The sequence below is a fragment of the Streptomyces sp. NPDC101118 genome, assembly GCF_044759445.1.
Taxonomy (GTDB): Bacteria; Actinomycetota; Actinomycetes; order Streptomycetales; family Streptomycetaceae; genus Streptomyces.
Genome location: NZ_JBIVZG010000029.1, coordinates 1 through 55118 on the forward strand (window position 1 = coordinate 1; position 55118 = coordinate 55118).

General features: G+C 73.8%; 54 protein-coding genes (1 of these 54 running past the window's edge). 9 read left to right on the plus strand and 45 right to left on the minus strand.

Going from position 1 to position 55118, the window contains the following annotated elements; genetic code table 11:
* Positions 1-287: 287 nt before the first annotated feature.
* Positions 288-1436: an inositol-3-phosphate synthase gene (locus ACIQUQ_RS32180; protein WP_403983124.1), complete on the minus strand. Its 1149-nt coding sequence runs from the start codon at positions 1434-1436 to the stop codon at positions 288-290.
* Between the two features lie 294 nt (positions 1437-1730).
* A complete protein-coding gene (locus ACIQUQ_RS32185) occupies positions 1731-2816 on the minus strand; it encodes a ScyD/ScyE family protein (RefSeq protein WP_403983126.1) in 1086 nt (361 codons plus the stop codon).
* A gap of 280 nt (positions 2817-3096) precedes the next feature.
* Between ACIQUQ_RS32185 and ACIQUQ_RS32190 the strand changes: the two genes are divergently transcribed.
* The gene (locus ACIQUQ_RS32190) at positions 3097-4182 is read left to right on the plus strand and encodes a methyltransferase (protein WP_399954752.1); all 1086 of its coding nucleotides are present in this window, start codon (positions 3097-3099) and stop codon (positions 4180-4182) included.
* 229 nt (positions 4183-4411) lie between these two features.
* Positions 4412-5035, plus strand: a complete 624-nt coding sequence (locus ACIQUQ_RS32195; protein ID WP_403983130.1) for a GPP34 family phosphoprotein — start codon at positions 4412-4414, stop codon at positions 5033-5035.
* Positions 5036-5050: 15 nt separating this feature from the next.
* On the opposite strand, the gene ACIQUQ_RS32200 is transcribed toward ACIQUQ_RS32195, so the two are convergent.
* From ACIQUQ_RS32200 to ACIQUQ_RS32325, 26 genes are all read right to left on the minus strand, one after another.
* Positions 5051-6043, minus strand: a complete 993-nt coding sequence (locus ACIQUQ_RS32200; RefSeq protein WP_403983133.1) for a helix-turn-helix transcriptional regulator — start codon at positions 6041-6043, stop codon at positions 5051-5053.
* Positions 6044-6209: 166 nt separating this feature from the next.
* Positions 6210-6521 carry a hypothetical protein gene (locus ACIQUQ_RS32205; RefSeq protein WP_403983136.1) on the minus strand — a complete coding sequence of 104 codons (312 nt, stop codon included), beginning with the start codon at positions 6519-6521 and terminating at the stop codon, positions 6210-6212.
* A 73-nt stretch (positions 6522-6594) separates the two neighbouring features.
* Complete coding sequence (locus ACIQUQ_RS32210; RefSeq protein ID WP_403983139.1) at positions 6595-7476, minus strand: lantibiotic dehydratase C-terminal domain-containing protein; 882 nt, start codon at positions 7474-7476, stop codon at positions 6595-6597.
* On the minus strand, positions 7473-9923 hold the full coding sequence (locus ACIQUQ_RS32215) for a lantibiotic dehydratase (protein ID WP_403983141.1): 2451 nt from the start codon (positions 9921-9923) through the stop codon (positions 7473-7475). The genes ACIQUQ_RS32210 and ACIQUQ_RS32215 overlap by 4 nt, the downstream gene beginning before the upstream one ends.
* Complete coding sequence (locus ACIQUQ_RS32220) at positions 9920-10972, minus strand: PqqD family peptide modification chaperone (RefSeq protein ID WP_403983144.1); 1053 nt, start codon at positions 10970-10972, stop codon at positions 9920-9922. Before ACIQUQ_RS32220 ends, ACIQUQ_RS32215 begins: the two co-directional genes overlap by 4 nt.
* Before the next feature lie 221 nt (positions 10973-11193).
* Positions 11194-11373, minus strand: a complete 180-nt coding sequence (locus ACIQUQ_RS32225) for a thiocillin family RiPP (RefSeq protein ID WP_185902699.1) — start codon at positions 11371-11373, stop codon at positions 11194-11196.
* 69 nt (positions 11374-11442) lie between these two features.
* Positions 11443-11628 (minus strand): thiocillin family RiPP, encoded by a 186-nt coding sequence (locus ACIQUQ_RS32230; RefSeq protein WP_150269307.1) that lies wholly within the window; start codon positions 11626-11628, stop codon positions 11443-11445.
* A 50-nt stretch (positions 11629-11678) separates the two neighbouring features.
* On the minus strand, positions 11679-11846 hold the full coding sequence (locus tag ACIQUQ_RS32235) for a thiocillin family RiPP (protein WP_141302866.1): 168 nt from the start codon (positions 11844-11846) through the stop codon (positions 11679-11681).
* A 53-nt stretch (positions 11847-11899) separates the two neighbouring features.
* Positions 11900-12064 (minus strand): thiocillin family RiPP, encoded by a 165-nt coding sequence (locus tag ACIQUQ_RS32240; RefSeq protein ID WP_399954728.1) that lies wholly within the window; start codon positions 12062-12064, stop codon positions 11900-11902.
* A 64-nt stretch (positions 12065-12128) separates the two neighbouring features.
* Positions 12129-12827, minus strand: coding sequence for a nitroreductase family protein (locus ACIQUQ_RS32245; RefSeq protein WP_403983147.1), 699 nt, complete (start codon positions 12825-12827; stop codon positions 12129-12131).
* Positions 12824-14443, minus strand: coding sequence for a tpaE (locus tag ACIQUQ_RS32250; RefSeq protein WP_403983150.1), 1620 nt, complete (start codon positions 14441-14443; stop codon positions 12824-12826). Before ACIQUQ_RS32250 ends, ACIQUQ_RS32245 begins: the two co-directional genes overlap by 4 nt.
* Before the next feature lie 67 nt (positions 14444-14510).
* Positions 14511-15161: a TOMM precursor leader peptide-binding protein gene (locus ACIQUQ_RS32255; RefSeq protein ID WP_403983153.1), complete on the minus strand. Its 651-nt coding sequence runs from the start codon at positions 15159-15161 to the stop codon at positions 14511-14513.
* A gap of 20 nt (positions 15162-15181) precedes the next feature.
* Complete coding sequence (locus tag ACIQUQ_RS32260; protein ID WP_403983155.1) at positions 15182-16588, minus strand: YcaO-like family protein; 1407 nt, start codon at positions 16586-16588, stop codon at positions 15182-15184.
* A complete protein-coding gene (locus ACIQUQ_RS32265) occupies positions 16585-17640 on the minus strand; it encodes an ABC transporter permease (protein ID WP_403983157.1) in 1056 nt (351 codons plus the stop codon). The genes ACIQUQ_RS32260 and ACIQUQ_RS32265 overlap by 4 nt, the downstream gene beginning before the upstream one ends.
* A complete protein-coding gene (locus ACIQUQ_RS32270) occupies positions 17637-18623 on the minus strand; it encodes an ABC transporter ATP-binding protein (protein WP_403983159.1) in 987 nt (328 codons plus the stop codon). The genes ACIQUQ_RS32265 and ACIQUQ_RS32270 overlap by 4 nt, the downstream gene beginning before the upstream one ends.
* 48 nt (positions 18624-18671) lie before the next feature.
* On the minus strand, positions 18672-18935 hold the full coding sequence (locus ACIQUQ_RS32275; protein ID WP_403983162.1) for a hypothetical protein: 264 nt from the start codon (positions 18933-18935) through the stop codon (positions 18672-18674).
* Between the two features lie 331 nt (positions 18936-19266).
* Positions 19267-20778, minus strand: a complete 1512-nt coding sequence (locus ACIQUQ_RS32280) for an FAD-dependent monooxygenase (RefSeq protein WP_403983165.1) — start codon at positions 20776-20778, stop codon at positions 19267-19269.
* A 140-nt stretch (positions 20779-20918) separates the two neighbouring features.
* A complete protein-coding gene (locus tag ACIQUQ_RS32285) occupies positions 20919-22445 on the minus strand; it encodes an FAD-dependent oxidoreductase (RefSeq protein ID WP_403983168.1) in 1527 nt (508 codons plus the stop codon).
* Between the two features lie 2 nt (positions 22446-22447).
* Positions 22448-23392: an aromatase/cyclase gene (locus tag ACIQUQ_RS32290; RefSeq protein ID WP_403983170.1), complete on the minus strand. Its 945-nt coding sequence runs from the start codon at positions 23390-23392 to the stop codon at positions 22448-22450.
* A 47-nt stretch (positions 23393-23439) separates the two neighbouring features.
* Positions 23440-24228, minus strand: a complete 789-nt coding sequence (gene fabG / locus ACIQUQ_RS32295; protein ID WP_403983173.1) for a 3-oxoacyl-ACP reductase FabG — start codon at positions 24226-24228, stop codon at positions 23440-23442.
* Positions 24229-24240: 12 nt separating this feature from the next.
* Entirely contained in the window at positions 24241-24510 is a 270-nt protein-coding gene (locus tag ACIQUQ_RS32300; protein WP_399954689.1) for an acyl carrier protein, read from the minus strand.
* A 124-nt stretch (positions 24511-24634) separates the two neighbouring features.
* Complete coding sequence (locus ACIQUQ_RS32305; RefSeq protein WP_403983176.1) at positions 24635-25849, minus strand: ketosynthase chain-length factor; 1215 nt, start codon at positions 25847-25849, stop codon at positions 24635-24637.
* Positions 25846-27117: a beta-ketoacyl-[acyl-carrier-protein] synthase family protein gene (locus tag ACIQUQ_RS32310; protein ID WP_403983178.1), complete on the minus strand. Its 1272-nt coding sequence runs from the start codon at positions 27115-27117 to the stop codon at positions 25846-25848. The genes ACIQUQ_RS32305 and ACIQUQ_RS32310 overlap by 4 nt, the downstream gene beginning before the upstream one ends.
* A complete protein-coding gene (locus tag ACIQUQ_RS32315; RefSeq protein WP_403983180.1) occupies positions 27114-27443 on the minus strand; it encodes a TcmI family type II polyketide cyclase in 330 nt (109 codons plus the stop codon). The genes ACIQUQ_RS32310 and ACIQUQ_RS32315 overlap by 4 nt, the downstream gene beginning before the upstream one ends.
* A 269-nt stretch (positions 27444-27712) precedes the next feature.
* Entirely contained in the window at positions 27713-28411 is a 699-nt protein-coding gene (locus tag ACIQUQ_RS32320; RefSeq protein ID WP_403983182.1) for an antibiotic biosynthesis monooxygenase family protein, read from the minus strand.
* A 48-nt stretch (positions 28412-28459) separates the two neighbouring features.
* The gene (locus ACIQUQ_RS32325) at positions 28460-29932 is read right to left on the minus strand and encodes an FAD-dependent monooxygenase (RefSeq protein ID WP_403983185.1); all 1473 of its coding nucleotides are present in this window, start codon (positions 29930-29932) and stop codon (positions 28460-28462) included.
* A 166-nt stretch (positions 29933-30098) separates the two neighbouring features.
* Between ACIQUQ_RS32325 and ACIQUQ_RS32330 the strand changes: the two genes are divergently transcribed.
* A complete protein-coding gene (locus tag ACIQUQ_RS32330) occupies positions 30099-30599 on the plus strand; it encodes a nuclear transport factor 2 family protein (RefSeq protein ID WP_403983187.1) in 501 nt (166 codons plus the stop codon).
* A gap of 42 nt (positions 30600-30641) precedes the next feature.
* Here the strand turns inward: ACIQUQ_RS32330 and ACIQUQ_RS32335 are convergent, their stop codons facing one another.
* The 7 genes from ACIQUQ_RS32335 to ACIQUQ_RS32365 all read right to left on the minus strand — a co-directional run bounded on the left by ACIQUQ_RS32335 (position 30642) and on the right by ACIQUQ_RS32365 (position 37337).
* Positions 30642-31058 (minus strand): pyridoxamine 5'-phosphate oxidase family protein, encoded by a 417-nt coding sequence (locus ACIQUQ_RS32335; protein ID WP_403983189.1) that lies wholly within the window; start codon positions 31056-31058, stop codon positions 30642-30644.
* A gap of 75 nt (positions 31059-31133) precedes the next feature.
* Positions 31134-31619 (minus strand): hypothetical protein, encoded by a 486-nt coding sequence (locus ACIQUQ_RS32340; RefSeq protein ID WP_403983191.1) that lies wholly within the window; start codon positions 31617-31619, stop codon positions 31134-31136.
* A gap of 3 nt (positions 31620-31622) precedes the next feature.
* Positions 31623-31769: a hypothetical protein gene (locus ACIQUQ_RS32345; protein ID WP_399954663.1), complete on the minus strand. Its 147-nt coding sequence runs from the start codon at positions 31767-31769 to the stop codon at positions 31623-31625.
* Between the two features lie 34 nt (positions 31770-31803).
* Positions 31804-33390, minus strand: coding sequence for a condensation domain-containing protein (locus ACIQUQ_RS32350; RefSeq protein ID WP_403983268.1), 1587 nt, complete (start codon positions 33388-33390; stop codon positions 31804-31806).
* A 188-nt stretch (positions 33391-33578) separates the two neighbouring features.
* Positions 33579-34388: a 4'-phosphopantetheinyl transferase family protein gene (locus tag ACIQUQ_RS32355; RefSeq protein ID WP_399954660.1), complete on the minus strand. Its 810-nt coding sequence runs from the start codon at positions 34386-34388 to the stop codon at positions 33579-33581.
* A 181-nt stretch (positions 34389-34569) separates the two neighbouring features.
* Entirely contained in the window at positions 34570-36354 is a 1785-nt protein-coding gene (locus ACIQUQ_RS32360) for an acyl-CoA dehydrogenase (protein ID WP_403983194.1), read from the minus strand.
* A 26-nt stretch (positions 36355-36380) separates the two neighbouring features.
* Complete coding sequence (locus ACIQUQ_RS32365; protein WP_403983196.1) at positions 36381-37337, minus strand: aromatase/cyclase; 957 nt, start codon at positions 37335-37337, stop codon at positions 36381-36383.
* Positions 37338-38126: 789 nt separating this feature from the next.
* On the opposite strand from ACIQUQ_RS32365, the gene ACIQUQ_RS32370 reads away from it, so the two are divergent.
* A complete protein-coding gene (locus ACIQUQ_RS32370) occupies positions 38127-38351 on the plus strand; it encodes a DUF6059 family protein (protein ID WP_403983198.1) in 225 nt (74 codons plus the stop codon).
* Between the two features lie 70 nt (positions 38352-38421).
* Here the strand turns inward: ACIQUQ_RS32370 and ACIQUQ_RS32375 are convergent, their stop codons facing one another.
* The 4 genes from ACIQUQ_RS32375 to ACIQUQ_RS32390 all read right to left on the minus strand — a co-directional run bounded on the left by ACIQUQ_RS32375 (position 38422) and on the right by ACIQUQ_RS32390 (position 43003).
* Positions 38422-39666, minus strand: a complete 1245-nt coding sequence (locus tag ACIQUQ_RS32375) for a beta-ketoacyl synthase N-terminal-like domain-containing protein (RefSeq protein WP_403983271.1) — start codon at positions 39664-39666, stop codon at positions 38422-38424.
* Between the two features lie 92 nt (positions 39667-39758).
* Complete coding sequence (locus ACIQUQ_RS32380; RefSeq protein ID WP_399954648.1) at positions 39759-41033, minus strand: beta-ketoacyl-[acyl-carrier-protein] synthase family protein; 1275 nt, start codon at positions 41031-41033, stop codon at positions 39759-39761.
* Positions 41030-41941: a thioesterase II family protein gene (locus ACIQUQ_RS32385; protein ID WP_403983201.1), complete on the minus strand. Its 912-nt coding sequence runs from the start codon at positions 41939-41941 to the stop codon at positions 41030-41032. Before ACIQUQ_RS32385 ends, ACIQUQ_RS32380 begins: the two co-directional genes overlap by 4 nt.
* A gap of 240 nt (positions 41942-42181) precedes the next feature.
* On the minus strand, positions 42182-43003 hold the full coding sequence (locus ACIQUQ_RS32390; RefSeq protein ID WP_399954642.1) for a BTAD domain-containing putative transcriptional regulator: 822 nt from the start codon (positions 43001-43003) through the stop codon (positions 42182-42184).
* A 700-nt stretch (positions 43004-43703) separates the two neighbouring features.
* On the opposite strand from ACIQUQ_RS32390, the gene ACIQUQ_RS32395 reads away from it, so the two are divergent.
* Complete coding sequence (locus ACIQUQ_RS32395; RefSeq protein ID WP_403983203.1) at positions 43704-44663, plus strand: BTAD domain-containing putative transcriptional regulator; 960 nt, start codon at positions 43704-43706, stop codon at positions 44661-44663.
* Positions 44664-44826: 163 nt separating this feature from the next.
* On the opposite strand, the gene ACIQUQ_RS32400 is transcribed toward ACIQUQ_RS32395, so the two are convergent.
* From ACIQUQ_RS32400 to ACIQUQ_RS32420, 5 genes are all read right to left on the minus strand, one after another.
* The gene (locus tag ACIQUQ_RS32400; RefSeq protein ID WP_403983206.1) at positions 44827-45663 is read right to left on the minus strand and encodes a BTAD domain-containing putative transcriptional regulator; all 837 of its coding nucleotides are present in this window, start codon (positions 45661-45663) and stop codon (positions 44827-44829) included.
* A gap of 401 nt (positions 45664-46064) precedes the next feature.
* Positions 46065-46679, minus strand: coding sequence for a ScbR family autoregulator-binding transcription factor (locus ACIQUQ_RS32405; RefSeq protein WP_403983208.1), 615 nt, complete (start codon positions 46677-46679; stop codon positions 46065-46067).
* Between the two features lie 11 nt (positions 46680-46690).
* Positions 46691-48283: an acyl-CoA carboxylase subunit beta gene (locus ACIQUQ_RS32410; protein ID WP_403983211.1), complete on the minus strand. Its 1593-nt coding sequence runs from the start codon at positions 48281-48283 to the stop codon at positions 46691-46693.
* Positions 48284-48407: 124 nt separating this feature from the next.
* A complete protein-coding gene (locus ACIQUQ_RS32415) occupies positions 48408-48611 on the minus strand; it encodes an acyl-CoA carboxylase subunit epsilon (protein ID WP_403983213.1) in 204 nt (67 codons plus the stop codon).
* Between the two features lie 293 nt (positions 48612-48904).
* Entirely contained in the window at positions 48905-49672 is a 768-nt protein-coding gene (locus ACIQUQ_RS32420; RefSeq protein ID WP_403983215.1) for an SDR family NAD(P)-dependent oxidoreductase, read from the minus strand.
* Positions 49673-49736: 64 nt separating this feature from the next.
* Here ACIQUQ_RS32420 and ACIQUQ_RS32425 point away from each other — a divergent pair, with 64 nt between their 5' ends.
* Entirely contained in the window at positions 49737-50765 is a 1029-nt protein-coding gene (locus tag ACIQUQ_RS32425) for an NAD-dependent epimerase/dehydratase family protein (RefSeq protein WP_403983217.1), read from the plus strand.
* Positions 50766-51177: 412 nt separating this feature from the next.
* Here the strand turns inward: ACIQUQ_RS32425 and ACIQUQ_RS32430 are convergent, their stop codons facing one another.
* Complete coding sequence (locus ACIQUQ_RS32430; protein ID WP_403983219.1) at positions 51178-52161, minus strand: ScbA/BarX family gamma-butyrolactone biosynthesis protein; 984 nt, start codon at positions 52159-52161, stop codon at positions 51178-51180.
* A 469-nt stretch (positions 52162-52630) separates the two neighbouring features.
* Between ACIQUQ_RS32430 and ACIQUQ_RS32435 the strand changes: the two genes are divergently transcribed.
* From ACIQUQ_RS32435 to ACIQUQ_RS32445, 3 genes are all read left to right on the plus strand, one after another.
* Positions 52631-53890, plus strand: coding sequence for a cytochrome P450 (locus ACIQUQ_RS32435; protein WP_403983222.1), 1260 nt, complete (start codon positions 52631-52633; stop codon positions 53888-53890).
* 106 nt (positions 53891-53996) lie between these two features.
* A complete protein-coding gene (locus ACIQUQ_RS32440) occupies positions 53997-54656 on the plus strand; it encodes a ScbR family autoregulator-binding transcription factor (RefSeq protein WP_403983224.1) in 660 nt (219 codons plus the stop codon).
* 268 nt (positions 54657-54924) lie between these two features.
* Positions 54925-55118 carry the beginning of a BTAD domain-containing putative transcriptional regulator gene (locus tag ACIQUQ_RS32445; RefSeq protein ID WP_403983227.1) on the plus strand. The gene runs 685 nt beyond the window's last position, so the window shows 194 of its 879 coding nt (coding positions 1-194); it begins with the start codon at positions 54925-54927; its stop codon lies off the right edge, out of view.

The window sequence follows — 55118 nt, forward strand, 5'->3', positions numbered from 1 at the left end:
GGGGGGGGGGGGGGGGGGGGGGGGGGGGGGGGGGGGGGGGGGGGGGGGGGGCGGGGGGGGGGGGGGGGGGGGGGGGGGGGGGGGGGGGGGGGGGGCGGGGGGGGCGGGGGGGGGGGGGGGGGGGGGGGGGGGCGGGCCCCGGCCCCCCCCCCCCCCCGCGGCCTGCCCGAACCCCAGGAGCTCGGCCCACGCCCGCACCTGCTCGCGCGCCCCGCCCGGCCCCGCCGGACCGCCGGACCCGGCCACGCTCAGCCGCGCGCCGCCCTGGCGGGCGGGGGTGGGGGCGGTCATCGCCGGACCTCCGCGGGGACGCGCGCCAGGCGCTCGGCGAAGCCCAGCAGGGCCGCGTACTGCTCCGCCAGGGCGGCCGCGGAGCGGCCGTCCGGGTCCTTGAAGTAGAAGCCGAGTTCGGGGCGCGGGCCCGACAGCCCGAGCTCGTGGGCGCGGGCCACCAGCCGTGCCAGGTCCAGCACCAGCGGCGCGGCGAGCGCCGAGTCGCAGCCCTGCCAGATCGTCTGGAGCACCATCCGGGTCCCGAGGAACCCGTCGAAGGCCACGTGGTCCCAGGCGGTCTTCCAGTCGCCCAGCGCCGGCACGTCGTCGATGTGCACCCGGCCCTCCGGCGCGGTGCCGAGGTTGTCGGCGAGCACCCGCTCCTTGCCGGCGTTCTTCGCGGCCGCCGCGGCCGGGTCCGCCAGCGCCGCCCCGTCGCCGCCGCCCAGCAGGTTCGTGCCGGACCAGGCCCGGACCTCCAGGGCCCGCTGGTGGAACATCGGCGCGAGCACGGCCCGCAGGAGCGTCTGCCCGGTCTTGCCGTCGCGCCCGGTGTAGGGCAGGGCGGAGGAAAGCGCGGCGTCGGCGAGCACCGGGTGGTGCATGCCCACCGAGGGCGTGAAGTTCACGTAGCCGCAGCCGGCCTGCAGCGCGGCGGCCGCGTACTTGGTGCTGGCCGGCAGGACCTCCTCGTCCGCGACCGGCTCGGTGGTGGCGACGTTCACCACGACGACCCGTGCGGCCCCCGTCTCGCGGGCGAACTCGCGGATGTCCCGGGCGAAGGACTTGATCAGCGTCTCGCAGTCGCGCTCGTCGCCCGGCACCGGCCCGCCGGGGCGGATGCGTTCGTCGGCGGCGGCCAGTTCGGTGCACACCGCATCGGGCAGCCAGTGCGGCAGCACGCCCTGCCCGGCGAGCTCCTCGGCGCGCTTGGGCAGCGGGGTGGTCACGACGTCGTGGCCGCCGAAGACCAGGGAGGGCAGCGGCGGCAGGCCGGCCCGGGCGAAGGCTTCGGTCTCGGTGACCAGGCCGGTGGGCGCCACCAGCCCGGCGGCGACGGCGGCGCAGCCCGCCACGACCGTGGTGGCGACGGAGCCGCGGGCCCCGACCAGCCACACACCGGTCCGGGCACCGGCAACGGGGGTCTCGGCGTGAAGGGACACGGACAGCCTCCAGGGACGGACGTCGTACGGGGATGCCAGGGCAAGGATGCCGATTGCCCCGTCCCGAACGGGCGCGTCTCCGGCCCGAGTCGAGCGGCCGCCGAGCCGTTCCCGGCCGGGAGCCGACCGTCACCGCGTACGGCACCCGTACGACGGCCCGCACGCCCCGCGTACGACGCCCCGCACAGCCCCCTGCGGGCCGGCGCAAGCGTCCCGAACGGCCGACGGCCCCGCCGGTCCGAGGACCGGCGGGGCCGTCGTGCCGCGCGCCCGGAGGGGCGGCCGGGCGCACCGTCAGTGGCGCACGCGCACCAGCTTGCCGTCGCCGCCCGTGGAGTTGACGGTGACGTAGGTACGGCCCCAGGGGTCGACCTCGAGGCCGGTCGGCGTGGTGAGCTGGTCGCCGGTGTTGATCTCGGTGACCTGCCTGGTGTCCACGTCTATCTTGGCGAGGTAGCCCGGCGTCGGCCCGGTCGGCCCGAAGCCGCGGGTGTAGGACAGCGCGAGCAGGTTGCCGTCCGGGGTGACCTCGAGGTCGATCAGGTTGGTGAGCCCGGTGACGAGCAGCTCCGGCTGCCGGCCCGGCTCGATCCTGAAGATGCGGGCGGCCCCCGGGCGCATGCCGGGCATGTCGGCGACGTAGACCGTGCCGGTCCACGCGTCCCTGGCGATGCCGGTGGGGACGCCCTCGACGCTCTGGCCGTTGACCTCGGCCTTCGGCCACACGTACGCGGTGGAGGTGGTGCCGTCGCGCTTGGCCCGCACGACCGTGTTGCTGCCCGCGTCGGTGAAGAGGTAGTCCGGGCCGCTGCGGACGAAGGCCCACGGGTTGGCGTGGACGTCGCCGCCGTCGGGGTTCAGCCGGGTCTCGTGGTCGACCAGGTCCGCGAGGACCTTGCCGTCGCGCGTGCGGAACAGGGTGCCCAGGGTGTTCGAGCCGGCGCCGAGCGCGGCTCGCGACTCGTTGGTGCCGCCGAGGCCGCTCAGGACGGTGTAGCCGCCGGCCGGGTCGGGCACGGCCTGGACCGGGCCGGTGGCGATGACGGGCGTGCCGGGGGCGGCACCCACGGCGACGGAGGCGAGGCCCGACACGACGCGGCCCTTGTAGCCGCCCTTGACCTTGTAGATGCCGCCGGTGGCGCCCACGCACTTCTCGCCCACGGCGCAGCCCGGCCTGCCCGCGCCGGACTCGGCGACGAGCAGGGAGCCGTCCCAGGTGTAGGTGATGTCGCGCGGGTTGGCCAGGCCGGTGGCGATGACCTCGACGGTCGCCTCGGGGGTGCCCTCCGCGTGCGCCGGAGCGGCGATCAGCGGGGCGGCGGCGACGGCCGCGGCGGCCGCCGCGAGGACCGCCTTCTTCCCGTACTTGCCTGAAATCATTTCTCTCCCTCGCCGTGTGTCGCGCGCTCCCCCCTATTCCTCGGGAGCAGGCTCGAAACCTGCGCCACATTAGGCAAGAAATTCGGGCCGCAGAACCGGGCGAATTCCCCGGGCGACGGAAAAGCGAGCGGGACTCCAGGGGCGCACGAGCCGCAGGCCCGGCTCCACGTGCGCCCGAGCCGCATTCCAGGGCGGGTCCATCGCTTTTCCTTACCGTGGCGCGACGGGTCCCTTCCGGCGGTTGGGACAGAACTCGCGCTTCCTGCCCTGGAGGAAAGACATGCCCGCTTTGCCGCCCCCCGAAGTCGTCCGCGCCGCGGAGAAGACCCGGGCGGATCTGCAGAAGCAGGTCCGGGAGCTGGCCCCGCCCCCGTTCGCCCTGCTCGAGCTGGCCATGGGCTCCATGGTGACCCAGGCCCTGTACGCCGCCGCCGAACTGCGCGTGGCCGAGGCCCTGCAGGCCGGTCCGCGGGCGATCGAGGACCTGGCGGCGGAGGTCGGTGCGGACGCCGGGGCGCTGGGCCGGGTGCTGCGTCTGCTCGCCTCCCAGGGCGTGTTCACGCGTCAGGACGACGGCCGCTGGGCGCTGACGCCCATGGCCGACGCGCTGCGCGCCGACCACCCGGTGACCATGCGCGACCTCTGCGTGCTGATGGGCCACCCGACGCACTGGGACGACTGGAACGGCTTCCTGGACGCGGTGCGGACCGGCGAGCCGAGCCTGCCGAAGCGGCGCGGCATGGGCGCCTTCGAGTACCTCATGCAGAACCCGGAGTACGGTGCCGTGTTCATCGGCGGCATGGGGAACATGTCCGCCACCGAGACCGCGCCGGTCGTGGCCGCGTACGACTTCTCGCAGTTCGGCACGGTGCTGGACTTCTGTGGGGCCAACGGCGCCCTGCTGGCCGGCATCCTCAACAGCGCGCCGGACACCAAGGGCATCCTCTCGGACCCGCGCGTCGCCGGGAACGGCGCGGCGGAGTTCCTCGCGTCGCAGGGCGTCGCCGACCGCGTGACCCTGGCCGACGGCGACCTGTTCGAGCCGATGCCGTCGGGCGCGGACGCGTACGTCCTCAAGCACATCGTGCACGACTGGCCGGAGGAGCAGGCGCTGCAGATCCTCAGGAACGTGCGCGCCGCGATCAAGCCGGGCGGCAAGCTGCTGCTGGTGGAGATGGTGGTCCCGGAGGAGGGCGACGAGCCGCACTCCGGCAAGCTCGTCGACCTGTGGCTGCTGCTGCTCGTCGGCGGCAAGGAGCGCACCCGGTCGCAGTACGCGGAGCTGGTGGCCAAGGCCGGCTTCAAGCTGGAGCGGGTCGTAGAGACGGCCGCGGCCGTCTCGGTCGTGGAGGCCGTCGCGGTCTGACGGACCGCCCCTGAACGGGCCCCGGTTCCGCGTCCCCCTGACGCGGGGCCGGGGCCTTCCACGTGCGTGTCGCCCCGTTGGCCGGATGGTGCGGTGCTCGGCGGACCGCCGGAGCCGGGTGGATAGGATCATCGTGGCAGGAGGCTGAACTCTGATGCCTCCGCGCCGCGTTGCTCATCCCCCGGCGCGGTCGGTGACCGAGGTGCGGCGCGGACGAGAGGAACGTGGTGTGAGGACCCTGGCGGACGAGATGGTTCTGCTCGCCTTCGACGCGGAGGGCGGCAAGCTTCCCGTACGGCAGGCGCTGGCGCCCGCGGTGCGCGGTGCGCTGCTCGCCGAGTTGCTCGACTCCGGCGCCCTGGCGGACCAGGCGGGCACGGCCCGGACCGCGGGCGGGGCCCCGCAGGACGCCGTGCTGCGGCAGGTGTGGCAGCGGATCGCGGCGGAGCCGGACAGGAAGTGGCTGCACTGGGTCCGCAAGGACGGCCGTGAGTCGATCCGCGAGGTGCTGCGCGGCCTGGAGAAGGACGGTCTGGTGGAGCAGAGCTCCAGCCGGGTCTTCGGTGTCTTCCCCCTGGACCGGGCCGGGCTCACCCCGGACGGCCTCGCCGCCGCCCGCGAGGTGCGGGCGGCGGTGGTCGCCGCCGCCGAGGGCGCGGCCGGCGGCCGCGCCCGGGCGGCGCACCTGGCGGGCATCGCGCACGCCGGCGGTCAGCTGGCCACGGCGCTGCCCGCCGACCGGCGCCGCGCGCTGAAGGACCGGCTGGCGGTCCTGTCGGCGGACGCCGCCCCGGTGTCCGCCGCCGTGCAGCGGGCGGTCCAGGACCTCCAGGGCGCGGCCTCCTCGGCGTAGTGGCGCCGTAGAGCGTCAGATCCAGCCACGTTCGCGCGCCAGCAGGGCGGCGTGCGGACGGCTGGACGCACCCAGGACGCGCAGCAGGTCGGCCACGTGGCGCCGGTAGGTGCGCACCGACATCCCCAGCTGCCGGGCTCCGATCTCGTCCTTGCCCACGTGGCACATGGACCTCAGGACCTCGCGTTCGGTGTCGGCCGGCCCGTCGGGGACGTCGTCCGCGTCCGCGATGATCGACGACAGGTCGGTGGCCTGGCCCCAGATCTTCTCGAACAGCGCGAGGATGCTGGAGACCAGTCCGGTCTCCTGCGCCACCAGGGCTCCCCGCGAGGTGTCCTCGGGGTCGATCGGCACCAGGGCGGTGCGCCGGTCGTATACGAGCATCCGCTCCGAGATGTCGTCCGCGGCCCGGATCTGCGCCCCCCTGGCGATGAGTTCGCGCAGGTAGCCGACGGTCAGTGGGTCCGTCAGGGCTTCTTTGAGCACCACGCTGCGGATCCGGACGCCCCGCCGCAGGCAGCGCATGTCCAGCGGGCGCGAGTGTTCGATGTTCTCGGGCGTGAGTGCCGTGTACGGCTCGACGGACAGGATCTCCTCGCGGGCGAAGAAGGCGAGGTCGTCGATCCTGCTGCGGATCTTCGCCACCTCCTCGATCCGCTCGACGGACTGCTGCGAGGCGAGCGTCGGAGACTGCTCCTCGCGCAGCTCAGCCACCAGGTGCCGGGAGCGCGTGACCTCCTGCAGCTCCTGGTGCAGTTGGCGCAGCCGCAGGTCGGTGAGGCGGTCCACGGCGATCGCCGGATCGGCCGGAATCAGCGTCTCCCGGTCGGTCGGGTACAGCAGCCCGAGCTCGCAGAGGAGCGCCTGGGCACGGGCCACGGCCTCGCGGTCCGCACGCAGCAGCAGGTGGATACCTCCGTCGGTGGTGTCCGGATTGCGCAGGAAATGACGGTAGACGCCCTCCTCCAGGTCGGAAAGGCCAAGCACGCGCATGCTTGTTGAGACCATCTCGAGCACCCCCAAGCCCTTGTGGACGCCGCGCCGCGCTCGCTGGTCAGACGGTTGCGGCCGCGCGTCCGGATGGTGGGGTGCATCGTAACGCCCGGGTAACGCGAACGCGCGGCTCCATGATCGAAATGTGGCTTGATCATGACGCCGCGCGTCCGGCCCGCCCTCAGTTCTTCACATAGAGGTTCACGAAGGCGGAGAAGGGGAGGTCGCGGTGGCAGAGGTAGGCGCTCCACCTTCCGTCCGCGACGCCGGCCCGGCCCTCCGCCTCGCAGCCGGCCGGCAGACCGGAGAACCCCTGTCGGACGTAGTCCCTGGGCAGGCCCAGGACCTGGCTCCGGGCGGGCTCGTCCCCCCGGACCGCCGGGGCACCGCCGGGTGCGGCGAAGGCCTGGGGCGCGCCCAGGGCGAACGCGGCGGTCAGGGCGGCACCGGCCAGGACGGCACCGGGCAGGGCGCGCAGCATCGATCGGTTCATTGCGGGTTCGCCTCGGTCTTTCTGTCGGGACAACGGGTTCACGGGTACGCACGTGGGCGGAGGGGCCAGGCCCTCACGCGGGCACTGCATCGGCGCGAGCGGCGGCCGCAGGACTCCTGACGGGCTGCGCGGCCAGCATTCCGAGTGCCGCCTCCTCGCCCGGGGGGAAGCCCAGCCGGTTCATCACCATGTGCAGGTGGTGGAGCAGCTGGTGCGGACGCGGCCCGGGCGCCTGCAGGACGAGTTCGGCCAGCGCGTCGGCGTGCGCTTCGAGGCGAGCCCGCGCGCCCGGCGCCGGAGCGCCCTGCTCCCGCACGCCGGCCGAGACGCCGCCCAGCAGCGGCCGCAGCTGCTCGCCGGCGGCGGCCAGGCGCAACTGCCAGCCCCACCGGGTCCGGTGGTGGACCCAGAAGACGTCACGCTCCTCCTCCGTCAGCACCCGGGCGGTGAGGGCACGGGCGAAGTGGACCGCGTGCGCGGCCCGCTCGTAGCGCCGGGGCAGGGCGGCGAGGTCGAGTGCCGCGCAGAACGCGCTGTCCAGGTGGAAGATGCGTTCGGCGACGGCCACGCCCTCCGGGCCGCCGTACTTGGCCAGCTCGGGTGCGTACAGCGACGGCACCACCCCGCGGGCCGGCGAGCCGGGCGGCAGGGCGCCGGGCAGCAGGCCGACGCCGTCCTCGGGGCGCTCCTCCAGCGTGTCCAGCAGACCGGTCAGCTCCTCGCGGGCGACGGCGTCCAGCGCGTCCACCTCCGCCGCCCCGGCGCGCAGCCGCAGCCGCAGGTGGTGGCCGGTGGCGTCCCAGTACCGGATGAAGAACCACTCCTCGCTGCCCAGCCGCCCGGCCTGCGCGGCCAGCCACGGCACGAGGGTGCGGACCGCCGCGTCCATGCGGCCGGGACCGCCCGGATAGACCCGTACGTACCACCAGTCCCGCTCGGGAACCGACACGCTCATGACTCCTCCTCCGGTCGCCGCCAGCGCAGCATCGAGATGTGCTCGGCGGCCCGGGTGCCGCCCGCCCCGTCCCGCAGGGGATGGTCCGACCGGGTCGGCAGCGCCTCGACCAGGCGCAGGTGGCCGCCGTCCGTGCCGGCCCACTGGGCGAGCACCGACAGCGAGAGCGGCGAGGTGAGCGAGACCCACAGGGGTTTGCGGTCGGTGCCCTGTTCACCCGGGCCGAAACCGGTGAGCCGGTGGCAGAAGACCTCCTCCGGCATCCCGTGCGCCCGCCGGAACGCCTCGGCGCGCAGGGCCGTCCCGGCGTCGCTCTCGCCCGGCCGCGGCAGCGGGAGTTCCGCAGCCGGTACGACCCAGGAGGCCCGGTTGACGGTGACCCGGCCGAAGGCGGAGCGCGGCAGCGGCACGACCTCGTCGCGCCGCTCCTCCTGGAGCGCGAACGGCAGGACGTAGTCCGAGTGGGGTGACCCGTTGACCCACGGGTCGGCGAGCACCGCCAGCAGCCGGGCGAACGGCGGGAAGAGGTGTGGCGGGACGAGCCCGAGGTAGGCCAGCCCCACCGCCTCACCCGTGCGGTCGCGCAGGGCGAGCGTGCCCTGGCCTGGGTCGTGGGTGAGGACGGTGTCGGTGAGGTCCAGCCCGTCGGCCGCCGGAGTTTCGCCGGGCAGCAGCAGGGGCGGCAGCAGTCCGGCCGACCGCGACTGGGCGGTGTTGACCTCCGTCCACAGGACGAGTTCGCGGCAGGCGCGTCCGGGCCAGCAGGCCCGGACGTGCTCGCGCAGCCGTTCCCGGAAGCCCTCGCCGAGGAGCCGTCCGAAGCGTGTGACGAGCCCGCCGGTGCCGGGGTTGAACTGGTTGACGACCATCTCGTAGTCGCCGTCCTGCACCGCCCGGTGACTGCCGGCCGCGAGCTGGAACAGCACGGCCGCGCCGGGCGGCGCACTGGTGGGTCCGACCGGCAGCCAGGCCCGCTCCCCCGGGGTCCCCCGCTCGGCGCGGTCGGCGACGGCGGCCTGGTCGAGGTCGGGCTGCGCGTCTCCGTCGACGGCGACGCGCATCAGGAAGCCGAGCACGTCGGTGCAGGTCCCGCCGGGTCCGTACGCCGCGGTGAAACGGTCCACGAGCACGTCGTACAGGTGCGAGCGGAAGAGGTACGGGCGCATGCGGCGGCCCAGTTCGGTCAGGTCGGCGCGGACCTGCGGCACGCTCAGCACGTCGGGCAGGGACAGGCCGCTCCGGACGTCCTCGTAGAGCAGCTCGCCGGAGGCGAACCGGTCGAGTCCGGCCCGCCCGGCCCAGCGCCCGGCCGTGCGGCGCGCCCGGGTGACGGTCTCGGCCCGCTCCTCCTCCGCGGCGGCGGCGAGGCCGGCGGCGGCTTCGCGCAGGTCGCGCAGCTCGGCCGCGATCCCGTCGCCCGGACGGTCCGCGAGCAGTTCCGCCACGGCACCGACCGGGTCGCCGCCGCGCCGCCAGGGCGGTACGGGCGTGATCAGCCCGGTGTCCAGCAGCCGGCGGAAGCGCCGGAAGGGCTCCGGTCCGCCGAGTCCGGACAGCAGCCCCTCCAGGGAGTGTTCGGCGTCGGCGGCGAAGCCGGAGAGCCAGGGCGCCGCGTGGTCGGCCTCCACCACCCGGTCGAGCCGCCAGGCCAGACCGCCGTCGGCGACGGGCTCGGGAAGCAGGACGAGGCCGCCCGGGGCGTCGGGCCCACCGGGCCGGACCGGCGCGAGCCGGTAGCGCAGCAGACCGGCGGTGCCGGCCTCGCGGGCCAGGCAGCGCAGGGCCAGGTGGGCGAGGGGGGTGGCCGCGTAGCTGTGGGCGGCGGGGGATTCCTGCCCGGTGCTGCCGGTCTGGCCGCCCTCGCCCACGGTCGTGAGCGTGGAGAACGGGCTGGTCTTCACGGCGGCCCTGGACACGTACGAGTACAGGGTGCGCAGGTTGCGGGTCTCGGAAGGGCGGCGGCGCGGACGGCCGTGCCGCAGCCAGTCGGGGGCGGCCAGCGCGGCGGCGTGGGCGAAGCCGGTGTCGGCGAGGTGGCCGGCGAGCGCGGCCGGGGCCGCCGAGCGGTCCTCGGCCAGCAGGGCTTCCAGCCGCCGGGTGGTCTCGTCGCGCAGCCGGACGGCGGTCTGCCATGCGGCGAAGGCCGTGGTCCCGGTGAGCCCGGCGATCCGCGGCGGCAGTTCGTCCCCCCACGGCAGGGCCCGGAGGCGGTGCACGGCACGCTTGGCGGCGAGCACCTGTCGGCGCAGCGGCACCTCGTCGTCCAGCAGCGGGACCAGCGAGAAGCAGACGTCCTCCAGCGCGGGCCGGAGGCCCTCCAGCGCGGCGTGGGCGTCGGCGGCCTCGCCGACGGCCCGCCGCGTGCCCCGGCCGGTGAGCTCCAGGGCTTCGGTGGGCAGGCCGCCGACCCGGGTGAGCAGCGGCCCGGAGATCTCGGGGGAGGTCATGGCATCGACCGCCCGACGAGGGCGAACGACCAGATCAGGGACTGGACGACGAAGTAGCCGAGGGCGACGGTGTAGACGCTGCACACGAGCCCGTACACGAGGTGCAGCCGGCGGCTTCGGGCGGGCATCCGCTCCAGGAAGCCCGGCAGGGCGCGGCCCAGCAGGTGGTGCTTCAGCAGGGCGAAGGCGCGGCCCCGGGCGTCGACGAGGCCGAAGCCCGCCTCGATCGCGGCGTAACCGTCGCTCGGCAGCATCGGGTTGATGTTCGTGACCAGGTTGAGCATCTGGAACAGCAGCAGCGCCCCGGCCACCTGGGCGACCGGCCCGTCCGTGGTGAGCACGAGCAGGGCGGCGGCGCCGGTGAACCAGCCGTCGCTGAGTGGTCCGGCGAGGGCCAGCAGGACCCGGCCGCCGCGGGAGCGGACCCGGTAGGCGTCGGTGCGGTCGACGTAGGCGAGCGGCATGAAGTAGAAGAGCAGAGCCACTCCGAGGCCCCGCACCGGGACCTTGAGGACCTGGCAGACCATCGCGTGCGCGCTCTCGTGCACGAGGATCTGGAAGAGCATCAGGGCGATGGCGATCAGGGTGCCGGTGCCCAGCAGGTCCTCGGCCGGCGGCGCCGACGTCAGGACCGTGTACAGGCCGAGCAGGATGCCGAGCACACCACCGGCGGCGAAGACGCCGGCCGAGAGCCGGGCCGGAATGCGGCGGAGCAGCCGGGCGGCGGGCTCCAGGACGGCCGGGAGCGAACGGGTCACGACGAAGCGGGGCATCAGCATGTTGGTGCCGAAGCGGCCGCCGGCGCGCTTCTTGACGGGGCGCTCGGCCTCCGTCCCGACCAGCAGGCCGCTGCGCGTCAGGTCCTGTACGAAGGTGTCGAGTTCGCGGCGCACGCCCTCGGCGGCCACTCCGCGTCGCTCGGCCATCAGGGCCGAGAGCTCGTCCATCGAGCGCGTTCCGTCGAACTGCCGCAGCAGGGCCGCCGCCGATTTCGTCAGCCGGTGGTAGGTCCCTCCCTGCGGGTCGAACACCAGGGGGTGGTCGTCCATCCCCCGGATGATCTCCAGATCCTCCCGGAGTTTGGGTGCAGTGCACACGTCCACGGCGCGGTTCCTCCCTCCGCGACGGCGTCCCGGCCCGCTACCGGTACCGGGTCGCCTGGCTTTAATCTGGTGGGGTTCAGTCCGGTTCGGATCAAGCGGACCGGACTGGGGACCCTGGGCCCCGGGGTACTACGACCACCCCGGAGCCCAGGGATTCGCCGGGCTGATCAGCCGCCCTGGCTGGAGACGCTGCTCATCGAGCCGACACAGCCGACGGGGCAGCTGGCGGAGCCGGCGCAGGCACCGCAGAACGCGGTGGTGAAGCCGGGGCTGACGGCGTCCTGGAGGACCTCCAGGTCAAGGGACTCGGACCAGAGCTCGAGCTCGGTGTCGAGGTTCTCGTTCATGGCGTTCCACTTCCTTCCTGTCACCTGCCTGTGCAGGTGAATCGGGTCGTACGGGGGGTGCCGGGCGCTCTAGCCGAAGCTGGAGGCGCTGGCGGACGACGAGGCGGTGCTCGTCGGGCACGAGGCCGACGAGGCGGTGCCGGCGGTCGCCCAGGTACCGAGGGCGACGCCCTCCTTCAGGGGCTCCAGGCCCAGCGCGTCCGAGGCCAGCTCGTCGGCGGACAGGTCGAGTTCGAGGTCGTCGAAGTTCTGCACGGGAAACTTCCTTCCTTTTCTGGGGTGGTTCCGGCCGGATGCGACCGGGATCAGCCGATGGTGGACGCGGACGACGCGGTGGCCGCGGACGTACCGGGGCAGGACGCGGTCGAGGCGGAGCCGGCGCAGAAGAAGCAGCCGAGGGCGTTGCCCTCCGGAAGCTCCTCGATGGCCAGCTCGTCACCGTCGATGACGTAGAGCTCGAGGTTGTTCTCCATGGTGTTCACCTCCTTCGGGGGCACGGTGCGCGGTGGGCGGTGGGAACCGCGGATCACCCGTAGGTGGAAGCGCTGCTGACGGACGACGCGGACGTCGCGGGGCAGGACGCGGTCGAGGCGGATCCGGCGGACGCCCAGCTCGCGAGGGCGTTGCCCTCGGGCAGCTCCTCGATCGCCAGTTCCTCCGTGTCGACGGCGTACAGCTCGATGTCCTCCATGGGAGGCACCTCCTGTGTGTCGTGGGTCGGTTCGGGGTCACCGCCCCGGGTCGGGGCGGAAGTCTCAGGGGGCCGGCGGCAGGCCCAGGGCCAGCGCGAAGACCTGCTGGCGGGTGGTTCCGTCGCTGAGCAGCGGGCCGCGCACGGCGGCCGGGATGAAGCCGGCGAAGACGCTGCCGACCAGGCCGTGGGCGACGCCGTCCAGCCACATCGCGTACGCGGTGGAGCCGGCGCGGGTCATCTGCAGCCGGTAGCCGTGCCCGCCGTGGCGCTCCACCGCGGCGTCCAGTCCCACTCCGACGGAGACGATCGCGGCGGCGTCGGAGAACTCCGGCTGCAGCGTGAGCCCGTAGCGGGCCGCTCCGGTCGGCAGCTCCATCACCGGGGTGAAGGAGCGGGCCGCGGCGTCGAAGCGGTGGATGGCGGGGGTGACCCCGGTCAGCCGGTTGGCGACGACGGTGAGTTCCAGCGGGTGGTCGGCGGCGTCCTCGTCCGGGTCCGCTGCCAGGGCGCGGGCCATGATGTCGGCCAGCAGGCCGGCCGGCAGCGGGTCCGGCGAGAAGCCGCGCAGCGAGCGCCGGTGCTCCAGGGTGGTCAGCAGGTCGTGCGGCGCGGTCGGCGGGGTGTACGGGCCGACGGTGACGGCCGGTCCGATGGCCTCCGGCGTCGGCGCGGGGCGCTCGGCGAGTGCCGTTCCGGCGCCGCCGCGCTGCTCGCGGAAGGACGCCAGTACGTCCATGGCCAGTTCGTGCGGTGTGCTCACGGGGCTCCTCCCAGGTCCACGACGGCGGTGACCGGCTCCAGGTCGGGGTCGATCCCGAGGGCCGATGCCAGGGCGAGGTCGTCCCAGCGGGTGCGGATCACGCAGGGCAGGTCCAGCGCGCCCGCCGCGGTGCGCAGCGTGGTGGTGGCGCAGCCGGCGTCGAGCAGGACGATCCGCAGGGCGAACGCGGCGTACTTCTTGGCGACCTTGGTGAAGTCGCCGGTGAGGACGACCGTCGCCGGTGCCGTGCCGGGTACCGCGGCGGGGTCGGCCGCGAGCCGGGCCAGCCGGTGCGCGGACGGCACGTAGCCGTAGAGGCCGGGCTCCAGGCCGGGGACGTCGCGGACCACGAGGTGGGCGACGACCGAGCCGATGTTGCCGCCGCTGGCGGTCCAGCGCTGCACGCGGCCGGGCAGCAGGCCCCTGCGCCCGGCGGTGACGGCGAGCAGGAGGGAGGCGGTGCGGTCGTCGAGCGGGGCGGGCCGCGCGGACCTCAGCGATTCGAGCGGGGGGTCGGGAAGGGGCACCGGCGCCGCGACGGGCCAGGTCTTCTCGTCGTTCTGCAGGGCGATGTTCGAGGGCTTGTAGTGGGCCTGGTGGGCCTTGCCGTCGGCGTACTCGCGCGGGGGGAAGGCGATCGCGGCCTCGTAGCGCGCGGCCAGGGGCGGCGCGACCGGGTCGCCGGGGGCCACCGAGCAGTGCGGGCAGCCGGGCCGGGTGGCGGCCGAGCGGCGCTGCTGGGAGAGGTCCGCCAGGTCGACGGTGCGCCACTGGGACGGCAGCGGGCCGGGCGTGCTCCGTGAGAGCAGCGCGAACACGTCCCGGGCGAAGAGCGCGGCGGCGAGTTCGGCGTCGCCGGGCAGCGGGGCCCGGTCGTCCGCCGGGTCCTCGGCCGTGCGGCAGGCCAGGCAGGGGGTGAAGGCCAGGTCCACGTACGGCCCGAGGTGGGCGGTACGGCCGGTGAGGGCGAGGCGGACCAGCGGGACGCCCGCCAGGGCGCACGAGGCGGCGAGTGCCGCCGAGTCGTCCGGGTGCGGGCCGACGGCGACCGCGAGGGTGGTTCCGGGGGCGGGTTCCGTCCCGGTCCCGGCTGCGGTGTCCAGGAGCGAGTCGGCGAGGTGGCGGCGGGCGGCGTCGGCCAGGGGGCCGGCGCCGAAGACCTCGACGCGGGCCCGCGCCAGCCGGTCCAGCGCCTCCTCCCAGGCGTGGTTGGCCCCGGTGGAGTCTCCGATGCGGGAGAGGAAGTCGGCCAGGGGGCCGGGCACGTCGGCGGCGCGGGCCGCCCGCTCCGGGGAGGCGGCCTCCTCGACCAGGCCGCAGGTCCACAGCAGGGAGAGGGCCTTGAAGACGGTGCCGGCCGGTATCCCCAGGGCGTCGGCCACGTCCTCGTGGCCGCGGCTGCCGTCGAGCAGCGGGAGCATGCGGGGCAGCAGGTCCCGGGCGGCGGCGCCGCGCAGCAGCTGCTTCTTCGGGGTCCCCTCGACGACGAGCGCCTCGGGCGTGTGGTGCAGGGAGAGCCCGCGCCGGAGCCTGGGGCGTGCCGGGACGTGGAACTGCGGGTCGTTCAGGGCGGCCGAGGCCATGGCTTCGGCGGTGATCACAGAGTGGTCCGGCATCGAGGCCTCCTTTCCGGTTCAGGACGTGACTGCGGGTGGTACGGGGCGTGCCCTGCGCGGCGGGGGGTCACCGGCCGGGGAGGGCCGCGAGCTCCGCCGCGAGTGCCTCGAACCGCTCCAGGCGGCTCTCGGGGCTGCGGGCCGGCCGGCACCGGGAGCACCGGTCGACGGCGACGACCGCCGACGCGGAGGTGACGCCCTCCACCAGGCCGAAGCTGCGGACGGTGGCGCCGATGCCCTCGGCCGCGCCGGGCCCGCCGGGCTCGGCCAGGGCCTCGTGCACCGCCTGCTCCGCCAGGCCCACCGCGATGGCGACGTGGTGCGGCGCGTATCCGGAGACCGGGGGCGCCGTGGCCGCCCCGGCCGGGTGGCCGTCCGCCGTCGGGGCGGTGTGCTGTGCGCGGCGGCGGGTGTAGCACTGGTGGCATGCGGTGCGGCCGGGCACGACCACCGGTCCGCACCGCAGGTCGAGCGGGCCCGCCTGGACGGGGAACCAGGGCCGGTTCCACGCGTGGGCGCTGGCGTCCACCATGTCGGCCAGCACCTCCCGGCCCTCGCCGGTGGCCAGCACGATCAGGTCGCTGTCGGGCCACAGGCTGGGGTGGGAGCCCTGGCTCACGTCGAGGACGGTCGCCCCGGGGTGGCGAGCGGCCAGTCCTTCGGCGACGGCCGCGCCGAACGCTCCCGCGGTCAGGATCAGCAGGCGCGGATCGGTCATCTTCGGACTCCTTGTCGCGATCAGGCGAACGGCTGGGGGTGAGGGTTGACGTCGGCCTCGCCCCGCACCGGGTGGCCCATGGCGGCGGGGGCCGCGTAGAGCCGCGGGTGCGCCAGGTAGCGGGCGCGGTGGACGAAGGACAGCGGCATGAGTTCGGGGATGAGCATCCGTACGACGGTCGCTCCGACCTGCTCCGCCTCGTCGGTGGTGAGGTCGACGGCGACGACCTCGCAGCCGGCGGCGTGCAGCCGCTCCAGCAGCCACGCCAGGGCGGGCAGCGGCTCCTCGGACGGGGCCCGGGGAAGGTCGCGCAGTCCGTGCACCGGCCGCTCGCCCTCCAGCAGGAAGTCGAAGCGGTGCCGCTGGGAGAGCGGACCGGACAGCAGGGCGCCGTCGACGACGCTGACGATGTCCTCCTCCGCCGCGGGGGCGGTGGCGGCGTCCTTCTCGGCGGCCCGCGCCATGTGGCGCAGCGCGATCCGGAGGGAGGAGGCCTCCCGGTAGAGCTTGGCGATCCCCTTCCCGGGGTCCAGCTCCGCGGTCGCCGCGACGAGCTGGGCGATGACCCGGTCGTCGTCGGCGAGCTGCACCCCGTAGATCACCGGGATGCCGAGGTCGGTGGTGGCGTCGTAGAGGTGGGTGCGCAGCCGTTCGCTGCTGCCCCGCTCGACGAAGGCCCGGTACTCCGGGGCCAGTTCGGCCGGGTCGAACTCCAGCCTGGGGAGCCGCAGCCGCTGGAGCCAGGTGAGCGCGATGGCGTCGCGTTCGACGATCTCCAGGATGCCGTTGACGACGGCGGCGGCCGGGTCGGAGTGCGCGGCACAGCCGGTCGAGACCGGGTGGACGTAGCGCTCCGCCATGGACTCCACGGGGTTCTTCAGCCAGACCTGCATGGCCGGCACGTACACCGGACGGTTGCGGGTGAAGGACCAGCCCCGCACCCAGCGCATGGGCCCGTCGGGATCCGTGGGGACCAGCCCGCTGCGCGGGTCGGCCAGCTCGGCGGGCGAGCACCGGGGCCAGCGGTCGCTGGGGATGGCGTCCTCGCCGAGTTCGGCCGCGGTCGCCCAGACGATCTGCTCGGGGTCCCGGGCGCAGGAGGAGTAACGTTCCAGCGATTCGGCGACCGCGAGGTGCGCGGCACGCTCCGGGTCGAGGTCGCCGCCGGCTCCGTCGAAGTTCCCGGAGCTGGGGTTGTGCTCCCAGCCGCTCTGTTCGCTGAGGACTTCGCCGGGGTTGCCGAGCGAGGCCGTGAAGATGGGGAAGTCCGGTTCGCCCTCGGCGACGGGGAGCCGGGTCACCCGGTTCACCAGGCCGTAGGCGGAGGCGAGCTGGCCGATCCGCAGCAGCGAGTCGGGTACGGGCGGGTGGTCCCGGTCCGTGCGGGCGCCGGTCGTGGTGCCGGCCGTCGTGTACGTCGTCATCATGCACGCTCCGTGTCCCAGCGGAACGTCCGTGCCGCCAGGGCCGTCAGCCCCGCGGCCGTCGCCGCCATCACTGTCCAGTCGAGCCACAGGGCGTGGCGGGTGATCCCGCCGACCACGTCGTGGCGCAGGGCGTCTCCGAACATCGCGAGCGGGGTCCAGGAGAGGGGCCCCGCCACGGGGTCGGGGAGGAGTTCGAGGGGGAAGAGCAGTCCGGTGCTCATCAGGAGGACCGGGGTGAGCAGCCCGGAGATCGCGTTGGTCACCTCGGGGGAGGAGAGCAGGCCGCCGAGCAGGTAGCCCAGCGCGAGCAGCATCACCAGTCCGATGGCCGTGGTCAGCAGCAGCCGCAGCATCGAGGCGGGCTCCAGGAGTCCGCCGGCGACGGCACCCGTTCCCATCAGGGCCAGTACGGCCAGCGCCAGCAGCCCTCGGCCCGGGAGCAGCGAGAGGAGCACGGCCGGCCGCCGGGCCGGTGTGGTGGACAGCAGCCGCAGGGTGCCGCTGGCCCGCATCGCCACGAGGGCGGAGGCGGTACCGGTCAGGGCGAGCGAGAGCAGCGCGAAGGCGAGCACGCCGGGGATGACGAAGGCCATGGGATCGAAGAGGGCGGAGCCGTCGCTGCCGACGGCCGTGACCTCCCAGCCCTTCCAGCCGGCGGCGTCCAGCGCGCCGCGCACCGCGGCGACCACCGAGGGCTGCTCCGGGTCCACGGCCATCCGCAGGGTGCGGGAGGCCGCGTCCGGGACGATCACCGCCGCCTTGTCGGGCTGCGGGGCCGCCTCGCCGACGGCGACGGCGGTGCTGCCGTCGCCCAGTGCCTCCTGCAGGGCCGCCGCCTGGCCGGCGGGGCCGACGACGGCGAGGTCGAAGGGGCCCCGTACCCAGGTGAGCTGCATGAGGACGACGAAGAACACCGCCATCAGCAGCGGGAAGACCACGCTGAAGAAGAGTGCCGCCGGATCGCGCAGCAGCTGCCGGGTCATGGCCCGGGAGAGCGCCTTCCACTGGCGCGTCGTCGAGACGGGTGGTGCGCTGAGGCCGACGGGGGTCATCGCTTCTCCTCCTGTTCCGGTCCCGGTTCCGGCGAGGTTCCGGTGAGGCGGAGGAACACGTCCTCCAAGGTCGCGGGGCGCGGCCGGACATCGGCCGCGGCATCGATCCCCGTGATCCACGCGGCGGTGGCGTACGGCTCGTCCGCCGTCACCTCGAACCGCATACGGCCCGAGCGGCCGGTCGACTCGACGGCGGTCACCGCCGCGCCGAAGCGCTCGCGCACCCGCTCGGCGAGGCCGGCCTGCCCGGTCCGTACGGACACGACGCCGCCCGGGGCGTGCCGGGCGATCAGCTCCGCGGGGGAGCCGGCCGCCACCATCCGCCCTTCGTGCATCACGGCCAGCCGGTCGCACATCTCCTCGGCCTCGGCCATGGCGTGCGTGGTGAGCAGGAAGGTGGTGCCGCCCGCCTGGGCCCTGCGGATCAGGTCCCAGACGGCGTGCCGGGCGTGCGGGTCGAGTCCGGTGGTGGGCTCGTCCAGGACGACCACGGGTGTGTCGCCGACCAGCGCCGTGGCCAGCAGCAGCCTCTGCTGCTGGCCGCCGGAGAGCCGGGCGGAGCGCGCGCCGGCCTTCTCGGCCAGGCCGATCTCGTCGAGCAGCGCGTCCACGTCCCGCGGCGCGGGGTAGAGCGCGGCCCAGGTCTCCAGCGTCTCCCGCACCTTCAACCGCGGGAAGAGGCTGGCCTGCTGGGGCTGGAGGGCGAGGGAGGCACGCAGCACGTCGGGCCGGGCCAGCGCGTCCTCACCGAGGATGCGGACCCGCCCCGCGTCGGGGCGGCGCAGTCCGGCGATGGCCGAGATGGTGCTGGTCTTGCCGGCTCCGTTGCGGCCGAGGAGACCGAAGATCTCGCCCGGGGCGACGGAGAACGAAATGCCCCCCACCGCCTCGACGTCGGCGTATCTCACCCTCAGGTCGGCCACTTCGAGTACGTGTTCCGGACTTCCCCGGAACTCCGCGGCCCGGGGGAGCTGGCTGGTCATGGCCATCTCTTTTCTCGCCCTTTCAATCGGCAGTCGGGGAAAGGGGGACTACTGCCAGCCGTTGACCAGACAGGGCGGGAGCAGGACCGGGTTCGGCAGGCTCGCCTGGATCCGGCAGATCAGCTCGGTGACCTCGCCCGGTACGGGCGGCTGCTGCTGCCCCGCGCCGGCGTGGCCCGCGTCCTGCGCGGAGACCTGGACGGTGGTCCGGGCGTCGCCCTGCTCGTCGGCTGCCGCGCTGCCCGCCGTGGCGGTGAGACCGGCGATCGCAAGAGCCAGACAGGCTGCTGCCGAAGCGAATCGGTTCCCCACTGTGTCCCCCTGAGTCGTCATCTTTTTTCACTCGCGTTTCCGCTGAGGAAGACGATGCCAGCGGGACGGGGGCTGCTGGCCGAAAGTCGGTGTCAGCATGCTGCACCGGGCCTGCAACAAGCTGACGCCCCCGGAATGCCCAGGCCAGAGGCACGACGAAGGGCCCCCGGACCGGAGGTCCGGGGGCCCTGGGGGAAGTCGGCGGAGCGCCGACGCGGGAGGGTTCAGGCCGTTCGCGGAAGTGGCCGGGGCCGGACACACGGGAGCCCCCGTCCCGCCGGTCGGCCCGGCGGGACGGGGGCTCCGATGCCCCTCAGGAGGATCGTGAGGTTCAGGAGGAAGCGGCTCCCAGCCACTGCTCCAGCGCCGCCGCGAGGCCCTGCGCGGGGTCGCCCGCCCAGGCCACGTACCCGTCGGGGCGGACCAGCAGCGCGGTCACGCCGGCCAGCGCGTCCGGGCCGTCGACCGGCTTGGCGGAGACGGTGTGCACGTCGAGGCGGTCCTGCCAGCCGGCCGCCGTGGCGCGCGCCCCGGCGTCGTCGGCGAGGTCGAGCAGCACGGCCCGGCCCGGGCGCAGCAGCGCCGCGATGCGCTGCTCGCCGTCCGCGCCGACCAGCAGGCGCGGCGGCATCCGGCGGCCGACCAGCGCGTGGGCGTCCTCGCCCTGCCCGAAGTCGTAGCGGATGTCGAGGTGGCTGACCGCGCCGGCCAGGTGCCGCTTCACGTCGTCGTACCGGACCAGCTCGCCGAACAGCTCGCGCAGCGGGTCCGACTCCTCGCCGCCGAGGAAGACGATCCCCTGGGCGCGGGTGTTGGCCAGCAGGCGGCGGCCGACCGGCCAGCGCTCGGCGTGGTACGTGTCCAGCAGCGCCTCGGGGGCGTCGCCGCGGACCACCGCGGCCAGCTTCCAGCCGAGGTTGGCCGCGTCCTGCACGCCGGTGCTCAGGCCCTGGCCGCCGGCCGGCAGGTGGATGTGCGCCGCGTCGCCCGCCACGAACACCCGGCCGCGCCGGTACTCGGAGGCCTGGCGGGTGGCGTTGGTGAAGGAGGAGACCCAGTCGGCGCCGCCGTGCGAGATGTCCTCGCCGGTGATGGACTTCCAGGCCTCGGCCACCTCCTCGAAGGTGACGGTCCGCTCGCGGTCGTGGGCGGGGGTGCCGTCGGGGCAGACGATGATCCGGTCCACGCCCTCGGCGAGCGGGGCGGCCATCACCATGCCGTTGTTCAGGCGCTCGCCGAGGAACCGCGGCCGCAGGGAGCAGCCGGTGACGTCGGCGAGGTACATGCCCTGGGTGGCGTCGGTGCCGGGGAACTCGAAGCCGGCCGCCTTGCGGACGCGGCTGGAGCCGCCGTCGGCGCCCACCAGGTAGGCGGCCCGCAGCCGCCGCTCGTCGCCCTCGGGCGTACGGACGGTGATCTCGGCGTGGTCCCCGTCGAGGTACCCGTCGGCGAGGGAGACGAACTCCCAGCCGCGCCGGATGTCGGCGCCGAGCTCGACGGCCCAGTCCTCCAGGACGGCCTCGGTCTGGCCCTGCGGGATGCCGCGGGCGCCGAAGTGGGCGTCCTCGAGGACGGTGAAGTCGAACTGGGCCCCGCCGAAGTGGCCCACGGGGCTGGTGGCGAGGGTCTCGCCCTGGCCGAACCGGGGCAGCAGCCCGCGCTCGTCGAACACCTCCATGGCACGGGCGGTGAAGCCCAGGCCACGGGACTGTCCGGTCGGTGCGGCCAGCTTCTCGATGACGACGACGCGGGCTCCGCCCAGGCGCAGTTCGCCGGCGAGCATGAGCCCGGTCGGGCCGGCGCCGACGACGATGACGTCGGTGTCCACCGCTGTCCCTTCCATGGGTTGTCCTTCCTGGCAGTGAGGATCACTGGGGACTGGCTTGTGTGCGGGTGTGTGGGGGGGGTGCGGCCGTACCGGTGGGGACGTGTTCGAGAGGGTGCGGACACGTCCCCGGCCCGGAGCGTGCTCGTGGAGCCGTTCTAGGGGGCCGGTGGGCGGGCGGGGCCGAACCACCGGTCGAGCGCCTCGGCCAGCCCGCCCTCGTCCCGGCCCGCCCACACCACGTGGCCGTCGGGCCGTACGAGCAGGGCCCCCGGTTCACCGGGGAGCGAGCCGGGCTCCGGGTCGCCGGCCACCGCGGTGACCCGGTCGGCCCAGCCTGCGGGCACCCGTACACCGGTCCCGCCCAGGTCGAGCAGCAGGCCGCCGGGGGCGCGCAGCAGTGTGGCGGTGCTGCCGAGTTCGCGCCCGCCCGACCGCACGACGGTGTGCGGCAGCCGGGCGCCGAGCAGCGGGTGCGCGGGACCGGGAACCGGGTAGCGCACGTCGAGCGCGCTGATCATCCCGGCCAGGTGGGCCCGTGCCTCCTCCAGTCCGGCCAGCTCGCCCACCAGCTCGCGCAGCGGCTCCACCTCGGGGCCGCCGAGCAGCAGCAGGGCCTGGGCCCGGATGTTGGCCAGGACCCGGCGGCCGACCTCGTGCCGCTCCTCGTGGTAGGTGTCGAGGAGGCTCTCGGGAGCCAGTCCGCGCACGGTGAGCGCGAGCTTCCAGCCGAGGTTGAAGGCGTCCTGGAGGCCGAGGTTGAGGGCCTGCCCGCCGACCGGCATCTGCAGGTGGGCGGCGTCCCCCGCGAAGAGGACGCGCCCGTGCCGGTAGGAGGCGAGCTGCCGGGAGGCGTCACCGAAGGCGTTCACCCACAGCGGGGTGCCGCCGCTGATGTCCTCTCCGGTGACCCGCTTCCAGACGGTGGCGACCTCCTCGAACGAGGGTTCCGCGGTGCGGGGGCGGGCCGTCGAGCCGAACTCGTGCACCATGACGCGGGTGACGCCCTTGTCGTTGCGCCAGGCGATGGCCAGCCCCCGCTCCAGGCGCTGGAAGCGCCGGTTGGGGACGTCGATGCCCTCGACGTCGGCCCGCAGCAGTTCCCGGCCGGCGTCGTGGCCGGGGAAGTCCGCCCCGGTCAGCCGCCGTACGGTGCTGGCCTCGCCGTCGCAGGCGACCAGGTAGCGGGCGCGCAGCCGCAGGACCCCGTCCCGTCCGAGGGCCTCGGCCTCGACGTACTCGCCGACCTCACCCGCGGCGACCAGTTCGTGGCCGCACCGGATGTCGACGCCGCGCGAGATCGCCCACTCCTCCAGGACCCCCTCCGTCTTGGTCTGCGGCACCTTCCACTGGCCCGGGTGGGTGCTGGGCAGGGTGAGGTCGAGCGGGAGGCCGCCGAAGTGGCCGCGCGGCTCGTGGGGCGGCCTGCCGACGTCGGGCAGCAGCTCCCGCGCGTCGAGTATCTCCATGGTGCGGGCGTGCAGCGTGGAGGCCCGGGACTCGGTGGAGGGGGCCTTGCGCTGCTCGACCACGACCACGTCCACGCCGCCGCGGGCGAGTTCGGCGGCGAGCAGCAGTCCGACGGGGCCGGCACCGATGACGAGCACCTCGGCGTCGAGCCGGTCCGGGTGGCCCGCGCCGCCCGGTGCCGGCTCCGCACCGCCCGCCGCCAGGTCGGGCGCCACGCTCAGGAGGCCTTCGACTCGGCGTACGCCTTCGCGTGGGCGAGGGTGGCGCAGCTGTTGGTGGACAGCGCCGTGTGCACGTACGCGCGGGCGTCGGCGACGGTGGCCTCGGCGCCGAGGATGCGCGCGATGTTCTCGGTGTTGAGGGTGACCGTGTGCTGCGAGGAGGCGGCGGTGCCCCCGTCGGTCTCGACGAAGGTCCACTCGCCGGTGTGCAGGGTCATCAGCGCAGGCAGGGTGACCTGCTTGTAGACGATCTTGTCGTGGGGGAAGACCACCCGGTACGACTTGGTGGTGTGCACCGAGCCGTCCTTGGCGCGGGTGTCCATCTCCAGCTCCTGCAGGCCCGGGGCGTCCTCCGTGAGGCGCACCACGGCCACGTGCGGGAGCCGCTCGGCCCACAGCTGGGCCTCGTTGATGAAGTCGAACACGTCCTTGGCGGAGCCCGCGATCTGGACGGTGTCGGTGAACGAGAAGGTCAGCTCCTCGGTCTCCGCGGCGTGCGCCGCCTCGACGTTGACCTTCAGGGCGGCCAGCTCGGAGGTGCTGTTCTTGTCCACCGCCCGCTCGATCCAGAGCAGGTCGTGCGGGTCGTCGTTGACCGCGCTGTAGTCGTGCAGCAGCCTGACGCGGGACTCCGCCTCGCCGAGCGGCTCGATGATCCACGTGCCGCCCATGTGCTTGACGGGCTCCGCCGGGACCTCCTGGCGGAAGGTGATGCGCAGGCCCTCCGGGTCCAGGGTGCGGCGCGAGGTCCAGTTCTTCGGCTGGCCGTTGGCGGTCGCCCAGATCCGGATCTTCTCCTCGGCGCCCTCGGCCTCGACCCGGTCCACGTGGATGGTGGGCGGGAAGATGCGCGGCCAGTTGGTCACGTCCGCGAGCAGCTGGTACACGGCGGCTGCCGGGGCACCGATGGTGATCTCGTGCTCGACCTCACGCGTGGTCATGGCGGGTTCTCCTCGGGTGGTGTTCGGTGGGTGCGTGGGGCGGGCTGCTAGAAGTTGCCCAGGCCGCCGCAGACGTTGAGCGCCTGGGAGGTGATGGAGGCGGCGGTGTCGGAGGCCAGGTAGCCGACCAGGCCGGCGACCTCCTCCGGGGTGGAGTAGCGGCCGAGCGGGATCTTGGCCTGGAACTTCTCGAGGATGGCGTCCTCGGAGGTGTCGTAGGCGGCCGCGTAGCCCTGGCGGACGCGCTGGGCCATCGGGGTCTCGACGTAGCCGGGGCAGACCGCGTTCACGGTGATCCCGGTGGGCGCCAGCTCGTTGCCCAGCGCCTTGGTGAAACCGACCACGCCGTGCTTCGAGGCGGAGTACGGGGCACCGAGCACGACGCCCTGCTTGCCCGCGGTCGAGGCGATGTTGATGATCCGGCCGCGGTCCTTGGCGCGCATCCCGCCGACCGTCAGGGCGGCGCGGGTGACGCGGAAGACGCTGTTGAGGTTGGTGTCGATCACGTCGTCCCACAGGTCGTCCGCGATGTCGGCGGTGGGGCCGCCGCCGGACCGGCCGGCGTTGTTGACCACGACGTCGACGGAGCCGAAGCGGTCGACCGCGCCCTGGACCCAGCCGTTGACGGACCCGGTGTCGCGGACGTCGACGACCGCGCCGTCCACCTCCAGGCCCTCGGCCTGGAGCTCCTTGACGGTCTCGGCGATGTTCTCGGCGTTGCGGGCGCCGATGTACACCTGGTGGCCCTGCTGGGCCAGCAGCCGCGCCGAGGCGAGGCCGATGCCGCTGGTGCCGCCGGTGACGAGGGCGACGCGGGTGGTGGTGTGCTGCGTCATGTCCGGATCTCCTCAGGCAGCCGTGGCCGGGACGAGCTGGGCGTTGACGACCTCGATGAAGGCCCGCGGGGTGTTCGCGTCGTTCACGGCCTCCTCGTCGAGGGATATGCCGTACTCGCGCTCGATGAGGCTGCCGGCCTCCAGGAGCGCGAGGGACTCGTAGCCGAGCACGTCGAACTCGGTGTCGAGGATGTCGCCGTCCAGGTCGACGCCCTCGGCCACACCCGCGGCCTCCTGCAGGATGCGCTTGAGGTCGTCGAGGGTGAACGCCTTGGTGGCCATGGTGGAAGTCCTTTTCATCCGTGAGCTGGTGTGGGTTCGGTGGGCGCGTACAGCGCCGCGCCGCCCGGCCGTGGGGGGCGACGGGCCGGGACGACGGGACCGGGGCGGCCGGCCGGCCGCGCGGCTAGTCGGCGGCCCGCACGACCATGGCGGAGTTGAAGCCGCCGCTGCCGCGGGCCAGGACCAGGGCGGTGCGCACCTCGGCCTTGCGCGGCTGGCCGAGGACCAGGTCCAGCGGGTAGTCCGGGCACGGCTGGACGTGCACGGTCGGGGGGATCACCCCGTCGCGGATCGAGAAGAACGCGGCGGCCAGGTCCAGCGGCGAGGCGCCCGAGTACAGGCGGCCCGTCATGGTCTTGGGCACCGTCACCGGGACCGCGCGCGGCCCGAAGACGGCGCTGATCGCCTCGGCCTCGATCCGGTCCAGGGACGGGTCCCCGGCGCCGTCGGCGAAGACCACGTCCACGTCGCCGGCGGTCACCCCGGCGTCGGTCAGCGCGATCTGGATCGCCTTGCGCAGGCCCGGCTCGCGGCCGCTGCCCGGCCTGGGGTCGATCGTCGCGCCGTAGCCGGCGATCTCGCCGTAGATGTGCGCGCCGCGGGCGCGGGCCGCGTCGGCGTCCTCGGCGATGAGGATCGCGCCGCCCTCGCCGGGCACGTAGCCGCAGGCCTCGCGGTCGAAGGGCAGGTAGGCGCGGGTGGGCTCGTCGCTGGTGCTGAGCTTGCCCGTGGACAGCTGCGCCACCCAGCCCCAGGTGCAGACCGAGGCGTCGATGCCGCCGGTGACGATCAGCGAGGTGCCCTTGCGGATCTGGCGCCGGGCCTGGGCGACCGCGTCGAGGCCGCCGGCACCCTCGCTGACGACGACGCCGGAGGGGCCCTTCATCCCGTTGCGGATCGAGATCTGGCCGCTGTTGACCGCGTAGAACCAGGCGAAGGACTGGTACGCGGAGACGTACTGGCTGCCGCGGGCCCACAGGCTCTGCAGCTCGCCCTGGCCGAACTCGAAGCCGCCGGCCGCGGACGCCGTGATGACGCCCATGTCGAACTCGGGCTGCTCCTTGGGGTCGACGCCCGCGTCGGCCAGCGCCCAGTCCGTGGCGACCAGCGCGAGCCGGGTGACCCGGTCGGTCTGCGGCAGCAGGCGGCTGGGCAGGTGGTCCTCGGCGGTGAAGCCGGGAACCTCGCCCGCCAGCTTGGCCGGGTAGCCGGCCGGGTCGAAGCGGGTGATCCGGCCGATGCCGTTCTTCCCGCCGAGGGTCGCGTTCCAGTAGTCCTCGGCACCGAGCCCGTTGGGGGAGGCGATGCCCAGGCCGGTGACCACCACCGACGTGGTCATACGAGGCTCCTTTCGGGGCTGGCCAGCACCATGGCGCTCTGGAAGCCGCCGAATCCGCTGCCGACCGTGAGGACCGCGTCGACGAGCTGGTCGCGCGCGGTCACGGGGACGTAGTCGAGGTCGCACTCGGGGTCGGGCGTGGTGAGGTTGGCCGTCGGGGGCACGACGTCGTACTCCATGGCCAGCGCCGACGCGGCGATCTCGATGGAGCCGATGGCGCCGAGCGAGTGCCCGACCATCGACTTGATGGAGCTGACCGGCGTGCGGTACGCGTGGTCGCCGAGGCTGCGCTTGAACGCGGCGGTCTCGTGGCGGTCGTTCTGCTTGGTGCCCGAGCCGTGCGCGTTGATGTAGTCGATGGCCTCGGGGTTCAGCCGGGCCTCGGCGAGCGCGAGGTTGATCGCCTCGGACATCTCGACGCCGTCGGGCCGCAGGCCCGTCATGTGGTACGCGTTCGAGCGGGTGGCGTAGCCGGCGATCTCCGCGTAGATGTGGGCGCCGCGCTTCTTGGCGCTCTCCAGCTCCTCCAGGACGAAGAAGGCGGTGCCCTCGCCCAGGACGAAGCCGTTGCGGGTGCCGTCGAAGGGCCGCGAGGCGCGCTCGGGCTCGTCGAACCGCGGGGTGGTCGCCTTGATGGCGTCGAAGCAGGCCATGGTGATCGGCGAGATCGGCGCGTCGGACGAACCGGCGATCACGACGTCCGCGGTGCCCTCGCGCACCAGCTCGATGGCGTAGCCCACCGAGTCGATGCCGGAGGTGCAGCCGGTGGAGACCACGGTGGAGGGGCCCTCGGCACCGACGGCCCAGGCGACCTCGGCCGCGAAGGAGCTCGGCACCATGTAGTCGTACAGGTGCGGCACCGCGTACGCGTGGTCGACCAGGTCGAGCCGGCCGCCGTCGGAGACGACCCGGTACTCCTGGTCGAGGCCCATCGTGGCGCCGACGGCGCTGCCGACGGTGACGCCGATGCGGTGCGGGTCGTACCCGCCGAGGTCGATGCCGCTGTCGGCGACCGCACCGCGCGAGGCGACGACCGCGAACTGCGCGGCCCGGTCCAGGCGGCGCACCTCCTGCGGGGTCAGGCCGTGCGCGTGCGGGTCGAAGTCGACCTCTGCGGCCACCCGGGAGCGGAACTGGGCCGGATCGAAGAAGGTGATCCCGCGAGTGGCCGTACGGCCCTCGCTCAGCAGGCTCCAGAAGTTCTCCTTGCCGACGCCGCCGGGCGCGATCACCTCGATTCCGGTGATGACTACGCGTCGCCGGTTCACGCCTTCGCCTCCCAGTTGTAGAAGCGCTGCGCCATGGCGTCGGCCGGCGAGCGCCAGGTCTTGGGGTCGTAGGCCTCGATGAAGGGCTTGAGGTCCTCGCTGATCTGCATGAAGCGCGAGTCGGACTTCGCCTGCTCGATCAGCTCGCCCCCGTTGTCCTCGTCGAAGTCCTGGAGGTGGAAGTACAGGCCCCGGTAGGAGAACAGCTGGCGGCGGCGCGTCCCCATCCGGTGAGGCATGTCCGTCTCATCGAAGTCGGAGAACAGCTTGGCCACATCGGTGGCGGATGCCGCTGCCATCCGGGCGACAATCAGCGTGCTGTGCATAGGGTGTAGCTCCTCAGCGGTTGCGTGGGAGGGGATCGCGGTCAGGCCGAGGCCCAGACATTCCGTGGCCGAAATTGCATTCGCCAGCCATCTCGACGGTCCCGCATGCCGGTAGGGCCGTGCCCGGAGGATTCTCGAATTCCACCGGAGCGGCACGGCGCGGGCGCGTGCGCGGGACGCCCGGCTCCCGAAGCGGGGAGCCGGGCGTCCGGGGGCATGTGCGGGCAGCGGCGTCGTGCGGGCGGGCGCGCCGTGGTCGGCGCGCCGGATCACTCGCCGGCAGCGCGGGTGTGGACGACCTTGTAGGTGTTGGTGCTCGGGGCGCCGTCGATCACGGCGCGGAGCCGGCCCACGGCGGCCTTGCGGGCCTCGGAGTGCTGCTCCGGGTCCTGGTCGCGGAAGGCCTCGAAGGCCTCCTTGCTGGCCCACTGCGAGTAGGTGACGACGAAGGCGCCGTCGAGGCCGCGGGCCCGCAGGCCCTTGAGCACGATGTTCGAGCGGAAGCCCGCGAAGTCCTTGATGAACTCCTGGCCGGCGCCCAGGGCGTCGATGGCCTCGTCCTGCCCGTCGGCCTTGACCGAGAAGACGGTGATGGAGGTGTAGTCATCGAGGTGCGGGCCGACCTCGACCTTGCCGCCGAGCTCGTCGGAGGTCAGCACGTACGCGACCTCGTTCTGGAGGAGCCGGATCGAGGTGGTGATCTCGGAGAAGACCGGCATGGTGCGGTGCTTGAACTCCTCGCCCTCGTAGCGCTTCTCCAGGTCCTCGCCACTGCGCCACTGGATGAAGTTCGCGGTGCCCGGCGCGTCGACGCCGGCGTGGACGGTCGAGGACATCCAGCCCTCGTACGTCGCCGCGTTGACGATCTTCGTCATCTCCTCGATCAGCTTGTCCTGGTTCTCGGGCTTGTCGGTCGTGAAGAGGTTGAGGACGGTGAGGTGCTTGTCCTCGACGGAGATGAAAGGCATTCTTCTTCGCTTCCTTTGGAAAGTGGGACGAGACCGGACGGAGCGCGCTTACTTGGCGGGACCGAACCAGTGGGAGAGGGCGTCGGTGAGGCCGTCCGGGCCGGCGCCGAGCGGCGACACCCAGGCCACGTAGCCGTCGGGGCGGACGAGGATGGCGTCCACCGGCGCGGCGCAGTCGGGGTAGTCGACACGGATCACGTCGACGCGGTCGGCCCAGCCGGCGGCCGCCTCGCCCAGGCCGAGGCCGTCACCGAGCTCCAGCACCACGGCCCGCCCCGCCGCCAGCAGCGCGAAGGCGGAGGTCTTCTCCCCGTCGGCGGCCAGCTCGCGGTCGGGCAGGCGACGGCCGAGCAGGGGGTGTTCGCCCGGGACGGTCGCGTGGCGGATGTCGAGGCCGGTGACCATGCCGACCAGGTGGCGGCGGACCGACTCGTGGTTCTCGACCAGCTCGCCGAAGACCTCGCGCAGCGGGGTGATGTCGTCCCCGCCGAGGTAGAGGATGCGCTGGGCGAGCGTGTTGGTCAGGATGCGGGCGCCGACCGGGTGCCGCTCGGCGTGGTAGGTGTCGAGGAGGCCCTCGGGGGCCTGGCCCTTGACGTCCAGGGCCAGCTTCCAGCCGAGGTTGACGGCGTCCTGGATGCCCGCGCTCATGCCCTGCGCGCCGATGGGCAGGTGGATGTGCGCGGCGTCGCCGGCCAGGAAGACCCGGCCGCGCCGGTACTCGGCGGCCTGCCGGGAGTTGTCGGTGGTGGAGCTGACCCACAGCGGGGTGGCGCCGGAGATGTCCTCGCCGGTCAGCCGCTGCCAGGCCTCGACGACCTCGTCGAAGGTGATCGGGCCCTCGGCGGTGCGCAGCGGCTGGGCGCTGTCGAAGTAGATGACGCGGGCGCGGTCCGGTCCCATGGGGATGACCATCACCATGCCGCCGGGGACGCGCTCGCCGCTGAAGCGGGGGCGCAGCGGGATGCCGGCGACGTCGGCGAAGCGCAGCTCGATGGCCGGCTCGGTGCCGGGGAAGTCGATGCCGGCGAGCTTGCGGACGATGCTGCGGGCGCCGTCGGCGCCCACCACGTGCCGGGCGCGCAGGGTCACGGTGCCGTCCGCGGTCGCGCCGGTCACGGTGACGCCGTCGGCGTCCTGCTCCAGGCCGATGACCTCGACGCCGCGGCGGACCTCGGCGCCCAGCTCCCGGGCCCAGCCGCCGAGGATGCCCTCGGTGCGGGCCTGCGGGATGCCGCGGGCGCCGTACGACCCGCCCTCCAGCACCTGGTAGTCGAGCGGCACGCCGCCGAAGTGGCCGACGGGAATGACGCCGACCTCGCCGAAGCGGGATATCAGGCCGCGCTGAGCGAATTCTTCGATCGTACGCGCCGAGAAGCCGAGGGCGCGCGATTCCCGAATGGGCTCCGCGAGCTTGTCAAGGACGACGACGGAGACTCCATTGAGCCTCAGTTCGCCCGCGAGCATGAGTCCGGTGGGACCGGCTCCCACGACAATGACGTCCGTATCAAAGGTGCTCATCTGCCCTCTTCCCACTGGTGAGCGCCCAGTATTGCGAGGGCCCGATCGGGGCGTAAATAGCGATCCCTACAGGCCTTTGAAAAGCAATGACAGAAAAACGTCCGCTACGTCAGATCTTTGTCAGGCGGGGTTGCCCGCACGGGTGCGCGCGGGCGCATTCTCGTGCATGACCTCCACTCACACCCTCGCCGGTTCCGGCACCGGAACCGCTGCGGAGACCGCGGCGGAGTCCCGGGCCCTCGTGGCGTCACTCCTCGACCGCTACCTGCTCTCGCTCGACGAGGAGGAACTCGACGACGCCTGGGCCGCGGAGCTGTTCGCCCCGGACGCCGTCGTCGTCTTCCCGCCGATGAGCCGCCATCAGGGCGCCGAGGGCATGGCGGAGTTCCACCGCACCGCCCTGTCGGCCTTCGCCGCCACCCAGCACCTGGGCTCCCCCGCCCTGGTCGTCCTCGACGGCGACCGGGCGACGCTGAAGGCCAACATGCTGTCCACGCACGTGCACCACCCGCACCACGCCCGCCCGCAGGGCGACCTGCCGCCGCTGTTCGCCACCGGCACGTTCGTCAACGGCGAGGCCCGGCGGACCCCGCAGGGCTGGCGGCTGACGCAGCTGTCCTTCCGGCTGCTGTGGGCGGACGGCTGCCCGCCCCCTAAGGACGCGTGAGCCGCGCCCGGCGGGGCGTTCGGAAGGGGGACGGGACGCGGGTCACGCGTTGAGGCTGAGCACCCGGTCCACCTCGATCTCGATGACCACCCGGCCGGGCGGGTTCGGCGGCGGCGAGTAGTACCGCCCGGCGTACCGCCTGGCTCCCTCGGCCACCCGCGCCGGGTCCGTCACGACGGTGCCGGTGCCCTCGAGCGTGACCCAGGTGAACCCGTGCACCTGGCACAGCGCGACCCGGCTGCCCGGGGCGGCGAGCAGGTTCCTGGCCTTGCGCGAGGACGCCACCGTCATGACGCGGACGAGGCCGGCGGCCGCGTCCCAGGTGAACCGTACGGGCGCCATGTGGAGCGTCCCGTCGGGCCGTACGGTGGTGAGCGCGGCCACGTGCTGGGGGGCGTCGAGAAACGCCTCGACCGAGGCGGACACCTCGGGTCTGCGGCCCTGCTTCGACAGCGACATCGTGCGGGTCGTCCTTTCTCTGAACTCATCGGGGCCGCCGGGTCCCCGGGCCACGGGCGGAAGTCCGCCCGGGCCTCACGGGGAGGACCAGGAGAAGGGCGACCAGGCGGAGGACGGCGGCCGGCCGGACGCGTCGTGCCGGCCGGCCTCCCGTGCCGCCGTGACGGGGCCGGCCCGGTCGGCGGCCCCCGGGCAGACGGCCACGGCAGCCGGCACCGGAGCCGACGGGATCCGGCCCCGGACGACGCACCACGCGGCCCGGCGCAGCCGGGCGGTGGCCACCCGCAGTGCCAGGGCGGCCTGCTCCGCCGACGGGAGGGCCGGGTACGCCCCGCCCGCCGGGTACGCCCCGCCGGCCGGGTACCCGGTCCGGGACTGCCGGTCCGCACCACCCGGGTGCGCCGCGCGGGCCTGGAAGGCCGGGTAGGCCCTGCCCGCCTGGAACGCCGCGTACGCCGGACGGGTCACCCGCCCGCGTCCGGCGCCCTGCCGGGACTGCTCCTGCGGAAGGAAGGCCAGGTGGCCGACGAACACCTCCGCCGGCGGACATGGCTGGGACATCGGCTAGTCGATGCCGCGGACGATGGTGAAGAAGGACGCCGCGTCGTCGTCGAGGTCCTCGCCGGCCAGCCGCAGCGGCGGAGCCGTGCCCACCGGGAGAATCCCGAACTGGGCCAGCTCGATCTCGTCGCGATACTCCTGGGTGTCCATGGGCGGCTCCTTCACGGTGTGTCGCCCCACGGTGTCAAGACCGGCTCGTGACCGGCTCGACAGCGGCTCGCCCCCCGATCGAGTGCAGCCGGGCGCGGGCGGCCGGCTCCGGGCGGCGCCGCACGGCGATCCGCGGCAGCGCCTGGCCGGCGAGCACGGCGAGCACCTCGGCGACGGTGGTCCGCTCGTCGGTGCGCGGCAGCGCGGTCAGCAGCCGCACGCAGTGGCCGACCAGCCGGCGCGCGTCGGCGGCCGAGATCCGGGCCCGGTCGTGCAGCGCGCTCAGGGTCAGCCCGCCGTCGGGCTCGCAGTGCGCGAACAGGGCCACCGGGAACTCGGTGTGCACCCCGCTCGCCCGCGGCGGGTCCACCCGTACGCCGCCCGCGGTGTGCGCCTCCGTCGGCCGGCGCGGCGCGCGCTCGACCGCGACGAGGCTCTCCAGCAGACGCCCGCCGCAGGTGGCGCGGCCGGTCCACTCGTGGATCTGGCCGGCCGAGACCCATTCGTACGCGGCCATGTCGAGGGCGCGGTCCCGCAGCCCGGTCAGCAGCCGCAGGAACCGCTGCCCGGGGTCGACCCGCACCGACATCGGCAGGCAGTTGCGCAGCGGGCCGGGCAGCCGCTCGACGCCGTCCAGGGTGATCCCGCGCCCGGAGACGGTGACGCCGAAGCCGACCTGCGCGGGACCGGACGCGCCCGTGGCGCGGTGGAGCAGCAGCGCCCACACCGCCTGCAGCGCGCTGGAGTCGGGCAGCGCCTGAGCCGCTGCCCAGCGGTGCAGCCGGTCGGCCTCGGCGGGGGTCAGGCGCGCCTCGGCGCGCCCGCAGCCGCTCTCCAGGGTGTCGGGTCCCGGGGCGGCGGGCAGCACGGCGGGGGTCCCGGCCGGCAGGGTCCGGGTCCAGAACTCCCGGGCGACGCCCGGGTCCTGGTGGCTGAGCCACCGCGACCAGTCCCGTACGTCGGGGCGCCGCTCGCCGCCCGGCAGCGCGCCGCCGGCCAGGTACGCCCGGTAGAACTCGTCGATGAGGACGAAGACGCTCCAGGCGTCGAGCAGCCCGTGGTGGAAGGTGAGCAGCACGCGGGTGACGGCCTCGTCCGGGTCCGTTCCGGCGGACGGGCCGGGACCCTCGGCGGACCCGGCGCCGGCCGGTCCGCCCGCGCCGCCGGGCGGCTCTTCCAGCAGCGTGATGCGCAGCGGGCCGGGGCGGCGCAGGTCGAAGCCGCGCAGCCGCTCGCGTTCGACGAGCTCGTCCCAGCCGACGCTGCCGGCCGGGTGGCACACCACCTCGGCGGCGGCCCGCTCGTGCAGGACGACGTGCGGCTCGGGGTCCCAGGCGAAGGCGGCCCGCAGCACCGTCTCGCGGTCGACCACCGACTGCCAGGAGGCCGTGAAGCGCTCCACGTCCAGCGGGCCCCGCCAGCGCCAGGAGACCTGCTCGACGTGCCGGCCGGTGCCGCGGTGCCCGAACGAGTCCAGCAGCAGGTCGTGCTGCTGCCAGGTCACCGGCAGGGCGGGCGGCTCCACGGGCGTACCGGCGCGCGGATCCGGGGAGTCGGCGGCCCCGGCTCCGGCCGCACCACGGCGCTCGCCTCCCTGCTCCGCGCCCGGGCGGCTGGGCATCGCCACGTCCGCCTCCTCAGGCGCTCGTCCCGTACGGGCGGCCGGACGTCGGCCGGGCCCCGGGGAGCACCCGGCCGCGCAGGACGCGGGACTCCCGGGCCCACCGTGGCGCACCCCGCTGCCGGGCCGCTGACCGGCCGCTGACGCGGCTAGGACGGCGCCGCAGAACCGCTGGGGACCCGCCCGAGTCAGCTCCCGTTGAGGCTCATCGCCGACAGGAAGCCCTGGTCGAGCATGGTGCCCACGGACGTGTCGTCCGCGGTGCCCAGTCCCGCGTCGTGGCAGGCGGTGCTCACCAGGTAGCGGCCCATCACCTCGTGCGTGGCGAACCCCCACTCGCCCCGGGTGGCGGCGCTGCCGTCCGGGGCGTGCAGCTTCAGGCCCTGCCCGAAGCCGAACTCCTTGAACCCGAGCCGCAGTCCCTGCCCCAGCGCCTTGGTGTACGCCTCCTTCAGCGTCCACAGCCGCAGCGCGTGCGGCACCCGCTGCTCCTCCGGCAGCTCCGCGATCTCCGCCGCCTCGGTGGCGGTCAGGATCTGCGCCTCCAGCAGGTCCAGCCGGACCGTGCGCCCGGCCGGCTCCACGTCCACCCCGATCCGGCCGGTGCGGCTGAGCCCCACGGCCATCAGGTCCCCGGTGTGCGACAGGCTCAGCTCGATCTGGTCGAAGCCGCGCAGGTACGGGCGCCCGCCGAGCCGGTAGGCCAGGTCCAGGTGCTCCGGCTCGATCCCGAGGGCCGCCCCGGCCGTGCACTTGATGAGCAGCCGGGCGGCGGCGAAGCGGTAGCGGACGGCGGGGTCGGGGGTGCGGCGGTAGCGGTCCCAGTCCGAGCCCAGCAGCTCGCGCAGCCGGGGAGCCGTCAGGACGCTCGGCAGCCATTCGGTCCACGTCGTGTACACCAGCGCGTTGCCGAGCTCCGCCAGGGTGTCCTGCACTCCGTGCCACGGCCCGTCCGGCCGTGGCACGTGCACCGGTACGGCACACGTCACCTGGTTCATCCGTCGCCTCCCATCTCATGACGGCCGCCCCGTCCCGCGGCAGCGGCCGTCGTCGGGCCGAGGCGCTCGTCCGACGCCCCGGCGGCCCCGCATGGCGGGGCACGTCCGTGCGCGGCGGCAGTGCGGAGCGGGCGGGGCCCGGGGCCGGCCGGTGCCGGCCGGCCCCGGGCCCCGCGTTCCGTCAGCCCGCGAGCCGCGTCCCGTACAGGTCCAGGCTGCGATGCTGCCGGCAGCGGTCCAACGCCTCGCCCAGCACCTCCTCGACGACCCCACCGGGCAGGTCCGCGACCGGGATGCCCAGCCGGCGGCCGATGCGGCTGAGGGCGAGCACCGCCCAGGCCGGCTCCCCGAGGAACGGGTCGCCCGCCCCTGCCTGCCCCTCCCAGACCCCCAGCACCGCGGCGGCGGAGAGCACCAGCGCGTACCGGTCGGCCAGGGCACAGGCCTGCGGTTCGAAGTCGCCGCTGATCGCGGCGCACCGGGCGCGCAGCACCCGCAGCTCCGCCACGAAGGCCCGCGCGAGCTCGGCCAGTGCCGCCAGCGGCCCCTGTCCGGTACGCCCCTCCAGGCGGCCCGCGACCCCCACCAGCGTGGCGGTGAGCAGGTCGTCCGTACCGGAGTGGGCCAGCCGCCGGTGGTCGAACGGGGGCAGCGGAGCGCCGGGCCGGAACAGTTCGGCGGGCGGCTCCTGGGTGCGGAACCAGGCACTGCGGGCCAGGGCCGGCAGCTGCGGCACGATCACCGCCTGGCAGACGGCGGTGCCCGCGTGCCCGAGTCCGGCCACCGGCAGGTCGCGCACGAGCTTCTGGAAACCGCCGTACAGCGGGCCACGGTCGTAGCCGCGGCCGCCGAGCACGGTGGCCAGCTCCTCCAGGTCCTCGCGCAGCAGGTCCGGCATGGTGTACTTCACGGCCGCGCCCAGCAGGTACGACTGCTCGGGCATCAGGCTCATCGCCCGCATCCCGGTGACCGCCATGGCGTCGCAGGCCAGCAGGTCGGCGAAGACCCCGGCGAGCACCTTCTGCCAGCGGCGGGAGGGCCGCCCGTCCGGCCGGTTCTCGGTGGCCGCGCGCACCGCCGACCGCAGCACGCTGTCGACGCCCGCGAGGACGGTGCCGGGGATCAGGCAGTGGCTGGTCTGGAAGCTGCGCAGGGCCAGCGACACCCCGTCGCCGACCGCGCCGACCAGCGCCTCGTCCGGCAGTGCCACGCCGTCGAGTTCGAGGCCGGAGAAGTGCGCCCCGCGCATGCCGGGCATCTCCACCCGGCCGAGCCGGCGCACCTCGCCCTCGGCCGGCGCGCCGGGGCCGAGCACCAGCACGGAGTGGCTGCGGGGCCCGTCCTCGCGCGAGGTGCGTGCGTACATGACGAAGGCGTCGGCGCGGTGGGCGTTGATGACCACGTCCTTGCGTCCGCCTACCAGCCACCCGCCGCCGGGGCGCCGGTCGGCACCCATCTCGTTGCGCAGGATCGCGTTGGCGTGCGCCACCTCGCGGTGCACGATCGTCACGCGGCCGCCGCCGAGGAGCACGTCGGCCAGGGAGCGCCGCTGCGCCTCGTCCCCGGCGGTCCACACCGAGGAGGCCGCGAACAGGGACGTCATGCCGAAGCCGTAGCCCAGGGACAGGTCGCGGCGGAACAGCGGCCGCAGGACGCGGGCCAGTTCCTCCAGGCCGGCGAGGCGGCCGCCGAGGTCCAGAGGTACGAACTCGGCCGCCGTCCCGGCCTCGGAGAGCAGCGCCTCGGTGGCCTCGGGCATCTCGCGGGCCTCGTCGGCGCGGAGCAGGGCGAGGTGCCCGTGCGGGTTCGCGGGGTCGAACGGGTCGCCGAGCGCGGCCTCCAGCCGGGCCGCCCGCAGCGGCTCGGTGGCGCGCAGCGGCTCGGCGGCCCCCAGCGGCTCCGCGGCCCGCGGCGATTCCGCGGCCGCCGGAAGGGTGTCCTGTGCGGGGGCGTGGGTGTCCCGCACAGGGGCTTGGTCGGTACCGGCCGCGCTCACAGGACGCGGACCGCACCGAGGGCGTACTGCGTGGCGTACCGCAGTACGGAGAGGCCGGCCTGGCCGAGCGCGTCGCGCAGGTGGTGGCCGGCGGCGACGGCGTCGGTGCCCTCGCCGAGCACCCGCTCGATGCTGTCCTCGTCGAGCAGCACGTGGTGGCGGGCCGTCAGGTTCACGCCCGTCGCGTCGGGCTCGATGGACCACTCGCCGGAGTGCGCGGTGAGCAGCGGCGAGGTGCGGGTCTGCTTGTAGACGATGCGCTGGGCGCCGGGGAAGCAGATGCGCACGGACTCGGTGTTGTGCGTGCCGCCGTCGATGGACATGCTGCCCATGGACATCAGCTGCACGCCCGGCTCGTCCTCGACCAGGTCGAGGCGGGTGACGTGGGGCAGTTCGGCGGGCCAGTCGTCGGCCTGGTACAGGAAGTCGAAGATCAGCTCGGCGGGCGCGTTGACGTGGATGGTGTCCTCGAAGGACCACACGAGGTCGTCCAGCCGGGTCCAGCGCCGGGCGATCTCGGCCAGCCGGTCGAGCTGGGAGCTGCTGTTGGCGGCCGTGACGTCCTCGATCCAGGCGACGTCGGCGGGCGCGTCTCCTTCGACGGTGAAGAAGTGCTCCAGGGTCACCCGCGAGCGGTCGCCGGCGAGCGGCTCCACGGTCCACACCCCGTTCATGGACCGGGCGGGGGCGGCGGGCACGTCCATGGTGAACTCCACGCGCAGCCGCTGCACGTCCAGACGGCGGCTGGAGACCCAGGACTTGACGGTGTCGCCCGCCGTGGCCCACATGCGCAGCCGCTCCCGCGTCCCGTCGAAGTCGAGCTGCTCGACGTGGACACAGGGCGGGAAGAACAGCGGCCACCGTGTGGCGTCTGCGATCAGCCCGTACAGCACACCGGCCGGGGCCTCCGCAGTCACTTCGTGGACCGTGCGGTGCACTCGCGCATCCGACATCTTCCACACCCTCCTCGTTCGGTACTCCAGCCGGCTCGGACCGCCGCGTGCGGGCGGGGTCGTGGCCGTGCCGGTCGGGCTCCGGCCCTCGGCCGGCACGGATCCACCTGTCTTGGTGTCCCTCACACCGTGACGCCCCTCTGCCGCGCGTCGAGGCCCACGGCAGGCAGTGCCGGGATCCGCCTCGGCTTGGCGGGCATGTCAACGACCCTGTCCGGAACCGCTCGTGGACCGACGGTGCCCGGCTCGAACCCGCCTGGAGCCCCACTGGAGCGGGCGGGTCGGAAGGGTCCCGCCCGGCCCGGGGCTTGAGCGTTCCTCCAGCCGGACCTCCGAGACTCGTCCCGCGGGCAGCTCGGGCGGCGTCACCCTGACGGGCGCCTCCGCCGGAGCCCCGGAGCCGGCCCTGGTCTGGCCGTGCCCGCCGCCCCGGCCGCCCACCCGGGCCTCCCCCGTCCCGGTGGGCGGCACCGGGCGTCACCGGCCGCGCCCCGGCCGGCCGCTCGACGGGGCGCTCAGCTGCCCGTCAGGGCCGGCGGGCCGGTCCGGCGCGGCCGCCGACCCCGTGGGCCCGTACCCGCCTCCGGCCCCGCTCCAGCCGTCCTGGGCAGGACCTCCAGCACCCGGGCGGACCGTGGCCGCACGCGGCTCGTCGCGGCACCACGGCCGACGGCCCGGCGGCCGTCCCCCTGATTTCCGGCGCGTCAGAGCCGTCTCCCGGCGCCCGTCCGCATCCCCGTGCGCCGCGCCGCCCCGCCGGCCGGCGGACGACCACAGAAGGTGAGTGCCATGAACCCGTTCGGCATCGTCCGCGCCCTGTGGGACGGGTTCGTCGTCCTCGGGCTCCTGCACGCCGTCGGCGAGAGGGGGCCGGAGGGCTGCCTGGACCGGGACCCCGTGTACGACGCCCCGCCGCCCGGCCACCCCGAGCGGCTGTGCCCCGAAGTGCCGTTCAGCGTCGTGGAACTCCGGCTGCTGCGCCAGCTGCGGCACGCTCCCGGGGCGGGCGGCTGAGCCGGCAGGCGGCTGGGCGGCGGCCGGCTGGGCGGCGGGCGGCTCAGCCGGCAGGCGGAAGCCCCGCCCGTCAGGCCCCCACGGCCCGCACCACGGCGGCGGAGTTGAACCCGCCCCGTCCCCGCGCGAGCACCAGCGCCGTACGCAGCCCGGGCAACGCCCGCGGGGCCCCGGTCACCAGGTCCAGCCCGTAGTCGGCGGCGGCCCGTACGGTCCCGGTCGTCGGCGGCACGACGCCCTCGCGCAGCGCGAACAGCGCAGCCGCCACGTCGAGCGAAGAACCGCCCGCCCCCAGCCGCCCGGTCATCGACTTCGGCGCCGTCACGGGCACCCCGTACGGACCGAACAGCGCGGCCAGCGCCGCCGCCTCGGCCCGGTCGGCGGCCCGCTCGCCGGCCGCGTCCGCGAACACGACGTCCACCTCGTGCGGCGCCACCCCCGCGTCGGCGAGCGCGAGCTCGGCCGCCTCCCGCAGCCGCGGCAGGTCCGGTCCGCCGTCGAAGGTGGCGGCGCAGCCGGCCACCACCCCGTATCCGGTCGCCCCGCGCGCCGCGGCGGCGGCCGCGTCCTCCAGGACCAGCAGCGCCCCGCCTTCGCCCACCACATGGCCGCCCGCGGCCGCGTCGAAGGGCAGGTAGGCGCGCTCCGGGTCGGCTGCCGTGGTCATCAGGCCGTCCGCCAGATGGGCAGCCCAGCCCCACGGGCACAGGGCCGAGTCGACCCCGCCGGCCACCATCAGGCTCACGCCCTTGCGGATCTCCCGGCGGGCCCGGGCGATGGCGTCGATGCCGCCGGCCTGCTCGCTGACGACCGCCGTGCCCGGGCCGCGCAGCGTGTGCCGGATGGAGATCTGGGCCGTGTTGGCGGCGTGGAAGCAGGCGAAGGACTGGTACGCGCTCACGTACTTCGCGCCCTTGCCCCACAGCGCCTCCAGCCCGCGCTGCCCGAACTCGGTGCCGCCGGTGGCACTCGCGGTGATGACGCCCGCACCGTAGCCGGGCAGGGCGGCCGGGTCGGCGCCGGAGTCCTCCAGCGCCTCCTTCGCCGCGACCAGCCCCAGGCGGGTGACCCGGTCGGTGGAGGGCAGCAGCCGGCTGGGGATGTGGTCCTCGTCGACGAACCCGGCGATCTCGCCCGCGATCCGCACCGGATAGCCGGAGGCGTCGAACCGGCCGATCGGGCGGATGCCGGTGGTCCCCGCCAGCAGTGCGCGCCACCACGCCCCGGTGCCGAGCCCGTTGGGGGCGACCACGCCGATGCCGGTGACGACCACCTCGGCGGCCGGCCGTCCGCCGGCCGCGCCGGCCCGCTCCAGCTCCTCGGTGCCCGGCCCGCCCGCGCCCCGCGGACCGGGCGGACCGTTAACGCCGTTAACGCCGCTGCCACCCCACACGCCGCTCCCGCCCCTCACGCCGCCTCCTTCAGCCGCGGCCTGGTCAGCACCGTCGCCGTGTGGAAGCCTCCGAAGCCGCTGGCCACGCTCAGCACCGTGCTGGTGCGGTGCTCGCGCGCGAACAGCGGCGTGTAGTCCAGGTCGCAGGTCGGGTCCGGCTCCCGCAGGTTCGCCGTCGGCGGCACCGTACTGTGCTGGATGGCCAGCACGCTGGCCACCACGTCCAGGGCGCCCGCCGCCCCCAGGGCGTGTCCGATCATCGACTTGATGGAGCTGACCGGGACCCGCCGGGCGTGGTCGCCGAGCCCGCGCTTGAAGGCGTGCGTCTCGTGCCGGTCGTTGTGCCGCGTGCCCGCGCCGTGCGCGTTGACGTAGTCCACGTCCACCGGGTTCAGGCGCGCCTCGTCGAGCGCCGCCCGGATGGCGTCGGCCATCTCCTCACCGCCCGGCCGCAGCCCCGTCATGTGGTGGGCGCTGCTGTACGAGGCGAAGCCGGACAGCTCCGCGTACACCCGGGCCCCCCTCCGCCGGGCGTGCTCGAGCTCCTCCAGCACCACCACCGCGGCGCCCTCGCCGAGTACGAAGCCGTCCCGCGTCCGGTCGAAGGGCCGGCAGGCGGTCGCCGGGTCCTCCTTGCGCGGGCTGGTGAGCCTGATCCGGTCGAAGCAGGCCATGACGATCGGGGAGATCGGCGCCTCCGCCCCGCCCGCGACCATCACGTCCGCACTGCCCTCGCGGATCAGCTCGGCGGCGTGGCCGATGGCGTCCAGGCCCGAGGTGCAGCCGCTGGAGACCGCGCCCACCGGTCCCTGCGCGCCGCTGTCCCGTGCCACCACCGCCGCGAGCGAGCTGGGCACGAGGTAGTCGTAGAGGTGCTCGGCGGCCTTGGAGTGGTCCACCGTCCAGGTCGCGCCGAAGTCGCTGAGCATGGCGTACTGGGTGGCCAGTCCCGTGGTGCAGCCGGCCGCGCTGCCCAGGCTCACCCCGGTGCGCAGCGGGTTCCCGGTCGCCAGGACGTCGGCCAGGCCGCTGTCGGCCACCGCCTCACGGGCGCTGACCAGCGCGAACTGTGCGGCGCGGTCCAGGCGCTCGGTGTCGGCGAGGGTGAAGCCGTGCCGGGCGGCGTCGAAGTCCACCTCGGCGGCCACCTGCGAGCGGTGGCCGGAGGCGTCGAAGAGGGTGACGCCGCGGGTCGCCGTACGCCCGGACGTGAGCAGCGACCAGAAGTCCCCGGTGCCGATGGCGCCGGGAGCCACCACGCCCACACCGGTGATGACGACGCGCTTCACCGGACACCGCACGCGGCGCGGACCGCGACCGGCCGGGCAGCCCCGGGCGCACCCGGTCCGGACGTTGCAGGTCCGGAGGTTGCGGGTCCGGACGTGCCGGGCTCGGGAGCACCCGGCTCGGGAGCATCCGGTTCCGGACTGCCGGGCCCGAGGGCCGCGTGCTCGCGGCAGGCGGCCCCGATCAGAGCGGGCAGCGCGTCGTCCCCGGCGAAGAAGTGGTCGCCGACCAGGGTGCGCACCGTGATGGGGCCGGTCGTCCACTGCCGCCACTCCTGCAGGGCGTTGGGGACGGCCAGCGGGTCGTCGCTGCCGGCGAAGACGAGCAGGGGCACGTTCACGGGTCCTCCGGTAGCGGGGTCCATCGCCGCCTGCCGGAGGGCCTTGGCCAGCCGCAGGTCGTCGCGCAGGACGGGCAGGACGGAGCGGTGCCACATCCCGCCGGGCCGGGCGGCGGCCCCCTTCGGCAGCGAGCCGAGGTCTCCGAGGAGCGGCAGCAGCTGCTCGTCGGGGGCTTCCGCCGCACTCATCAGCGCGGCCGTCGCGTGCGGCGGCAGGCAGGCTCCGACCGCGAGGAACAGGGGCGGCGGCGCCCCCGCGTCGGCCAGGGCGCGGGTCAGGGTGTAGGCGACGAGCGCGCCCAGGCTGTGGCCGTACAGCGCGTACGGGCCGGCCTGGGCAGCCTCCAGCAGCGGGCCGAGCAGATCGGCCAGGAGGCCGGAGCGATCGGTGACGCGCGGTTCGCGCCGGCGGTTGCCCCGGCCCGGCAGCAGCACGGCCGCCACATCCACCGCGGGGCCGGCCGCGACGGGCCAGCGGCGGTAGCTGGCCACGCCCGCGCCCGCGTGCGCGAGGCAGTGGAGCCGAACACGCGGCTCCACCGCCTCGTCGACCCTCGTCAGGGAAGTCATGCGTCGCCCTCCTCCGGGAAGCTGTTCCGGCGCGCCGCCGGACGGCGCACCGGATGCGCCCCGAGTCTCGCCAGCCCGGCTGGAGCGGGACTCGACTCTTGCCGGGTATGGCGCGCCCGGCCGGTGCTCCGTACGGAACGCCGGCCGGCACGCCGACGGCCGGCGCTCGGACGGCCGGCACTCCGACGGCCGGCATTAGGGCGGCCGGCACTCCGTACGGCTCCTCGGCCGGCCGTCGGATCAGGCCGCGTACAGGTCGAAGGTGGAGGTGTGGCGCGGCCCGGCGACCACGTCCAGGCGCGGGTCGACCGTGAGCATCGCCTGGTGGAGCCGCTGGAGCTGCGGCGACGGCTCGACGCCGAGCTCGTCTATCAGCCGCTGGCGCAGCCGGCGGTAGACGTCGAGGGCCGACGCCTGCCGGCCGGACCGGTAGAGCGCGACCATCGCCTGCGAGTGCAGCCCCTCGTGCTGGGGGTGGCGGGCGATCAGGTCGGTGAGCTCGGCAATCAGTTCGACGTGCCGGCCCAGGCGCAGGTCCGCGTCGATCCTGCGCTCGCGCGTCACCAGCCGGCTCTCCTCCAGGCGCATGACCTCGATGTCGAGGATCGGGCCCACGCGCACGTCGACGAGCGCGGGCCCCTCCCACAGGTCGAGGGCCTCGCGCAGGCACTTGGAGGAGTGCCCGTCCTCCCCGTTCTCGAAGGCCTGCTGGCCCTCGGCCACCAGGCGCTCGTACGCGTGCACGTCGACGGATTCGGCCGGTACCTGGAGCATGTAGCCGCCGTAGCGGGTGGCCAGCACGTCCTTGGCGGAGCCCGGGACGTCCGGGCCCATCGCGGTGCCCAGGCGGCGCCGCAGTTGAAGGATGTACGTCTGGAGCGTGGTCAGCGCGCTCTGGGGCAGGTCGGCGCCCCAGATCTCCTCCATCAGGGTGGGCACGGGCACGACCCGGCCCGGGTAGAGGGCGAGCAGCGCCAGGATCTGGCGGGGCTTGCCGGCAGTCGGGACGATGGAAACCCCATTGACTTCCGCATCCAATGGACCCAGAACTTTAATCTTCATGATTCCCCTCCCAGCCTTGTCAGGCCGCCATCGCTCTCTGACCGGTTGTGAACCTTTCGATACAGTCGCATTCCGGCCTTTTCTGTCATTGGCTGGACCCAAGGCCAGGGGCACCATATCTTTCGACAACCCGCCCCCCTGCGATGGTCGAGCCCGGCTCTAGCCCTTCTCCAAGAAATGCCGAGATGCGCCGACGCCGGACTGCTGACGCGGCACTGACAAAGCGCTGACAAACGCTCCGTGAACAGCCGTGGCCTTTCCCGGCGCCTTCCCGCGCACGGCGCGCGCTGTTAGTTTTCCGGCCATGGCGACCGACACGACGGCACGTTGCGCGGACCCGCTGACCCGCTTGCTCATCGGCCCGGGAGTCACCGCGGGGCTGACGGACCTGCCGGGGCTGCCCGGCCCACAGGTACTGCTGGGCATGCTGGGAACCAGTCACTGCCGAGGGGTCCAGGTGGGCTTCCCCGACCTGACGGCGGAACAATTCCGCCCGCGCGCCCCGGGCCGGCCCGCGGGGGCCTGAAAACACCTCGAGAAACCATCCACGATTCCCGGCACAGACGGCACGCACAGGGCATCGCACAGCGAAAGCGCCTACGCTCCGACGAGATGGGGAGCACCCGCGGCTATTCCGAGGGGAATACCGGCGGCAGACTCCCGGCGGCAAACCTCTCAAGCCTTCCTGTGCGAGGATGAGATGAAGTTTCGGATCCTGGGGCCCGTACAGGTCTTCGACGAACGCACCGGCGTCCTGATCGTGCCGGCGGGAGCCAAACAGCGCGCGCTGCTCAGCGCGCTCGTCGTGAAGGCGGGCCAGGTCGTCTCCGCAGACCGGCTCGTGGACGAGCTGTGGAGCGAGCACCCGCCCGCCAACGCCGCCAACGCCCTCCAGGCCCACGTGGCGCGGCTGCGCCGGCTGCTGCCCGTCCCGGCCCCCGGCTCCGCGGAGCCGCACCACGAGTGGCTGGCGACCAGCCCGCTCGGCTACGTGCTGCGGCTGGGGGACGCGGGTACCGACGCCCGGCAGTTCCACCGGCTCGCCGCCGAGGGCCGCGAGCTCGCCCGTACCGACCCCGGCCGCTCGGCCGACGTACTGCGCCGGGCCCTGGGGCTGTGGCGCGGCCCCGCCCTGCAGGGCAGCGGCCGCGGCACCATCTGCTCCGTCGAGGCCTCGCTGCTGGAGGAGAGCCGGCTCGTCGCCCTGGAGTCGCTGTACGACGCCTGCCTGCGGGCCGGCCGGGCCGGCGAGATCACGGGCGAGCTGGAGGAGCTCACCGCCGCCCACCCGCTGCGCGAGCGCTTCTACGAGCTGCTGATGACCGCCCTGTACCGGTGCGGCCGCCAGGCGGAGGCGCTGCGGGTGTACGACCGTGCACGCCGCCGGCTCGTCCACGACCTGGGGGTCGAGCCGGGCCCGGTCCTGCGCGACCGCATGGAGGCGATCCTGCACCACCAGGACCCCTCGGCGGCCCTGCCCGTCGGCTCCGTGGCCGCACGTCCGGTACGGGCGCCCGCACCGGAGGACGGGCCGAACGTGCGCCTGCTGCACGCGGAACTCGCCAGCCTGCGCAGCCACGTCGAGCGCCTCACCCGCGAACAGCAGGACCTGGTGTGCCGCCTGGAGGCGCTCACCGCGGCGCGTGCGGCCGGCGCCTGACGTTCCCCGCCCGGCGGCACGGGACCGCCCGGAAACGCCGGAGCTCTTCCCCCGGCCCGCGTTGCGCAGGCCGGGGGAAGAGCTCCAGGGGTGGTACGGCGCCCCGCGCCGTAAGGCGGGGCGGCCACCGCACCGGTCCGTCCCCGCAGGTCTCACGGCCCGCTCACCGCGCCACGAGCCGCCCTCCGGCGGCTCCGGCAGCCCCGGCGGCCGCGGTCGGCGACACCGTCTCGGGGTGCGCCGTGAGGATGAAGCGCTGCAGCCGGCTCAGCGCCGCCGAGGGCTCAAGCCCCAGCTCCGACACGAGCGTCGTGCGCAGCCGCTGGTAGACGTTGAGCGCCTCGCCGCGCCGCCCGGAGCGGTGCAGTGCCAGCATGAACTGGCCGTGCAGGCTCTCGTGCATCCGGTACTGGTTGACCAGGACCGTGAGCTCCGACAGCAGCTCGCGGTGCCGGCCCAGCCGGAGGTCGGCCTCGATGCGCTGGTCGAGCGCGCACAGCCGGGCCTCCTCCAGGCGCTGGACCTCCATCTGGATCTGGCTGCCGACCTGGACGTCGGTGAGCGCGGGCCCGGTCCACAGCGACAGGGCGTCCGTCAGCCAGCGCGAGGCGCCCTGGTGGTCGTCGGCGTCCATCGCGCGGTAGCCGGTGCCGGCCCGGCGCTCGAACTCCCGGTAGTCCACGGTCCCGCCGCGGGACTCCAGCCGATAGCCGCCCGGGAGGGTGGCCAGGATGTCCTTGGCCGTGCAGCGCTCGTTCTCGTCGCGGGCGAGCGCCTCGCCGAGCAGCTCGCGGAGCTGGAGCACGTACGTCTGCAGCGTCGTACGGGCGCTGCGCGGCGGGTTCTTGCCCCACAGCTCCTCGATCAGCGTCGCCACCGAGACCACCTGGTCGGCGTGGAGCGCGAGCAGGGCCAGGACCTGACGCGGCTTCGGGGCGGTCGGCGTGACGGACAGCCCGTTCTCGGTGACGGACAGCGCTCCGAGCAGGTTGATGTCCACGTACTTCCCCCAAAGATCACTTGGTGGCCGGTGGCCGGCCCGCCGCGTTCGGCGCGTTACCCGTCCCGCGATGGCCGCTCTGCCGGGGCCCGGTCGCCATAGCACGACCCGACTCCCTGATAAAAAAACAGCATAGTCGGTTTGTCAATCCCAGCGCGAGGCCGGAAGGTGCGTTGCCCCTACACACAAAACCCCGAGACCCGCGCAGCACGCGGATCTCGGGGTACTCCCAACACCCCCTGTGAGCAGGGATCTTGAGAACCGGGAGGCTCCTCCAGGGGAATCACCGGCGAGGCAGAAGCAAAGAGACCGTCCGGTCTCCAGTAGGGCCCTGACGGCCCCTGAGGGTTCCTCAAGGCCCGTCAAGGGCCTCGATGGGCCTCGCGGGGCCGCTTCAGGGCTCAGGCGCCGCCCTTGGCGTCCAGGTTCACGAGCAGCTCCGGCGTCGCCAGCGTCATCAGCAGCAGTTCCCAGAACTGCGTGATCGTGCGGGGGGCCAGCCAGGCCGCGTCCCGGGCACCGAGCACCTCGAAGCCCACCGTCGCCCCCACCACCGCCGCCACGATCCCCTCCAGCTCGGCGCCGGAACGCAGTTCGCCCGCCACGCCGGCCTCCCGGACGAGGCCCTCGACCCACCGCTGCCAGCGGGTGCGCGGATCGGCCGCCGACGCCCAGGCCGTGTCGCCGCAGAGCACGAACCCGGCCCGCAGCACCACGTCCGACGTCAGCCCGCGCGCCAGCGCGTGCGTGACGTCGACGAGGTGCTGCAGCCGGCTCCCCGCGCCCGGCGGCTCCTCACCGAGCAGCGCTTCCAGCCTCGCCAGCGCAGCCGCCTCGACGGCCTCCGCCAAGGCCGTCTTGCTGGCGAAGTGGAAGTGCAACGCACCGTTGCTCACCCCGGCCCGCGTACTGATCTCGGCCAGCGACGCGACCGCGAAGCCGTCCCGGTCGACGACCTCTGCCGCGGACCTGACCAGGGCTTCCCGGGTGCGCAAGGCGCGTTCCTGTCGTGCCATCGAGTGCTCCGTTACTGCGGGGGATTGCCGTGCTTGCGGGACGGGACGTCCGCGTGCTTGTTGCGGAGCATCGCGAGGGCGCTGACGAGGACCTCGCGGGTCTCGGCGGGGTCGATGACGTCGTCGACGAGGCCGCGCTCGGCCGCGTAGTACGGGTGCATCAGTTCGGCCTTGTACTCCTTGACCATCTGCGCCCGGGTGGCCTCGGGGTCGTCCGCCTCCGCGATCTGCTTGCGGAAGATGACGTTGGCCGCGCCCTCGGCGCCCATGACGGCGATCTCGTTGGTGGGCCAGGCGTAGGTCAGGTCGGCGCCGATGGACTGGGAGTCCATGACGATGTACGCGCCTCCGTAGGCCTTGCGCAGGATCAGCGAGATCCGCGGCACGGTGGCGTTGCAGTACGCGTACAGCAGCTTCGCGCCGTGCCGGATGATCCCGCCGTGCTCCTGGTCGACGCCCGGCAGGAAGCCGGGCACGTCCAGCAGCGTGATGATCGGGATGTTGAAGGCATCGCACATCTGGACGAAGCGCGCGGCCTTCTCCGAGGCCTCGATGTCCAGCACACCCGCCAGCGACTGCGGCTGGTTCGCGACGATGCCCACGACCTGGCCGTTCAGCCGGCCCAGCGCACAGATGATGTTGCGCGCCCAGCGCTCGTGGACCTCCAGGTACTCCCCGTCGTCCAGGATCTCCTCGATCACCCTGGCCATGTCGTACGGGCGGTTGCCGTCGGCCGGGACCAGGTCGAGGAGCACCTCGGAGCGGCGGTCCTGCGGGTCGGTGCAGGGCACACAGGGCGGGTACTCGCGGTTGTTCTGCGGCAGCATCGAGAGGAGGTAGCGGACCTCGGCGATGCAGGTCTCCTCGTCGTCGTACGCGAAGTGCGCGACGCCCGAGGTGCCCGCGTGGACGTCCGCGCCGCCCAGTCCGTTCTGCGTGATCTCCTCGCCGGTCACCGCGCGGACCACGTCGGGACCCGTGATGAACATCTGCGACGTGTCCCGGACCATGAAGACGAAGTCGGTCAGAGCCGGGGAGTACGCGGCACCGCCGGCGCACGGGCCGAGCATGACCGAGATCTGCGGGATGACGCCCGAGGCCCGGGTGTTGCGCTGGAAGATGCCGCCGTAACCGGCGAGCGCCGAGACGCCCTCCTGGATACGCGCACCCGCGCCGTCGTTGAGGGAGACCAGCGGGGCACCGGCCGCGATGGCCATGTCCATGATCTTGTGGATCTTCGTCGCATGGGCCTCGCCCAGCGCACCGCCGAAGATCCGGAAGTCGTGCGCGTAGACGAAGACCGTCCGCCCCTCCACCGTGCCCCACCCGGTGATCACACCGTCCGTGTACGGCCTCTTGTCCTCCAGGCCGAAGCCGGTCGCCCGGTGCCGGCGCAGCTGCTCGACCTCCCTGAAGGAACCCGCGTCGAGCAGCAGCTCGATGCGCTCACGGGCGGTCAGCTTGCCCTTGGCGTGCTGCGCCTCGGTCGCGCGCTCGCTCGGGCCGCCGACCGCCTGTGCACGGACCGCGTGCAGCTCGGCCACACGCCCGTGAGCGTCCGCCGCCTCCACAGAGGCCCGAGGACTGTCAATCGCTACTGTCACGACACGTCCCTCCCTCTCAAGGTGCGGCCCGATCGAAAGCCCACCATAACAAACCGCTTGGACGGTTTACCTGGTGTGGGCTTTGGCGCGCACACGAATCAGCCATCAGATGAACCAGGCGCGTCTAACGCCAGCTGTACGGAGAGCGGTAGACCGCGGTGGACCGCTCGGGCTGCCACAGCGGGGCCTCGGGCGATTCCTCCTCGCCCTCCGCTCCCGCCTGCGCGAGCACCGAGCACAGCACGACAGTGACCGCGGCCAGCTCTTCTTCGCTGGCCGACCCGCGCACGATCCGGAGCGCGGGCTTCTCGGGGTCCGACTCGACCATTCCCCCTCCTCAAGCCTCAGGACACGGTCGGTCACCCGGCTAAAGGACCGCTCTTGCCCTGCTTGAGATCCGGCTGGAACCGCCTTGCTCCGCCGCACCCTCAAGGGACCTGCCGGACATCCCGTCCCTGCAGGTGGCGGCGTTGCCGCGGGGCCGGCGGCGGCGTGTGGTCCGCGCACTCACCCCTGCGCCCTCGGCGGCGGGATCGTCGCGTCCGCCGTGCGGGCTGTGGGCAGTGGTGTGTGCGCAGAGCGCGCCGGCACGGTGGTCGGGTCCCTTCGCGGGACCGACGGTCAGCGGGTGGTCCAGCCGCCGTCCACCGAGAGGGTCGCGCCGACGACGAAGGAGGCGCGGTCGCTGCAGAGCCAGGCGGCGGCTTCGGCGATCTCCTCCGGCGCCGCGATGCGGGGCAGGGGCGCGGAGTCCAGCAGCACCTGCTCCATCTCGGGATGCTGCTTGAGCCAGTCGTCGATCATCTCGCTGCGCGTGGAACCGGGGGCGATGGCGTTCACCCGGATGCCGTGGGGGGCGTACTCGGCGGCCGCGGCCTTGGTCAGTCCGATCACCGCGTGCTTGGAGGCGATGTACGCGGAGGTGACCGGGGTGGCCACCAGTCCCCCGGTGCTGCTGTTGTTGACGATGGTGCCGCCCTTGCCGAGCATCACGCGCAGCTCCTGGCGCATGCAGTTCCACACGCCCCGGACGTTGGTGTCCATCACGGAGTCGTAGACGTCCTCGTCGAGGAGGTGCATGGGCCTGGGCTCGGCGCCGACGCCCGCGTTGTTGAAGGCGGCGTCGAGTCCGCCGTACGCCTCGACCGCCGCGTCGACGGCGCGGGCCACGTCCTCGACGCGGGTCACGTCGCCGACCACGTACTGGGCGCGGTGACCGGAGCCGGTCAGCTCCTCGGTGAGGAGGACGAGTTCACGCTCACGGCGGGCGAGCAGGGTGACCGCCGCCCCTTCCCGGCAGAACACACGGGCGGCGGCCGCGCCGATCCCCGCGCTTGCGCCCGTGATCAGCACGGACTTCCCCTCGAGCAACTGTCCACCGGCGGTCATGGTGTATGAACATAGCACCGCACATCTCGTACTCATTTCCTAAAAGGTGTAGGGAAGGCCGGAGTTGGCTCCCCAGCGGATCCTCGTCACCGGAGGCACCGGCTTCGTCGGCTCCCACGTCCTGCCCCTGCTCCTCGCGGCCGCGCGGGAACCGCACTCCGGCACGGACGGACCACCCCGCCTGCGGCTGCTCACCCACCGGAGACGGACGCCGGACGGGTGCCGGGGGACGAACGGTCACGTCGAGACGGTCACCGGCGATCTGAGCGACCCGGCCTCGTTGCGGGGGGTCTGCGAAGGCGTCACCACGGTGCTCCACCTCGCGGCGCGCATCGGCGGGGACGAGGCGGAGTGCCGGGCGGTGAACACGGAGGGCACCCGCGCGCTGCTCGCGGAGGCCCGTGCGGCCGGCGTGCACCGCGTCGTACAGCTGGGCACGGCCGCGGTGTACGCGGACGGCGCGCACCGGGGCGCGGCCGAGGGGGAACTGGCCGAGGCGCCGGTCTCGGCGACCAGCGTGACACGGCTGGCCGGGGAGCGCCTGGTACTGGCGGCCGGCGGGACGGTGCTGCGGCCGCACCTGGTGTACGGCAGGGGGGACACCTGGATGATCCCCGCCCTGGTGGGGCTGATGTGCCGGCTGCCGTACTGGGTGGACGGGGGCAGCGCGCGGCTGTCGATGATCTCGGCGCCGGCGCTGGCCGGGGCACTGGCCGAGCTGGCGCTCCGGCCGGAGCTGACGGACCGGCTGGCGGGGCAGGTGCTGCACGCGAGCCATCCGGAGCCGGTGCGGGCCAGGGAGCTGGTGGAGACGGTGGCGCGGGAGCTCGGGCTGCAGGCGCCCGGGGGCGACCTGACGGGCGATCAGGCGCTGGAGCTGCTGGGGGCGGCGGACGACCCCGGCGTGCGGCGCAGGCTCTCGCTGCTGACCGTGGACCACTGGTACGACAGCAGTCGGCTGTGGGGGCTGCTGGAGGCGGGACCGGGACCGGGATTCACGACGGCGTTCGCGGCCGCCGCGGCGTGGTACGCGGACATCGGGGCAGGCCGGCAGGCCCTGCCTTCGCCTTCGCTGTCCGCTTCTCCCGCCTGAGGCAGGTCGGCGGATCGCAGACGGCCGGAATCGTACGGACGCACTCGGAGGCGGACGCGCGCCGCCGTCCGTGCCGCGGTTCCGTGGCCGGCACCGCAGGCCGACGGCCCGGGATCCGGCGGATACCGGGCCGCTTGCCGTTCGGACGCCCTCCGCGCTCGATCAGCGGAACGCGTTGGCGGGGTGCTCGTTCGAAGTCGGATCGGTCCTCGCACCGCGAGGCGAGGGCGCCGCCCTCGGGGACACGGCTCTTTGTTCGGGAACCGAGGAGTCCGGTCCGGGCGGACGGAGCCGGCGGGGGAAGTCCGTGGAGGGGGTGCACCCTCTACGGCGCCGGTCGCGCGGAGTCATGCCCTTGGTGCACCCCGGCTCCGGTGGGGGGAGGGGGACTGCGGCGGGGCGGGTGGCGGGATCAGGCGTCCCACACCGAGCCGGTGACCGTGGCCGAGAAGACCTTCTTGCCGGCCTGCCGGCCCGTCACCTCCACCGAGCGCAGGAGGGGGTGGGATTCCGCTTCGGCCTCACTCGCCTCGACCCAGCACGGCTCGTCGAGCTCTGCGTAGCTGTGGAACTCGGTCGCGATGCCGAAGGGTCTGAAGCCGCCTTCGGGCAGCAGCCCGCAGGCCGCCTGACGGGCGGCCTCGACCAGGACCATGCCCGGGTGGTGGTCGTTGGCGTGCTCGAAGAGGATCGGGTGGCCGAGGTCGGGGTTGAGCAGCCAGCGGTCGGGGCGGTCCGACGGGGCGAGGACGACGTCGAAGGGCAGCAGCCGGCCGACCGCCGCCGGAGGGATGGGCGTCTGCCGCTCCAGCGGGGTGACCACGGCGCCCGGGCCGCGCTCGCCGCGCAGCCGCCGGTACGTGCTCGGCGGGACGCACGTGAAGCGGGCGGTGCCGCTGGCCGCCATACAGCCGTTGCGCCGGATGCTGACGTGCAGGAACCCGGAGAAGCGGTTGCCCTGCCACCGGAAGTTCGTACAGGTGGCGACGAGCTCCAGCTCGGTCGGGCTGGCGCCGATGCGCAGCTGCGCGAGGTCCGAGGTGAAGTCCAGGCTCCACAGCAGCACGTTGTGGCCGAGCGGGACCCCGTACACGGCGTGGCACAGGAACAGCCCCACCTGCCGGATGGTCTCCCCGGCCTGGACCGGGTCGTGGCTGCGGCCGTCGGCGCTGGTGAAGAACGTGTGGGCGCGGGGCCACTGGCCGGTCAGCGCGAAGACGTTGTCGCCGATGCGCTCGTAGCCGGTCAGGAAGACCTCGGCGAGGGAGGAGCGGTGTACGTACTCGCGCGGGACGGTGGTGGTGAGCTGAGGCGATTCATTGCAACGGGTCCACGACGCGCTGGATACCGGGTGGGGTATTGAGGGGGCGTCCTTCTGGAACGTCAGCAGGGTCATGGACCTCTCCACAGAGCCGGGTTGACGGATGGGGTGACCACTTCAGAACACGCAAGATACGTACTCTCCGGTATTGTTTGCAAGGTTCTCCGAGGGTCGTCTTTCACCCGGCCATCACACCGTCAACACGCGCGGTGATCGCCGGAGGAGGGGCGGAATCCAGCCTCCGACAGGGGAGTTCGGACGGCTGCGGCCACGACGGACCCATGCGCCCAAGCCTCAAGCGGCAAGCGGTATTCCGCTCTCGTGCCGCACCTGCACCGGGGGGCGGAGACGCGCCAGTCGGCACTGCCCTTTCGGCTGCCCGGCAGGGCTTGCGACCTGGGACGGGAGCTGGTGGCGGGGAGCCTGCCGGGATGCCAGACTTGGTTCCGCCGACGGATTGTCCAAAACCGTCCAGGCGGTTTGCACGAGGGGGGTCGCCAGCGCCGTTGGGCGACCCCCGACCGCCGACATCCCTGGAGAACCGATGATCCGTCAGTGCCCGATATCCATCGATCCGTCAGGCCGGGATCCGCACGGTGAGGCAGCGCTGCTCCGGGAGCTCGGTCCCGCCACGAGGGTGGTCCTGCCCGGTGGGGTGCCGGCCTGGGCGGTGGCCGGACACGCGGCGCTGCGCAGGCTGCTGGTCGACCCGCGGGTGTCGAAGGACGCGTACCGGCACTGGCCCGCGTGGATCAGCGGCGAGGTCGGTCCGGAGTGGCCGCTGTCCATCTGGGTGTCGGTTCAGAACATGATCACGGCCTACGGGGCCGAGCACACGAGGCTGCGCAAGCTGGCCGCCCTCGCCTTCACCGCGCGCCGGGTCGCCGCCCTGAGACCGCGCATCGAGCAGGTCGCCGCCGACGTGCTCGACGAACTCGCCGCGCTCCCCCCGGCGGACCCGGTCGACCTGCGGGCGACCTTCGCGCACCAGGTGCCGACTCGAGTGATGTTCGAGCTGTTCGGGATCCCGCGGAGCTCGTGGGCTATGCTCCACAAGATCATCAAGGGGTTCTTCGACACCGGCATCTCCGTAGAGGACGCCCAGCAGAACGCGATCGACCTCTACGAGACGATGGCCGCCCTGGTCGCCCACAAGCGGGCCAACCCGGCCGACGACCTGACGACCGGGATGATCGCGGCCCGGGACGACGAGAGCGGCGCACGCCTGTCGGAGAAGGAGCTGGTCGACAACCTGATCCTGCTCTTCACCGCGGGGTACGAGACCTCGGTCAACCTGATCTCCAGCGCCGTCCACCAGCTGCTGACCCACCGCGCCCAGCTCGGCCTGGTCCGCTCGGGCGCGGCCTCCTGGGAGGACGTGATCGAGGAGACCCTGCGCTTCGAACCCCCCGCGGCGTACGGGTTCCTGCGCTTCGCGGTCGAGGACATCGATGCGGGAAACGCGGTCATCCCCAAGGGGGACGCGATCGTGGTGTCGTTCGCGTCGGCCGGCCGCGACCCGGAGGTGCACGGCGAGGACGCCGCCGTCTTCGACATCACCCGGCCCACCCGGGGCGACCACATGTCGCTCGGGTTCGGGACGCACTACTGCCTCGGCGCGACGCTCGCCCGGCTGGAGGCCTCGGTCAGCCTGGCCGCGCTCTTCGACCGCTTCCCGGATCTGGCGCTGGCCGCCCCCGGGCGACGGCCGGCGAAGGTCGAATCCTTCATCTCCAACGGCCTGCTGGAGCTGCCGGTAACCCTGGGTGACGCTTCGCGGAACGATGTTGAGATCGAGGTGTGATCTCCAACGCTTGATAAAATACGGACCTTCTGGTTGGTTTTATAGGGGGGACATCGGTCTGCGCCCAGGATCGACCCACACCGGCCCTTGGACCATCGGAGGCACCGTGGCACGTCAGGAGCGTGCGGTACGTACGCGTCGCGCGATCTTGGAAGCGGCCGCGGCGGTGTTCGACGAGCGCGGCTACGAAGCGGCGACGATCTCGGACATCCTGTCGCGGGCGGGCGTCACCAAGGGCGCCCTGTACTTCCACTTCTCCTCCAAGCAGGAGCTGGCCCAGGGCGTCCTGGACGAGCAGTTCGGCGAGGCCGGCGTGCCGCCGAGAGCCAGCAAGCTCCAGGAACTCGTCGACGTGGCCCTGGTGCTGGCGTACCGGATGAAGCGCGAACCGATGCTCAGCGCGGGCGCCCGGCTCTCCCTGGGACCCGACATGCGCGAGATATTCGGCGGGGGATCGGTCCCGGGCTGGATCGAGTTCACCGAGCAACTCCTCGTACAGGCCAAGGAGCAGGGCGAACTGCTGCCCCACGTCGACCCGGCGGAGACGGCCTGGATCATCTCCGCCTGCTGGACCGGCGCCCAGGTCTACTCGCAGACCCTGACCGACCGGGACGACATCGAATTCCGGGTCGCGGGCGTGTACCAGCACATCGTCCCCAGCATCGCCACCCCCGCCGTCCTCGCCCGACTGGACATCGCCCCCGACCGCGGGGCCCGTGTGGTGGCCGAGGCGGAGCAGCTCAGGGCGGAGCCCGCGCTGTCCTGAGCGACCCCGGTCCGTACAGACCGAACGGTCTTGTTTGATCTTGAGAAAGTTGGTTTTGCGGCCCCTCGGCACTCCCGCCGAGGGGCCGTTTTGCGTTGCATGACGCCTTGACGGTTGTTCAAAACTCCAGGTCAGACGGGTTGTTGGCGAAGTTTGGCGCCCCCGCGCCCCGACAAACAGCGAAGCCGGTTTGGTATTGACAAACCGCCGGGCCTGTTTTTTACTCGCTTTCAGTGCTGGTCACATCCACGGACAAGGGGAGTACGGCGTGGACATCGCAGTACTGGGCGCACTGTCGGTGCGGGAGAACGGAATCTCCATCACGCCGACCGCCCCCAAGCCCAGACAGGTTCTGGCGCTCCTGGCGCTCCACGCGGACCAGGTGGTCCCGGTCTCGGCGCTGATCGAGGAGCTGTGGGCGGGCGAGCCGCCGCGCAGCGCCCGCACCACCCTGCAGACGTA

Excerpts from the sequence above, each read along its gene's own strand:
- ACIQUQ_RS32335 (WP_403983189.1), bottom strand. The coding sequence starts at position 31,058 with ATGTCGCTGTCGAAGCAGGGCCGCAGACCCGAGGTGTCCGCCTCGGTC.
- ACIQUQ_RS32435 (WP_403983222.1), top strand. The coding sequence starts at position 52,631 with ATGATCCGTCAGTGCCCGATATCCATCGATCCGTCAGGCCGGGATCCG.
- ACIQUQ_RS32235 (WP_141302866.1), bottom strand. The coding sequence starts at position 11,846 with ATGGAGAACAACCTCGAGCTCTACGTCATCGACGGTGACGAGCTGGCC.
- ACIQUQ_RS32340 (WP_403983191.1), bottom strand. The coding sequence starts at position 31,619 with ATGTCCCAGCCATGTCCGCCGGCGGAGGTGTTCGTCGGCCACCTGGCC.
- ACIQUQ_RS32240 (WP_399954728.1), bottom strand. The coding sequence starts at position 12,064 with ATGGAGGACATCGAGCTGTACGCCGTCGACACGGAGGAACTGGCGATC.
- ACIQUQ_RS32280 (WP_403983165.1), bottom strand. The coding sequence starts at position 20,778 with ATGGAAGGGACAGCGGTGGACACCGACGTCATCGTCGTCGGCGCCGGC.
- fabG (WP_403983173.1), bottom strand. The coding sequence starts at position 24,228 with ATGACGCAGCACACCACCACCCGCGTCGCCCTCGTCACCGGCGGCACC.
- ACIQUQ_RS32305 (WP_403983176.1), bottom strand. The coding sequence starts at position 25,849 with ATGACCACGTCGGTGGTGGTCACCGGCCTGGGCATCGCCTCCCCCAAC.
- ACIQUQ_RS32405 (WP_403983208.1), bottom strand. The coding sequence starts at position 46,679 with ATGGCACGACAGGAACGCGCCTTGCGCACCCGGGAAGCCCTGGTCAGG.
- ACIQUQ_RS32370 (WP_403983198.1), top strand. The coding sequence starts at position 38,127 with ATGAACCCGTTCGGCATCGTCCGCGCCCTGTGGGACGGGTTCGTCGTC.
- ACIQUQ_RS32220 (WP_403983144.1), bottom strand. The coding sequence starts at position 10,972 with ATGGACGACCACCCCCTGGTGTTCGACCCGCAGGGAGGGACCTACCAC.
- ACIQUQ_RS32205 (WP_403983136.1), bottom strand. The coding sequence starts at position 6,521 with ATGAACCGATCGATGCTGCGCGCCCTGCCCGGTGCCGTCCTGGCCGGT.
- ACIQUQ_RS32255 (WP_403983153.1), bottom strand. The coding sequence starts at position 15,161 with ATGACCGATCCGCGCCTGCTGATCCTGACCGCGGGAGCGTTCGGCGCG.
- ACIQUQ_RS32300 (WP_399954689.1), bottom strand. The coding sequence starts at position 24,510 with ATGGCCACCAAGGCGTTCACCCTCGACGACCTCAAGCGCATCCTGCAG.
- ACIQUQ_RS32430 (WP_403983219.1), bottom strand. The coding sequence starts at position 52,161 with ATGACCCTGCTGACGTTCCAGAAGGACGCCCCCTCAATACCCCACCCG.
- ACIQUQ_RS32185 (WP_403983126.1), bottom strand. The coding sequence starts at position 2,816 with ATGATTTCAGGCAAGTACGGGAAGAAGGCGGTCCTCGCGGCGGCCGCC.
- ACIQUQ_RS32355 (WP_399954660.1), bottom strand. The coding sequence starts at position 34,388 with ATGAACCAGGTGACGTGTGCCGTACCGGTGCACGTGCCACGGCCGGAC.
- ACIQUQ_RS32325 (WP_403983185.1), bottom strand. The coding sequence starts at position 29,932 with ATGAGCACCTTTGATACGGACGTCATTGTCGTGGGAGCCGGTCCCACC.
- ACIQUQ_RS32390 (WP_399954642.1), bottom strand. The coding sequence starts at position 43,003 with ATGAAGATTAAAGTTCTGGGTCCATTGGATGCGGAAGTCAATGGGGTT.
- ACIQUQ_RS32420 (WP_403983215.1), bottom strand. The coding sequence starts at position 49,672 with ATGACCGCCGGTGGACAGTTGCTCGAGGGGAAGTCCGTGCTGATCACG.
- ACIQUQ_RS32320 (WP_403983182.1), bottom strand. The coding sequence starts at position 28,411 with ATGCCTTTCATCTCCGTCGAGGACAAGCACCTCACCGTCCTCAACCTC.
- ACIQUQ_RS32385 (WP_403983201.1), bottom strand. The coding sequence starts at position 41,941 with ATGACTTCCCTGACGAGGGTCGACGAGGCGGTGGAGCCGCGTGTTCGG.
- ACIQUQ_RS32345 (WP_399954663.1), bottom strand. The coding sequence starts at position 31,769 with ATGGACACCCAGGAGTATCGCGACGAGATCGAGCTGGCCCAGTTCGGG.
- ACIQUQ_RS32215 (WP_403983141.1), bottom strand. The coding sequence starts at position 9,923 with ATGACCTCCCCCGAGATCTCCGGGCCGCTGCTCACCCGGGTCGGCGGC.
- ACIQUQ_RS32250 (WP_403983150.1), bottom strand. The coding sequence starts at position 14,443 with ATGCCGGACCACTCTGTGATCACCGCCGAAGCCATGGCCTCGGCCGCC.
- ACIQUQ_RS32315 (WP_403983180.1), bottom strand. The coding sequence starts at position 27,443 with ATGCACAGCACGCTGATTGTCGCCCGGATGGCAGCGGCATCCGCCACC.
- ACIQUQ_RS32330 (WP_403983187.1), top strand. The coding sequence starts at position 30,099 with ATGACCTCCACTCACACCCTCGCCGGTTCCGGCACCGGAACCGCTGCG.
- ACIQUQ_RS32210 (WP_403983139.1), bottom strand. The coding sequence starts at position 7,476 with ATGAGCGTGTCGGTTCCCGAGCGGGACTGGTGGTACGTACGGGTCTAT.
- ACIQUQ_RS32415 (WP_403983213.1), bottom strand. The coding sequence starts at position 48,611 with ATGGTCGAGTCGGACCCCGAGAAGCCCGCGCTCCGGATCGTGCGCGGG.
- ACIQUQ_RS32365 (WP_403983196.1), bottom strand. The coding sequence starts at position 37,337 with ATGTCGGATGCGCGAGTGCACCGCACGGTCCACGAAGTGACTGCGGAG.
- ACIQUQ_RS32200 (WP_403983133.1), bottom strand. The coding sequence starts at position 6,043 with ATGGTCTCAACAAGCATGCGCGTGCTTGGCCTTTCCGACCTGGAGGAG.
- ACIQUQ_RS32260 (WP_403983155.1), bottom strand. The coding sequence starts at position 16,588 with ATGATGACGACGTACACGACGGCCGGCACCACGACCGGCGCCCGCACG.
- ACIQUQ_RS32270 (WP_403983159.1), bottom strand. The coding sequence starts at position 18,623 with ATGACCAGCCAGCTCCCCCGGGCCGCGGAGTTCCGGGGAAGTCCGGAA.
- ACIQUQ_RS32225 (WP_185902699.1), bottom strand. The coding sequence starts at position 11,373 with ATGAACGAGAACCTCGACACCGAGCTCGAGCTCTGGTCCGAGTCCCTT.
- ACIQUQ_RS32350 (WP_403983268.1), bottom strand. The coding sequence starts at position 33,390 with ATGCCCAGCCGCCCGGGCGCGGAGCAGGGAGGCGAGCGCCGTGGTGCG.
- ACIQUQ_RS32265 (WP_403983157.1), bottom strand. The coding sequence starts at position 17,640 with ATGACCCCCGTCGGCCTCAGCGCACCACCCGTCTCGACGACGCGCCAG.
- ACIQUQ_RS32395 (WP_403983203.1), top strand. The coding sequence starts at position 43,704 with ATGAAGTTTCGGATCCTGGGGCCCGTACAGGTCTTCGACGAACGCACC.
- ACIQUQ_RS32290 (WP_403983170.1), bottom strand. The coding sequence starts at position 23,392 with ATGACCACGCGTGAGGTCGAGCACGAGATCACCATCGGTGCCCCGGCA.
- ACIQUQ_RS32190 (WP_399954752.1), top strand. The coding sequence starts at position 3,097 with ATGCCCGCTTTGCCGCCCCCCGAAGTCGTCCGCGCCGCGGAGAAGACC.